The sequence below is a fragment of the Modicisalibacter muralis genome (assembly GCF_900102945.1).
Lineage (GTDB): Bacteria > Pseudomonadota > Gammaproteobacteria > Pseudomonadales > Halomonadaceae > Modicisalibacter > Modicisalibacter muralis.
In genome coordinates this window covers 57,672-106,974 of the sequence record NZ_FNGI01000014.1, presented here as the reverse complement: position 1 = coordinate 106,974, position 49,303 = coordinate 57,672, and the positions used below count along the sequence as shown (strand labels likewise).

Sequence of the window (49,303 nt, the reverse complement as noted above, 5' to 3'; positions counted from 1 at the left end):
AGCAACAGCGAGTCACCCCTGCGATGACCGATAAGCGGATACGTCGAGTCGTATCGAGTCAGCTTGATTCATTTGTTAAGACAGTCCCGTGGCGGGCAGCGTCGAGCGTCGGGTCGCGATCGAAAGCACGATCACGATCAGCCCTCAAGCCACCACGCGACACCAGTTTACGCCTGACGACCATAGCGAGCGGGTCCCACCTGACCCCATGCCGAACTCAGCAGTGAAACCGCTCAGCGCCGATGGTAGTGTGGGGCCTCCCCATGCGAGAGTAGGTCATCGTCAGGCACTTCTTCAGAAACCCCGGCCCCTGGTCGGGGTTTCGTCGTTTAGGGGCCTCCCCCTGCGCGAGTCCCGGCGCGCCGGCCGCCGGATGGTCGGCCCTCGGGGCGTCGACCGAATCATCGTCAGGCACTTATTGCAAAGCCCCGAGTTCATCACGAGTTCGGGGCTTTTTGCATGGTTGCAAAAATTATCGACCAGGCGTGAACCGGCGAGATCCGTGGAGCCCGATAACTGTCGATTCGAGTGGCTCATAGGCGTTATGCTTCGAACTAACATTAGGAGTCTATCGTGACGCTCACGACACCTGCACTACTGTTTCCAGCAATTTCGCTATTGCTGCTTGCCTACACCAATCGTTTTCTTACGCTCGCACAGCTGATACGCAAGCTAGCCAGTGAGGAGCGTGGTCAAGACCATGAACTTGCGGCTCGTCAGATACTTTTGCTGCGCCAGCGTATCAGCCTGACCAAGCGCATGCAGGTCGCCGGCGTGCTGAGTTTCTTGCTCTGTACATTGTCGATGTTCGCGCTCTTTTTGTCTTTGGAACTCCTGGGCATGGTGCTGTTTGGCGCCAGCCTGATTAGCTTGTCGACATCGCTGGTGTTCTCGCTATGGGAAGTCATGATTTCGACCAATGCGTTGAACGTCCAGCTTCAGGATATCGAGATGCTGAATCGCCAGAGTAAATCCGAGCGCCAATAGCGCTGTTTTCGATGGGCTCTTGACTAGGTCAGCGGCACTGGAGGCTTGTGGTCCTAGCCAGGCTGACGCTAGACTTCTCGGCCTTCACCAGGAGGCCTCATGCCCAGCGCTACTGCCAACGAACTGCTACTTTACTGCCGCCCTGGCTTCGAGAATGACTTGAGCGCGGAGGTGATGGAGAAGGCCGCCTACTTCGAGTATGCGGGTTATCCCATCGCCAAGGCAGGTAGCGGTCATGTCCGCTTCGTGCTGCCAGGCGACACGCCGGTCAATGCGTTGCATCGATTGCTTGTACTGGACGACCTGGTATTTGCGCGTCAGTCATTGGTGGCGCTACCGCCGCTGGAATCTCTCTCGCGTGACGATCGACTGACGCCGATAATAGAGCAGGTCGTGGCAAGCGGCTGGAGCTTCGAAACGCTGTGGCAGGAAACGCCCGATACCAATGAGGCGAAAGCGCTGGCCGGACTGATGAAGGCGCTAAAGAGACCGCTGGAAAGCACGTTGCACAAGCGTGGAGCGCTTCGTGGCAAGGCGGGCGGGCGTCGCCTTCATCTATTCTGGAGTGAAGGAGATCGTGTTCAGATTGCTATCAGCTTCCCGGGAAACCGCAGCGAGCACCCGGGTGGGATACAGCGCTTGCGCTTTCCTCGTGAGGCGCCCAGTCGATCCACGCTCAAGCTCGATGAGGCCTGGCATGCTTTCGTGCCTCGCGATGAGCGAGCCGAGCGGCTGCACGAGGGCATGCAGGCGGCGGACCTAGGTGCGGCGCCTGGCGGCTGGACCTATCAATTGGTGCGCCAGGGCATGTACGTCTATGCCATCGATAACGGCCCCATGGACAAGACGTTGATGGCCACCGAACAGGTCGAGCACCTGCGCGAGGATGGCTTCGTCTGGGAGCCGCCGCGTCGGCTGGATTGGCTGGTCTGCGATATCGTCGACAAACCGATGCGTGTTATCGATATGATCGAACGCTGGCTGGTGCGGCGCTGGTGTCGCGAGGCGGTTTTCAATCTCAAGCTGCCAATGAAGCAGCGCTGGCAAGAGGTCGAGCGCTGCCTGTCACGCCTCGAGCAGAGTCTTGTACGAGCCGGCGTTAGTGCTGAGTTGCGTTGCAAGCAGCTATACCATGACCGCGAAGAAGTGACCGTGCACGTTCGGCTGGTCGACTGATCGGAATGCGCTCAATGCTTCCGTCACAAGTTTTCCATTTGCGAGGTGATGATGGCCGATTTGCCTGAATTCGATGTCGAGTTGGATACGACCGGCTTGTACTGTCCGGAGCCAGTCATGCTGATGCATAACCGGGTGCGAGACATGCGCGCCGGCGAGGTATTGAAGGTGGTCGCCAGCGATCCGGCAACCACCCGCGACATACCGAAGTTTTGCAGCTTTCTGGGGCACGATCTGCTGACCCAGAGCGCCGATGGCGATATTTACCTATATTTCATCCGTTTGGGTTAATCGTCGCTGGCCACCATGCAGGCCAGCGCTTCCAGCGTAGCGGGGTCTTCCTGCTTGATGCGATTGGCGATAGCGCGCTGAAAGAAATAAACGACCTGGTGTCGACTGTGCCCGGGATAGAGGCAGTCGTCTCCCGCCACGACAGGGGTGGATTCCACTTGTGTCTCATCGACCAGCAGTGCCTCGACCTCTCCGTTACTGTACAGCCGCCAGCCGAATACCTGCTTGAGTTGCCAGGAGCAGCCATCGTCGCTCAGACACAAGGCATGTGTGCCGAGCGTTTCGGGTAACTGCTGTAGTAGGGTGGGAGCGCTGGTATCTTCGTAATCGAAATAGGCCGCCGCGTGTTCGAGCTCCAGAATCTTATGCTCGGGCGCGCTGTGAAATATTTCCTCGGTTTCCGGGTCACGGTAGCCGACGAAATGGCCGTGCTCAGGGTCTTCCAGGTCATGGCAGGGGGTCAGGGCTTCCATCCACGGCACCAGGCCGACGACTTCGCCATCTTCACGCAGGCCCCAGGCCAGCAATGGCATGCCGTATAACGTGTCTGGATCGGAGGCCAGGTGATACAGCATTTCCAGGCCGTCCAGTTCCGGCGCCAGCCTGACCAGGCGGCGCTTGGCCCTCAGCCGGTGGCGCATGGCGTCCAGGTCGATGACCTGGGCAGAGCGGGGGGACAGTGGGATACCCATGGTTACCCTCCTCAACGGCAATGATTCGGCCTAGGCCTCGCCTCACTATTAGCATAGCTAGGCGCGCAAAGTTAAGCCCTGATAGCACTTCGCCGGGTAAATAGCGCACGCCAACCTCGCCCTGCGCCTCTTTGGTCGGCACATGCCATTGAGTCGTAAGGAATTTATCAGCTTTGTGGAATTTCCATCAGACCATCGCTAACCGCCTTGCTGATACGCCACAGACGCCACCCCAGCAACGCCGCCGCCACCGTCAAGCCGGCGATCAAGCCCAGCCAATAGCCATGTACACCCAGTGGCGGCGTCAGGCCGGGTATGCCGAGTGCTCCCAACAGGTATCCACCGCCGAGTCCTACCAACCAGTAGGACACCAGAGTAATCGCCATGATGATTCGGGTGTCCTTATAGCCGCGCAGTGCGCCGGCCATGTTGACCTGCAACGAATCGGATATCTGGTAAAGCATCGCCAGGAAGATCAACGACATCGCCAGATCCTGAACGGCTTCGTTGTGAGTATAAAGCGCAACCACAGGCGCGGCGGTGAGCCAGAGGATCGCATCGTTGAGCAGGGCCACGACCAGACAGACCAGCATCCCGTTCCAGGCCACGAAGCTGGCCTCGCTGCCACGGCTCGCACCGAGGGTATTGCCGACTCGCACGGTCAGTGCCATGCCCAATGACAACGGCAGCATGAACAGGATCGAAGTATAGTTAAGCGCAACCTGATGCGCGGCGACGGTTATCTCGCCCAGGCTGGCGACGAACAAGGCAATCAGTGTGAAGAGCGTGACCTCGACGAAGATCGCCACGCCGATCGGCGCACCGATATACAGCAGCTCACGAATCATCGCGCGGTGTGGCCAGGTCAGCGTTTTCCACAGGGCAATGGGCGCGAAGGTCAGGCTGCGGCGGGTATACAGCAGCATGCTCAGACACATCACCCACATCGATAGCGCGGTGGCTATCCCGCATCCCACGGCACCCAGGGCAGGAAGCTCCCGCAGCCACAGCGGCAAACCACTACCGAAGAGGTCGACCAGGCCGTCGCCGCCGTAGATCAGCAGGTAGTTGCAAGGGATGTTGACGCCGAGGCCGATCAGGCTGATCCACAAGGAAGGGCGAGTGTGATTCATGCCGTCGGAGAAGGCGCGCAGGGCCTGAAACAGCGCGACGCCGGGCATGCCGAAGGCAACTGCGGCCAGATAGCCGGTCGATAATCTGGCGACGGGGCCGGGAACATCCATGAGCCGAAAAATTGGTGTTACCGCGAACCACAGCAGCAGCGATGCGGCCATGCCGAGTGCCAGGCCCAACCAGAGGGCCTGGTGAACGTAGGGGCGAATGCGCGGCATGCGCGCGCCGCCGCGCAGCTGGGCGACGATCGGCGTCAGGCCCATTAATGTGCCCGTCATGAACAGCATCAACGGCAGCCAGATGCTGGAGCCGACCGAAACGGCGGCCAAGTCGGTGGCACTGGCGCGACCAGACATGATCACATCCGTGGCCCCCATTCCCGCCTGCGCCAGTTGTGCGCCGCACATTGGCAGGGCAAGACGCATCAGTAGAGCCGTCTCGCGCCGACAGCGAGTGAATAGCGGAAAAGTGAAGCGGGCCACGCCGACGCTCCTTTAATCATCGACCGTAGGGACAGGAGCGCGATTCTAGCAACTGGCGAGCATTTCCGCTTGGGTTGTGACGCCGTATAATCCGCGCCATGTCTGAAATACCTATCCCGCATCGCATCGAAGACGCAATCGCCCTGTTCGATGGCTTATTTGCCGATACGTTTCGCACCCGATTGCTCCCCGGTGACGACGAACCATTGTATCTACCGGCCAATGACGACTACGCATGCCATCGGGTGATTTTTGCACACGGCTTTTTCGCCAGCGCGCTGCATGAGCTTAGCCACTGGTGTATCGCCGGGCCCCGGCGGCGCGCGCTGGAAGATTACGGCTACTGGTATTTGCCGGACGGCCGCGATGCCCAGCAACAGCATGCTTTCGAGAGTGTCGAAATTCCCCCGCAGGCGTTGGAGCTACTGTTCTCGCGCGCCTGCGGGCTGCGCTTTCATGTCAGCGTCGACAACCTTGGCGAAGTGACTGTCGACCGTGACGCCTTCCGGACAATGGTCGAGACGCGCGCCGAGCGCTATGAGCGCGAGGGCTTGCCGCAACGTGCCGAAGCCTTTCGTACGGCGCTGAGCGCGTTCTACCACCAGCACTGTCCGCTGAGCCAGGCCGTTGCCCTGGGGCGCGCGAGCCTGTCCAACACAGTGCCAAAGGCATCGGTTGTGGAATAACTCGAGTGGACTGTTGTTGCCAGCGCCGAGTCGAAATAGAATGATTCTCATTATTTGGCCGTTGGTCACAGGGCCCTCATCGATGCGGAGATACGGCATGTCAGTTCTGAACAAGGCGCTCGCTGCTTCTCTGGCCGCTGCCACGGCCTTTACCAGCGTTGCGGCGCTGGCCGAGGAGGAGGTCAACGTCTATTCGTATCGGCAGCCATTCCTGATCGACCCCTTTCTCAATGAATTTAGCGCCGAGACCGGTATCGAGGTTAACGTCATCTTCGGCAACCAAGGGCTGACCGAGCGCCTCAAGCGCGAAGGGCGCAACTCGCCCGCAGACGTGATGCTGACCGTGGATGTCGGCCGCTTGCAGGACCTTGTCGATGCCGGTGTCACTCAGTCCATCGAGGATGAGGTCATCGAAAGCAACATCCCCGAGCAGTACTTCGGCGAAAACAACCAATGGGTCGGACTGACCAGTCGCGCGCGTGTCTTCTATACCAGTGTCGAGCGCATGGAGCCTGGTGAGATAGAAAGCTACGAGGATCTCGCCGATCCTCGCTTCGAGGGCCGCATCTGCAGCCGTCAGGGCGATCATCCCTATAACATCGCCTTGATCGCTTCGATGATCGCCGAACATGGCGACGAGTTCACCAAGCAATGGCTCGAAGGCTTCAAGGCCAATCTGGCGCGCAAGCCTCAGGGTGGCGATCGCGCTCAGATCAAGGCGATACGCGATGGGCTCTGCGACATCGCCCTGGGTAACAGCTACTACTACGGCAAGATGCTCGCCAATGAAGAGCAGCGCGCCTGGGCGCAGGCCTCGCGCATCGAGTTCCCCAATCAGGAAGGTCGTGGTACCCACGTCAATATTTCGGGGATGGCGCTGGCCAAGCACTCGCCCAATGAGGAAAACGCCTACAAGCTGATGCGCTTTCTTACCGAAGAAACCGCGCAGTCGATGTATGCCGAGATCAATTTCGAGTACCCCCTCAACCCCGAGGTCGAGCCCTCCGAAACGGTCGCATCCTGGGGTGAATTCAAGGCCGACGACGTCCCTCTGGCCGAGATCGCTGCGTTGCGTCGGCGCGCCACCGAACTGGTGCATGAGGTTGCCTTCAACGAATAAGTGGAAGGCCTCGTGAGAGGCCAATCGAACCCCATGCAGGCTGCCGGCCACCACCGGCGGCCGCTTGTCATTGGTGAAATACTGATATGAAGGTGGAAGTAGCCGGCGTTGCCGAGGCTGACGCGCCATTAGCGCGCCATGGCCGGCGTATAGGCACGCATACTGGCTGGTTTCTGGCAGCCTGGTGCGTGGCGGCGGGGGTGTGTCTGCCGGTTCTCGCGGTGATTTACCTAGCCTTCACTGGTGACGATGGCGGCGGTGAGATATGGTCGCACCTGGCCAGTACGGTATTGCCCCACTATGTGCTGACCAGCCTGCAGTTGATGGTCGGCGTGGCGCTGATGGCCGGGAGTATCGGCGTGGTCGCCGCCTGGCTGACGACCATGTATCAGTTCCCGCTACGGCGCTTTTACGAATGGTCGTTACTGCTGCCCTTTGCCATGCCGGCCAATGTCATCGCCTATGTGTATACCGACGTGCTCGAGTACGCCGGCCCTTTCCAGAACTGGTTGCGTGGCCTGTTCGGCTGGGAAACCCCGCGCGATTACTGGTTTCCCGAGATTCGCAGTCTCGGCGGGGCGATCGTCATGCTCTCGCTGGTGCTCTATCCCTACGTATTCATGCTCGCGCGCGCCGCCTTTCTCGAGCAGTCGGCGTCGCTGCGCGACGTCAGCCGCACCCTGGGTTGCAATGGCTTTCAGAGCTTCTGGCGCGTGGCGCTGCCCGGTGCGCGGCCGGCCATCGCCGTGGGTCTGGCGCTGACGTTGATGGAGGCGCTGAATGACTTCGGCACCGTCGATTACTTCGCCGTGCGCACCCTGACCGCCGGTATTTTCAATGTATGGCTGAACATGGGCAGTGTACGCGGCGCGGCGCAAATCGCGCTGTGTCTGATGTCGTTCATCATTCTGCTGGTCTGGCTCGAACGCCATGCTCGACGACGCCAGCGTCAATTTGGCAAGGGCGAGCGGTTTCGCTGTTACCGTCGGCCACGCCTGGCTGGCGCACGCGGCTGGCTGGCGTCCTTGGCCTGCTTTGTGCCGCTGGGTCTGGGCTTCATCTTGCCGGTGGGCATTCTGACGCGCCACGCCATCGTCTACTTCGAAGAGTCCTGGACCGACAGCTTCGTCGATTACGCCATCAACAGTCTGACCCTATCGACCTTGGCGGCACTACTGACACTGCTGCTGGGTGTGCTGTTGGCGTATGCCAAGCGCCTCGATCGCACTCACTCGGTACAGCAGGCGCTCAAGCTCTCCAGCCTGGGTTACGCGATGCCGGGCGCGGTGATCGGGCTTGGTGTGTTGATCCCGCTGGCGGCGTTCGACAACGCACTCGACGCCTTCATGCGCGATACCTTCGGCGTTAGCACCGGGCTGCTGCTTACCGGCTCGGCGACCGCTATTGTCATCGCCTATGTAGTGCGTTTTCTGGCGGTGTCCGCCGGTGCCATCGAGTCGAGCCTGGACAAGATAACCCCGTCGATGGACATGGCTGCCCGCTCGCTGGGCGAGAGTTCGCTGCGAACGCTGTGGCGGGTACATCTGCCGCTGATACGGCCAGGCCTTCTGACCGCGGCGTTGGTCGTCTTTGTCGATGCGATGAAGGAGTTGCCGGCGACACTGTTGTTGCGACCGTTCGATTTCGACACGCTGGCCACCAATGTCTATCAGTATGCCTCTGGAGAACTGCTGGAAATGGCGGCCTTGCCGGCACTGGTCATCGTCGTGGCCGGTGTATTGCCGGTGATCGTGATCTCACGAACCATCGTCGCCAGTCGCCGCGAGGCATGATTGGGTTAGTCGGCCGTTTCCGATAGCCGCTGATGCAAATAGAGCATCACCTGAACTTCGTGTTCGGGACGTAACGGTTCCAGGCCTAGCTCGCCGAACAGGTCGCCACGCGCCCGCGCCCACTCGCCACCATTCAGATCGGGATAGAGGCTTTCAGCGGGCGCCAGTTCGACGAATGGGTCCACGCCGAAGTCGTCGAACAGGCGCGATAGGGCGGCCTCGTCATCGCTCACGCCAGCGGTGTAGAGGGTGGCATTGTTATAGTCCTCCCCAAGCTCACGCAATACATCCAGCGGACTCACCCCGAACGTGCGTAATTCATCCAGGCTATAGTCGCCCAGTTGCAGCAACTCTTCATCGAGCCAGTCGTCGTCGGGCTGAATCAGCGTGTGTTTGACCTGCCCGTTGGGCAGCGCCCAGGCAATGGCCAGCGGTAGGGCATTCTCTTCGCCGGTTTCGACGGCGATGAAGCCGGGGAATTCGTCCATGTCAACGATCCTCCAGGCGAAAGAAGCGTCGCGCGGTGTCAGAGGTGGCACGCGCGACAGCGGCCTCGTCGTTACCGCGCCAATAGGCGATCTCGCGCACGATCCATGGCAACAGCGCCGGTTCATGGCGCCGACCCTTGAGCTTAGTCGGTAAATTGCGCGGCAGCAGGTAGGGGCAGTCGGTTTCGACCATCAAGCGTTCGAGGGCGATATCGCCGACCAGCTCGCGCAGGTGATGGCCACGGCGTTCATCGCATAGCCAGCCGGTCAGGCCGATATGCAGGTCGAGATCCAGATAGCCATGCAGGGTGTCACGCTCACCAGTAAAGCAATGGATCACCGCATCGCAAATGTCATCACGCCAGTTATGCAGGATGTCGAGCATGCGCCGCCCGGCGTCGCGTTCATGAATGAACAACGGCAAGCCCGATTCGACGGCCAGGCCCAATTGGGCCTCGAAGGCTCGCTCCTGTTCGCTGGGCGTGGAGAAGTTGCGATTGAAATCGAGTCCGCATTCACCGACGGCCACCACCTCGGGTTGGAGATGCAGCGCGCGCATGGCGGTTTGTAGCTCACTGGTCCAGTCGCTGGCATCGTGGGGGTGGACGCCGGCCGTGGCATGAATCCCGGCGTATTGGCGGGCCAGTTCGACCGCCTGCTCGGCGTGCTCCCGATCGGTGCCGGTGAGCACCAGCGTGGTCACGTTGGCGGTGCGTGCACGCTCGATCACCGCCTCGCGATCGTGAGCAAAGCTCTCATGAGTCAGGTTGGCGCCGATGTCCACCAGTTCGGCAGGCGCGGTGAAGCGCAGCGCCTCGGGCAGAAAGTCGTTGAGGGTGTCGGTGGTTGCGGCCAAGAGGGCGCTCCTTGCTCGTTTAGTCGGGCATTGTAACTCGCCAAGCGGTAAGGCCACAGCGCTGCGGCCATGCGTTACACTAGGCGCCTTTGAAAATTCGCGAATGAGGTAGGTGCGTGACCCTGCTACGTCTGGAACAGCTACAATTGGCCTATGGCCCGCAGGTACTGCTCGAGGGCGCCGACCTGGTGCTGGAGAAGGGCGAGCGTCTGGCGCTGGTGGGTCGCAACGGCACCGGCAAATCGACCCTGCTGGGGTTGGTCGCCGGTGATAATTTGCCCGATGGCGGCACGATCTGGCGCGCTCCGGGGTTGCGTATCGGCGTGCTCGAGCAGGATTTGCCCGCCGCCAGCGGTATGACCATTTTCGATGTGGTCGCCGAGGGCTTGCCCCAGGCGGGGGCGCTACTCGCCGAGTATCACCACCTGGTGCAGGCCGATGATCCCGATATGAACCGCATGGCGACGTTGCAGACCCGCATCGAGGCCATCGACGGCTGGTCGTTCCATCAGCGCATCGACACCGTGCTGACCAAGCTCGGCCTGCCCGCCGACAGCGCGATGAGCGATCTGTCCGGTGGCTGGCGCCGGCGTGTGGCGCTGGCCCGAGCTCTGGTCGCAGAGCCCGATCTGCTGCTGCTCGATGAGCCGACTAACCATCTCGATCTGGATACTATCGCTTGGCTGGAAGAGCAACTCGCCGCCTTCACCGGCGCAGTGCTGTTCATCACTCACGATCGCGCCTTTCTATCGCGTCTCGCCACCGGCATTCTCGAGCTCGATCGCGGCCGGCTGGGGCGCTATCCCGGTAATTACGCCACCTATCAGGAACAAAAAGCTCACGAACTCGAAATCGAGGCGCGCGAGAACGCCGAGTTCGACAAGAAACTGGCGCAGGAAGAGGCCTGGATTCGCCAGGGCATCAAGGCGCGCCGCACCCGTAACGAAGGGCGTGTGCGCGCCTTGCAGAAGATGCGCAACGAGCGTGCCGAGCGCCGCGAACGCCAGGGGCGGGCGACGATCAGCGTCGACAGAGGCTCGCGCAGCGGCAAGCGGGTGGTCGAGCTGAGCGGCGTCAGCCAGCGTTTCGGCGACGCTTGGGTGATTCGCGATCTCGATCTGGAAATCCAGCGCGGCGATCGGGTCGGTCTGATCGGTCGCAACGGTGCCGGCAAGACGACCCTGCTCAAGATCCTGCTCGGCGAATTGACGCCCAGTGAAGGGCAGGTGCGTTTGGGCACCAACCTTCAAGTGGCCTATTTCGATCAACTGCGCGCCGGGCTCGAGCCCGAGAAGACCGTCTACGATAACGTCGCCCAGGGTAGCGACCGCGTGACGGTGGGTGGCAAGGACAAGCACGTCATCAGTTACCTGCAGGACTTCCTGTTCACGCCCGAACGGGCGCGACAGCCGGTCAAGGCGCTCTCGGGCGGTGAGTCGAATCGCCTGTTGCTGGCCAAGCTGTTTACCCAACCGGCCAATGTGCTGGTACTCGACGAGCCGACCAATGATCTCGATGTCGAGACATTGGAGCTGCTCGAGGAGCTGCTGCTCGATTTCCAGGGCACCCTGTTGCTGGTTTCACACGACCGGGAGTTCATGGACAACGTCGTCACCGAAGTGCTGGCCTTCGAGGGTGAAGGGCAGGTGCGCGAGTATGTCGGTGGCTACAGCGACTGGGTTCGCCAGGGCGGCAAGCTGCCACCGGCGCCTTGGGATTTCGATGCCAGTACGGTTTCCAAGCAGGCTAAGAGCGCGGCGCATCACGAGTCGCCGGTTGACGATGCCACGCTAACCTCGCACGACACCGGGGCAGAGCTCGCGAGCAAGAAACCGGTCAAGCTATCTTATAAATTGCAGCGCGAACTGGATGGCTTGCCGGCGGCCATCGAGGTCTTGGAGCGTTCGGTCGCCGAGTTCGAAGCTCGAGTCGGTGATCCGGGTTTCTACCAGCAGGACAGCGACAAGGTGACGCGCACGCTGGAAGCGATGTCGAACAAACAGGCTGAGTTGGATGCAGCCATGGAGCGCTGGATGGAACTCGAAGCGATGGCCGCAGGGGAGTAGCCCGCCGAGAACAGTTGGGCCTCCGGTACGGAGGCCCTGAATAAGCTATTCGTCGGTTTCGCCATCCTTGCCGACACGCACCGCCAGCACGTCGCACTGCGCACCGTGCAGCACCCCGGTGGAGGTCGAGCCGAGCAGTAGCGCGAATCCGTGGCGCCCATGCGAGCCGACTACGATCAGGTCGACATCGTGTTCCTTGGAAAAGCGGTGGATTTCGGTATCGGGCATACCCACCACCACATGCTGATCTTCCTTGGCCACCTCGTGAGGGTCGGCGATTTCGGCCAGACGCTGTTTGGCGTGATCATCGAGCTGATCCTGAATGCTGGTCAGATCCATGGGAATATCGCCGCCATAGGCGAAACCCAGCGGTTCGAGGGTGTGCATGACCGACAGCTTGGCGTTGTTGCGCCGTGCAATGGGAATGGCACGCTCCAGAACCTTGTGAGAGTCCTTGGTCAAATCCACGGCGACCAGCACGTGACGATATTCATTGCTCATGGCAAATCTCCCTTCGCTGCGGGGTCGATGTTTTCACTTTAGGTCGTGTTACCGCGCGGCACAACGATTCATATCAACGTTTTAGGATACCCTGTATGACGTTCTGGCTGGTCATGCTGTTCGTTTTTCTGGCGATGCTCTCGCCGATAATGTGGCTCAGGCCGTCGCGTCGCGACCGGCGTTTGGGGCTGCTGCGCCAGCATGCCCGCCAGACGGGGGTTGCGGTCAGGTTTGCCAAGCCACCGCTGCATGCGCCGCCAGGCGGACTGGTCAGCTACCGCTGGCGTTATCCGCAGGCACAGCCCGGGCCGTTGTTTCTGCTGGTTCGCGACGACTATGCCAGTGAGGCGTTGAAGCCATTTGTGAAAGGCTGGCGTTGGCGCATCGAACCGCTGCGCCCGCTTTCGAGCGAGGCGCAACAATGCCTGGAGCAGGCGCTGGCAGCGCTGCCCGAGGACGCACTGGTGCTGGAATCGGAGCGAATCCATCTGACGCTATGGTGGGGCGAGTCGCTGGACGTAGCGGGGTTCGGCGATTGTCAGGCGTCACTGGCGACAGCGCGCGATGCGCTGTCTGGCCCCTCGCCTTCAGGCGATACACCAAAAGCACCGCGCTAAGTGGCATTAACAGCTATCGCCATCCGGGGTTCGGGTCTGCAGGCGCAGCCCGTTTTTCTCGATACGGGTCAGCAACTCGTCGAGCTGCTTGAGCTCCGCGTCGCTGATGCCGCTGAGCATTTCCGCGCGCGCCTGGTCGACGATGGCGTCGATGCGTTCGAGTAGCGGGGTGGCTTCGGCAGTGAGGAATATTCGCTTGGTGCGGCGATCGTCCTGGCACGGGCGGCGCTCGATCAACCCCTGGTCGGTGAGCTGGTCGAGGGTACGCACCAACGAAGGCGCCTCGACGCCGATCGCGCGAGCCAGGTCGCACTGGGGCTGCCCGTCGCCCAAGCGCCATAGGTGATAAAGCGTGACCCAGCGCGTTTGCGTTAGATCAAGCGGCGCCAGGCGCTCATCGAGAAGGGCGCGCCACAAGCGTGGCAGGCGTGACAGTTTGAATCCGATATTGTCGGGCATTGGCGTTATCGTTTCGCAGGCTAATTGGATAATTGTCGGAATCTTGGTTGAGCAATGCAAGTCCTGTCGGTGACGCCTGACCAACGCTATCAGCTATCGCCGGCGATCAATTGGCGCACATCGAGCCCGGGTATGCCGGCGGGGACATGAATTTTGCCATTGGCCTTGGCCGCCTGTGCGGCGTTATCTTCTATGGTGAAATGCATCACCCCAATGCGCTGGTCGGTGCTGGTCATCACATCGATGCGCCAGTCGCCCTGGGAGTCGGCGGGAAACTGCTGCTTGTGAGTCCAGGCGCGATAACCTTCGCTACGCCCACCGTTGATGATCAACGGAATGCGGTCGACGAGTTCTCCTTCATGGCGCCACACATGGTAAATCTTCTCGCGTAGCCCACGCGGCGCGCGTATCGCCGTATAGGCATATAATCCGTTCTCGTGCAGGGCGTTCCCGGTCAGCGGCATGCTGCCGCGCGGTTCGCGGGCCGCAGTATCGAAGCTGGGGGATAGTGCCGTGCCGGTCAGCCATAGCGTGGCCGGCGGCACCCAGGCGCGACCGACCCAGGCTGCACCGCCCAGCAGCATGGCCAAGCCGATCATCGCCAGCCAGCCGGTCAACCCCCGCGGTTGCAGTAGATGGGCGAGACTGGGCAAGCCGAACACGATGGTCGCCAATACCGCCAGCAGCAGGGCTTCGCCGGTAGTCAGTTGCAACATGATCGGCAAGGTGACCAGCATCACCAGAAACACGCACTGCGCATGGAACGCGAAATACAACCAGCGATGGCGTTCGGCCAGACGGAAGTAAAGTGGGTCGAGAATCGACAGCAGGGCGCAACCGATCATCAACAGCGTGAACAACGCCTGCCCGCTGGCCCAGACCGTGGTTGCGAGTATGAACGGTAGCGTGAAGAACAGGGTTTCCTGATGAATCATCTGCGCGATGAATGCCGTTACGCCGCGCTGGAGTGTCGGGTAGCCCCGGTTGGCCAGGAAACGCCCGATCAGGCTTTCCGATAACAGCAGAATCCATGCCAGCAGCAGGGCCAGAGCGAGTGCCGCTCCCAGCCACTGCTGGCGATCGACCATGAAAAAGCTCAAGGCACCGGCAATAAAGGCCAGTGGTGGCCATAACCAGGCATAGGGACGGAGTCGTATGACCCAGCGTTCGGTCAGGCGATGCAGCGTTAGCAGGCGCGAAGCGGTGGCGGTGGTCATGCAGCGATTTTATCCCCACGAGGCCCGATAATGGTGAAAGGGCGCATCCTAGCAGGTGTGATGTCGCCTAGGGAGTCGTGTTTCCGCGACATAGGGTCGCCAGCGGTATTACGCGATTGCCGGTTTACACGCTTGACGAATGCGCGAAGCTGGCCCAAGCTAAGCAGTATTCAAACGCTTGTATGAAAACACACCCTCGCTCCCAACCCCCGTGGAGATGCGTAGATGATCTATCAAGGCAACGCCCTGTCCGTGGCGAGCAATGGCGATAACCTCGCCACGTTGACCTTCGATCTGAAGGATGAGTCCATCAACAAGCTCTCCAGCGCCGTTATCAAAGAGTTGCAAGAGGCCGTCAAGGCTATCCAGGCCGAGAGCGATCTCAAGGGCCTGATGATCGCCAGTGCCAAGGACGCCTTTATCGTCGGCGCCGATATCACCGAGTTTCACGGCATGTTCGCCAAGGACGAAGACTTTTTGGTCAACATGAACCAGGAAGTTCATGCCCTGTTCAATGCCATCGAAGACTTGCCGTTTCCCACCGTCACCGCCATCAACGGCCTGGCGTTGGGTGGTGGTTGCGAGGTGACGCTGACCACCGATTTCCGCGTAATGGCCGAGAAGGCTCAGATCGGCCTGCCCGAGACCAAGCTGGGGATTCTTCCCGGGTGGGGTGGCTGCGTGCGTTTGCCACGCATCGCGGGGGCCGACAACGCCATCGAGTGGATCGCCGGCGGCACCCAGAACAAGGCCGACGCGGCACTCAAGATGGGGGTCGTCGACGCAGTCGTGCCGGCCGAGCGTCTGCAGGCAGCGGCGCTGGATATTCTTGGGCGCGCCAACGCTGGCGAGCTGGATTATCTGGCGCGTCGCGAAGAGAAGAAAAGCCCGCTCAAGCTCAACGCCATCGAGCAGATGATGGTATTCGAGACCGCCAAGGGCTATGTGGCCGGCAAGGCCGGGCCGCACTACCCGGCACCGGTCGAGGCGATCAAGGTCATCCAGAAGGGCGCCGGTGAAGGCCGCGAGCGCGCTCAGGCGATCGAGGCCAAGGGCTTCGCCAAACTCGCCAAGACCGAAGTCTGCTTCAATCTGGTCGGGTTGTTCCTCAACGATCAGGTGGTCAAGAAGAAAGGTAGCAAGTACGAGAAGCAAGCCGCGCCTGTCGAACAGACGGCTGTGCTGGGTGCCGGCATCATGGGTGGCGGCATCGCCTACCAGAGCGCCTACAAGGGTACGCCGATCCTGATGAAGGACATCAAGGAAGAAGCGATCCAGCTCGGCTTGAAGGAAGCGCGCAAGCTGCTTTCCAAGCAGACCGAGCGTGGCAAGTTGAGCACCGAGAAGATGGCCGAGGCGCTGGCCAATATTCGCCCGACACTCTCCTACGGCGATTTCGGCGAGGTCGATCTGGTGGTCGAGGCGGTGGTCGAGAACCCCAAGATCAAGGATGCGGTGCTCACCGAAGTCGAAGGTTACGTCGGCGACAACACCATCCTGACCTCCAACACCTCGACTATTTCGATCAGTCGCCTGGCGCAAAATCTCAAGCGCCCTGAAAACTTCTGCGGCATGCACTTCTTCAACCCGGTACATCGCATGCCGCTGGTCGAGGTCATCCGTGGCGAGAAGACCGGCGATGCCGCCGTCGCGGCCACCGTGGCCTATGCCCGCAAGATGGGCAAGACGCCGATCGTGGTCAACGATTGCCCGGGTTTCCTGGTCAATCGCGTGCTGTTTCCGTATTTCGGCGGCTTCAGCCTGCTGGTCGAACAGGGCGCCGACTTCGAGCACGTCGACAAGGTCATGGAAAAGTTCGGTTGGCCGATGGGCCCGGCCTACCTGCTCGACGTGGTCGGCATGGATACCGCCGTGCACGCCAACGAGGTGATGGCCGAAGGCTTCCCCGATCGTATGGCGCATGGGAGTAAAGAGGGCGACAAGACCGCCATCCAGGTGATGTACGAGAACGAACGCCTGGGCCAGAAGAACGGCAAGGGCTTCTATGTCTACGAAGAGGACAAGAAGGGCAAGCCGAAGAAGGTCTCCGATGAACGGGCGCATGAACTGGTCAAGCAGGTCGCGAGTGGCGAGCGCGAGCTCAGCGACGACGAGATCATCGCGCGGATGATGGTACCGCTGTGCATGGAAACCGTGCGCTGCCTGGAAGACGGCATTGTCGGTACCCCGGCCGAGGCCGACATGGCGTTGATCTACGGCATCGGCTTCCCGCCGTTCCGGGGTGGCGCGCTGCGCTATATCGACGCCATGGGCGTGGCCGAATTCGTCAAGCTGGCCGACGAGCTTGCGGCCGAGCTCGGGCCGCTTTACGCACCGACCGACAAGCTGCGCGCGATGGCCGATAACGCCGAGCGCTTTTATCCGCAGCCTACACAAGCCCAGGCATAAGCCGACCACGCATTAGGAGATTGGGAATGAGTCTGAATCCAAGAGATATCGTGGTGGTCGACGGGGTACGTACCGCCATGGCCAAGGCCAAAAACGGTGCCTTTCGCAATGTGCGCGCCGAGAACCTGTCCGCCGCGGTGATGCAGGCGCTGTTCGAGCGTAACGCCAACCTCGCCCCGGCGGAAGTCGACGACGTGATCTGGGGCTGCGTCAACCAGACCCTCGAGCAGGCCATGAACATTGCCCGCAACGCGGCGATCATGACCGGCATCCCGCGCTCGGTGCCCGCGCAGACCGTCAATCGTCTGTGTGGATCGTCGATGAGTGCGCTGCATATCGCCAGCGCCAACATCAAGGCTGGCATGGGCGACTTCTATGTGATCGGCGGTGTCGAGCACATGGAGCACGTGCCCATGGAGCACGGTGTCGACGTCAACCCGGCGATCAGCAAGCATGCCGCCAAAGCATCGATGATGATGGGCCTGACCGCCGAGTTGCTAGGCAAGATGAATGGCATATCGCGCGAGGCGCAGGATAAGTTCGGTGTGCGTTCACACCAGCGTGCGCTGGCGGCCAATGAGAAAGGCTACTTCGACAACGAGATCGTCGGTGTCGAAGGCCATGACGCCGAAGGCCTGCGCCAGTTGTTCAGGCATGACGAAGTGGTGCGCGCCGATGTCAACCTGGAAGACATGGCCAAGCTCAAGCCGATCTTCGATCCTAGAAATGGCACGGTTTCGGCCGGTACCTCCTCGGCGCTTTCGGTCGGTGCCTCGGCGATGGCGGTGATGAGTTACGAGCGCGCCCAGGCGCTGGGTCTGACGCCGATCGCTCGGGTCCTCTCCACCGGCGTGGCCGGTTGTGATGCCTCGATCATGGGCTATGGTCCGGTGCCGGCGACCAAGAAGGCGCTAAAGGCTGCCGGCTTGACCATCGACGATATCCAGACCGTCGAGCTCAACGAGGCCTTCGCTGCGCAGTCTTTGCCGGTGCTCAAGGACCTGGGGCTGCTCGAGCGCATGGACGATGCGGTCAACCTCAACGGCGGCGCCATTGCCCTCGGCCACCCGCTGGGCTGCTCGGGCGCGCGGATTTGCACCACGCTGCTCAACGTCATGCAGCAGCAGGACACCACGCTGGGGCTGGCGACCATGTGCATCGGCATGGGTCAGGGCGTGGCGACGGTGTTTGAACGCCTGAAATAAGCGTTTTCCGTTTTTCCATTCCGCCTGTTGTTGGAAGCGGCTCCTCTTAGGGGCCGCTTTTTTCATGGCATGCCTCTTGTATTTATATGGTAATGATTTCCGTCAAATGGAATGACAACGATTCAGGCTTTTCACAAAGGGCTTGACAGCTACCATCAGTTCAAGGAAATTGTTCCATGTAGTTTAGCTTCACTACGTAATATAAACTTGCTAACTAAATATATAAACCCAACGACAATCCAGCGATTCCGTTAGGAGGACACATGAAATTCATTCGACTGATGCTGATTGCTACCGCCGCGCTGGTCGCTTCTCCGACCTGGGCTGCCGGGGATGAGTGCAAGCTGACGATCGAGGCCAACGACCAACTGCAGTTCAACAAGAAGGAAATGAGCGTTCCGGCCAGTTGCGAGAGTGTCACCGTGACCCTCAAGCACGTGGGCAAGATGGCCAAGAAGGTCATGGGCCACAACTGGGTCCTGACGGCCAGCGACGACTTCAAGGCCGTTGCCGAGGCGGGGACGAAATCGTCATTGGAGAATGACTATCTTCCGCAGGATGATGAGCGGGTCATTGCCAACACTGAGGTCATCGGCGGGGGAGAAAGCACCACGGTTGAATTTTCCACCGAGGGGTTGGCCGGCAAGGAGCTGACCTTCTTTTGTTCTTTCCCGGGGCACTCATCGATCATGAACGGCACCTTCCGCGTCGAGGAGTGATGTCGTGCTTGTGACGCTAAGTCAGTCAACGCGGCGAACGTGACGGCGGTGTTCGAGCGCTTGAAGTAACGTACACTGCCAGGCAGCCCGGAACGCGGCCCACATCGATCTTGATGTGGGCCGCGTTCTTGTCACGCCCTACAAGGAGAGTATCGATATGTTCGACTGGATCACTCAGGTGATCGCCAGTACCGGCTATCTGGGCATTGCTGCGCTGATGTTTCTGGAAAACCTGTTTCCGCCGATTCCTTCGGAAGTGATCATGCCGTTGGCCGGCTTCGTCGCGGCACGCGGTGAGCTCAGTCTCTGGGGTGTCATCGTGGCCGGCACGCTGGGGTCGCTGATTGGCGCGGCGCCCTGGTATCTGCTGGGGCGCTGGTTCGGTGAGCAGGGGTTGCACAACGTGGCGGTCCGTCATGGTCGCTGGTTGACGCTATCGAGTCGGGATGTCACCAGGGCCATTCTCACCTTCAGGCGTTATGGCGCCATTGCGGTGTTCTTCGGGCGCTTGGTCCCCGCCATTCGTACGCTGATTTCGGCACCGGCGGGCATTGCCGTAATGCCAATCCCCAAATTCATCTTCTGGACATCGCTGGGTAGCGGCCTGTGGACGATGTTGCTGGCGCTTGCCGGTTTCTTGCTCGAGAGCCAATACGAGCGTGTCGCACAATACGTCGATCCGGTATCGAAGGGGGTGATCATCACGGTAGTGGCGATTTACGTCTATCGTCTGGTGACTTATCGCAAGCATCACCGGTAATTCGATTGGCAAGGAGCGAATCCGGCAATTCCTTCAGTCGTCGCGTCGTTCGAATCGCGCACCGTAGCAGGGCGGTGAACTGGCCTCCAGGCCGTCGGCCTGGCGGTCTTCCACATCCAGCGCCTCGGCGATGGCCTCGCGCAGGGTCGGCAGATGCGAGTGCTGCAGATCACGGGCGGCGCTCAGCAGTGTGAGCCGGCCTTGGCGGCACCAGCGCATCAGCGGTATCAGGCAGTCCTGGGCATCGCCTATCTCCCAGCGATAACGGCGTACGAAGACCGCATCGCTGATTTCGCCCTGATGCCATTGTCTGCGCAGTACGTTCGATGGCGAGGCGTCGCGGTACCAGTCGGTCAATGCCAGCGATTCGCGGGGTTTACCGCGTGGCCACAGCCGATCGACCAGCACCCGGGCGCCGTCCTCGGGTTCGGCTTCGCTGTAGATGCGCTTGAGCTGAATGTCGTATGTCATGCTGTTCTCCGTAACTTGCCGGGACGTTCCTAACTGTCATGCAGAGACGATGGCTATCGTATCGAAAATGACATCGCGCTTCACAAGCACTGTTCCCAATGGCGAAGATATCGCTACAGTGAATAAAGTGCGACCCGTTATCGACGGGATCGCCGTTCGACTTTCGTGCCGTCCACCCCTTTTTCGTGAGTATCCCATGAGCCGAGCTTTCGTTAAGGAAGACAGCGATGCCCCCGAATCGCTGCCCGAGCGTACCATCAGCGATCTACCCAATTACATGACGCCATCGGGGCATGACGCCATTCAACAGCGGCTCGCCGAGCTGATCGCCGAGCGCGATGCACTCGTCACCGGCGACCTCCAGGATCGGTCACAGCTGCCGATGCTTGAGCGCGATATTCGCTATTTCCAGGCGCGTCTGCAATCGGCGCAGGTGATCGAACCCCGCGACGCGTTGCCGGGCAAGGTGATCTTCGGCTGCTGGGTCAGCTTCGTCGACAGCAACGGGGAGCACCACCGTTATCGGATCGTCGGTGAAGACGAAGCGCTGGAGCATGGCAGCGGCCATCATCACCTGATCAGTTGGGCATCGCCGCTGGGCCGGGCATTGCTCGGCGCGGCGATCGGGGATACGGTGACGTGGCCTAAGCCCAGCGGCGATCTCGAGATCGAGATCACGGATATCGAATGTTGATCGCTGAACCGCCCGCGCCGATGCACTGACGAACGTCACCGCCATGGCCGCTAGACGGCCGCCTTCTCGACATGGATGCAAGCCACCTTCACTTGCGGGTTCACCGACTCCAGGGGCGGGTCGCCTTGAATGCATTCCTCGGTCGCCTTGAAGCAGCGCGGCGCGAAAGGGCACCCGGGCGGCGGACTCAACGGCGAAGGCGGTTCGCCCTTGAGGCGTACGCGCTCCTTGCGCCGGGTCGGGTCGGCAACCGGCGTGGCGGAGAACAGCGCCTGGGTATAGGGGTGGCGCGGCTGGGTGAATACCTCCGAGGCGGGCCCGGTCTCCACCGGCTGGCCGAAATACATCACGATGACGTCGTCGGCGATACGCCGTACCACCGAGAGATCGTGCGAGATGAAGACGTAAGCCAGGCCGAACTCGTCCTGCAGGTCGGCCAGCAGATTCAGAATCTGCGCCTGAATCGACAGATCCAGCGCCGAGACCGGTTCGTCGAGCACCAGAATCTTGGGATTGAGCATCAGCGCGCGGGCAATCGCGATGCGCTGGCGCTGGCCGCCCGAAAACATATGCGGGTAGCGGTCGGCGTGCTCGGGGCGCAGGCCTACTCGCTCGATCATATCCAGCGCGGCCTGGCGGCGCTGCTCGGCACTCAGTTCGGGACGATTGAGTTTGAGCGGCTCCTCGAGCATGGCCGTGACGGTCTTGCGCGGGTTCAGCGAGCCGTACGGATTCTGGAAGATGATCTGTACCTCACGGCGCAGATCCTTGGGCGGCGGCTCGCCTTCCTTCAATTCGACGCGCTGGCCGTTGATGGTTAGCTGGCCGCTGGTCGGCGGCTCGATCATGGTCAGCACCCGCGCCAGGGTGGACTTGCCACAGCCCGATTCGCCGACCACGGCCAGCGTTTGACCGGGATAGAGATCGAAACTGGCTTCGTTGAGTGCCTTGACGATTGCGGGAGCCGCTAACGGACGCGTCTTGATCCGATAGTGGCGGGTCAGGTTGACGGCATGAATCACGGCGTCGCCGGTCATGGTGGATTCCTCACGGCGGTTTCTCATGTTTTATAAGGGCCAAGACTTTATAAAGGCTAAGGGTTTACAAAGGATAGTGGCAAAGCGTTCGCGCGGGATCGTCGGCGAGTGCCTTGGGCTCTACCTGCCGACAGTGCTCGGTGGCATAGCGGCAGCGCGGGTTGAACAGGCACCCGCTGGGTCGATTCAACTGACCCGGAACCACGCCGGGGATGGTTGGTAAACGCGCCTGATCACCGGCGCGCTCGGGCAGCGCCGAGAGCAGCGCTTCGGTATACGGATGGCGCGGATGGGCGAACAGGGCCTTTACTTCCTGACGCTCGACCTGACGCCCGGCGTATTGCACGATCACCTGCTGCGCGGTCTCGGCGACCACCCCCATGTCGTGGGTAATCAGGATCAACGCCATGCCGGTGTCCTGCTGCAACTCCAGCAGCAGGTCGAGAATCTGTGCCTGAATGGTCACATCCAGCGCGGTCGTGGGCTCGTCGGCGATTAGCAGGCGAGGGTTGCAGGAGATCGCCATGGCGATCATCACGCGCTGGCTCATGCCACCCGAGAGCTGGTGCGGATAGGCGCCGATGCGTTTTTTCGGGTCGGGAATGCCGACCTGTGCCAGCAGGTCCAGCGCACGTTCCTTGCGCTCCTTGCGTGACCCGCCAAGATGCTGGCGCAGCATTTCATCGATCTGGGTGCCGACGGTGAAGCAGGGGTTGAGGCTGCTCATCGGCTCCTGAAAGATCATCGACATCTCGCCGCCGACGATCTTGCGTCGTTGGCGCGAGGTCAGTTGGCGCAGGTCCTGGCCGTCGAAGGCCATCTTGTCGGCGCTGACTTCGGCGGTCCAGGGAAGTAGGCCCATGGTGGCCAGCATCGATACCGATTTTCCCGAGCCGGATTCCCCGACGATAGCCAGCACCTCGCCCTTGTCGACCGACAGGTTAGCGTCCTCGACGGCGGGGAACAGACCGTTGGTGGTACGAAATCGTACGTCCAACCCTTCGATTTCCAGTAATGCCATGGGATATCTCGTTTATCTTGTAAAATCAGGAGCGCTTCATCTTCGGGTCCAGCGCGTCACGCAGGCCATCGCCCATCAGATTGATCATCAGTACCGTGCTCAGGATCACCAGGCCGGGAAAGGTCACTACCCAGTAAGCGCTGCCCATGAATTCGCGGGCATTGGCGAGCATTGCGCCCCACTCAGGTGTCGGCGGCTGTACACCCATGCCGAGAAAGCCCAGTGCGGCGATATCCAGAATCGCGGTGGAAAATGACAGCGTGGCCTGGACGATCAACGGCGCCATGCAGTTGGGCAACAGCGTGTTGAACATCAACCGGCCATGCCCGGCGCCGGCCAGGCGGCTGGCGGTGACGTATTCACGATCCTTCTCGCTGATCACCGCGGCGCGCGTGAGCCGCACGAAATAGGGCAACTGGACCACCGCAATGGCGATCATCGCGCTGGTCAGACCCGGGCTCAGCACGGTTACCAGGCCCAATGCCAGCAGCAGGCTGGGGAAGGACAGCACCACATCCATGACCCGGGTGATCAAGGTTTCGATCCAGCCGCGAAAGTAGCCGGCCAGCAGGCCGAGAAAGATGCCGACCGTCATCGACAACAGCACCACCAGAGCGCCGACCGACAGTGAATAACGCGCGCCGTAGATCAATCGCGACAGAATATCGCGGCCCACGGCATCGGTGCCGAGGATGTAATTCCAGGTGCCCTCGGCGTGCCATACCGGTGGTATCAGGAAAGCCGCGCGATTTTGTATGGCTGGGTCGTGAGGTGCGAACAGCGGCGCCAGCACGGCGATGATCAGCATCGCGCTGACGAACAGCAGTCCCGTCAGAGCGCCGCGATTGGCGCTGAAATAAGCCCAGAACTCGGCGAGTTGAAAGCGCAGGGTGCCGGGGGCCGCATGAGATGACGTTATGGACATGTCGAGCCCCTTAATGACGAATGCGCGGGTTGATGACGCCATAGGCGATATCGACCAGCAGGTTGATGAGCATGATGATCAGCGCGATGAGTACCAGCGCACCCTGTACTGCGGCGTAGTCGCGACGCGTTATGGCGTCGACCATCCACTTGCCGATGCCCGGCCAGGAGAAAATCGTCTCGGTGAGAATCGCTCCCGACAGCAGCAGGCCGACCTGCAAACCGATCACCGTGACCACGGTGATCAACGCATTGCGCAGGGTATGCACCATGACCACGCGGAAGTTGGAAAGACCCTTGGCGCGGGCGGTACGTACGTAGTCCTCGCCCTGTACCTCGAGCATCGACGAGCGGGTCTGGCGGGCGATGACCGCCATGGGGATGGTGCCGAGTACGATCGCCGGCAGGATCAGGTGGTGCAGCGCGGACCAGAAGGCATCCCAGTTGCCGGCCAGCAGGGTGTCGATGGTCAAAAAGCCGGTGACCGAGTCGACGAAATACAAATAGGAAATACGCCCCGAGACCGGTGTCCAGCCCAGCGTGCTCGAGAACAGCATGATCGCCAGCAGGCCCCACCAGAAGATCGGCATCGAATAACCGGTCAGGCTGACGCCCATCACGCCGTGATCGATCCACGAGCCACGACGGGTGGCGGCAATCACCCCGGCGGGCAGGCCGATAATCACGGCAATCAGCAACGCGACCAGCGAGAGTTCCACGGTGGCCGGAAAACGGCTGAAGAATTCATCGACGACGCGGGTATGGGTGACCAGCGAGGTACCCAGGTCGCCTTGCAGCAGACCGCTCAGGAAATCCCAGTATTGAACGACCAGCGGGCGGTCGAAGCCAAGCTCCGCGCTGAGTTGGGCATAACGTTCGGGGGAGATGCCACGCTCACCGGCCAACAGGATGATAGGGTCGCCAGGCAACAGGCGAATGAACGAGAACGCAACGATGGTGACGCCGATGAACGTCGGTATCAGTTGCGCCAGTTTGACGAGAATGAACTTTAGCATGATGCGGAATTAACCAGGTCGAACGGCGAAAAGGGCGGCCATGACGGCCGCCCTGGAAGGGTTTATTTCAGCGTGACGCCCTCGAAGTTGTGGCTGCCGAGCGGGTCGACCGTGTAGCCGACGACCTCGTTACGGATCGGCATGTGTGTCACCGAGTGGGCCAGCGTGTTCCACGGCGCCTGTTCCTTGAAGATCACCTGCGCCTTTTTGTACAGCTCGGCACGCTTGGATTGGTCGGTCAGCGTCTTGGCTTCCATGATCAATTCGTTGAACGGCTCGTAGCACCACTGGGCACGGTTCGAGCCACCCACGGCGTCGCAGCCGAGCAGCACGGCGAGGAAGTTGTCGGGGTCGCCGTTGTCGCCGGTCCAGCCGAGAATGACTGCACCCTCGCGATCCAGGTTCGATGAGCGCTTGAGGTATTCGCCCCACTCATAGGTGACGATATTCACGTCGACGCCGATCTCGGCCAAATCGGCCTGCATCAGCGTGGCGGTACGTCGCGCATCAGGCATGTAGGGGCGCTGTACCGGCATGGCCCAGATGTTCATGCTCAAGTTTTCCACGCCGGCTTCTTCGAGCATCTGACGCGCCTTGTCGGGGGCGTAAGGGTCATCCTTGATATCGTGGTTATAGCCCCACATGGTCGGCGGAATCGGGTTCTTGGCCACTTGGCCGGCGCCTCGGAACACCGCGTCGATGATCGCTTCCTTGTCGATGGCCATGTTCAGCGCCTTGCGCACATTGGGGTCATCGAACGGTTCCATCTGGGTGTTGTAGGCCAGATAGGCAACGTTGAGGCCGGGCTCCGAGATCACCTCGATCTCGTCGCTTTTCTTCATCTCGTCGATGTCGGCCGGGTTGGGATAGGCCATCACGTGACACTCGCCGGCCAGCAGCTTCTGGTAGCGCACCTGCGGGTTGGGCGTAATCGCGAACACCAGGTTGTCCAGTTCTTCCTTGCCGCGGAAGAACGTCGGGTTGGCCGTGTAACGGATGACCGAGTCTTCTCTATAGCCGGCGAACTGATAGGGGCCGGTGCCGATCGGTTGCTGGTTGACCTTCTCGGGCGTGTCCGCCTCGAGCATCGCCTTGCCGTACTCCTTGGACTGGATCGAGGCGAAATCCATCGCCAGGTCGGCCAAAAACGGCGCTTCCGGGCGGGTGAGAATGAATTTCACGGTGTGATCGTCGACCTTGACGATGTCCTTGATCAGATCCGGCATCGACATGGCATTGAAGTACTCGTAGCTGCCATTGTTGAGCTGGTAGTAGGCGTTGTCCTTGTCCATCTGCCGAGCGAAGGTGTACAGGACGTCATCGGCGTTGAACGGGCGGCTGGGCGTGAAGTAGTCGGTGGTATGGAATTGCACGTCCTTGCGCAGGTGGAACGTGTATTCCAGGCCGTCGTCGGAGACTTCCCAGCTCTCGGCGAGCCCAGGGCGGAGTTCGGTAGTGCCGATCTTGAACTCGACCAGACGGTTGAACACCGGTTTGCTCGAGGCGTCGAAGGTCGTGCCCGCCGTATACAGCGAGGGGTCGAAACCTTCCGGAGATCCTTCAGAGCAGTACACCAAAGTCTCGGCCATGACCGGGGTGGCCCCAAGCATCATGGCCGCAACGCTGGCCGCTAGCAGTGTCTTTTTCATTATTGCTCTCCTGCAATAGGCGCTAATAGCTGACACCGGGCCGATTGGGTTAACGACCCGGCGAGGATGGTCGCGCAGCGCTGAAAAGCAGTTGAATGGCTTAGTCGCACCGCGCTATGTGCGATAGTCTGAGCGTCTAACAAGCGTTTAATCAACTACCCCTTTAGTTTAAGACGGCCCTTGTCAATGCATCCCGTGGCACCATAACGCCAAGGCCGGTTGTGTAGCCCATGGCCGACCGGGAGCCCGCTATACAGCGCCACGCCAAGCGGGCGCAGCAATTCGGCGAAGATGGTTTCGAGCGATGCCTCGTCATAGGGAGTGCAGCCTTCGAACGTACCCAGACAAACCGCCGAGGCCTGATCGAAAGCGCCGGAATGCACCAATTGCCATAGCGCGCGCTCCAGCCGGTAATAGGGCTCGCCGACATCCTCGAGGATGACCAGCGCACCGGGTGGGGCCATGAAGCCCGCCGCTGTGCCGGCGACGCAGGCCAATGTCATCAGGTTGCCACCGACCACCGGTCCCTCGCCGAGCGGCTCACCAGCGACTGGCCCGTCGCCGAAGCGCGTCAATGGAAGAAACGCCGATTCGCTGCCTGACAATAGCTCGCGGAGCTCCTCGATCTGGCATTTGGCGGCGCTACGCTGCTCGGGTGCCTCATGGCTCAGCAGGGCGGCTTCTTTCATGACCGGGCCATGTATCGCCGGCAATCCGTGGCGATAGCACTGGTCGAGCAGCACGCTGATGTCGGAATAGCCGATCAACGGCTTGGGCGACAGTCGCGCCCAGTCGATATGTTCGATCAACTGAGCGCAACCGTAACCCCCGCGTACCGCCCACACCGCCTGGGTGTCGGGGTCGTCATAGGCGTCGTAAAGCCCTGCCAGGCGATGTGCCACGCTACCGGCCAGGTAGCGTCTGGGCACCTGCAGCGAAGCCGGCACCCGGGCTTGAATGCCCAGCGTTTCGAGCGCCTCGGCGGCGACACTAATGGTCTTTGGATCAGTATAGGACGCCGGTGCCACGACGCTGATGGAAAGAGACATGCAACCTCACTCGCTAAATCGGAATAAAAGCCTGTGTCGCCCAGCCTTGGTCAGGCCGAATACGTCGATGTGACCAGCTCGACGCTTTGCATCGAGCCGGCATGGGTGACGATTTGCGCCAGTGCATCGCAGAAAGTCTCGAAGGCCTCGCTCATCTGCCCCGGCGCACGATGCAATTCGATATCCACGTGACCGATTTCGGGCAGACCCTGCGCCGCGCCGACGATATGACAGCCTGGCGGCACGCTACGTGGCGTCTTGACCGTCATCGCAAGGCCGGCCTGCACGGCGACATTGACGCCGGTGGGCGAGGGGCTGGTGTAACGCACCTCCCATTGGCGATCGTCGCGGCCCAAGGCGGCGAAGGCATGGGCGCGAAAGATGCAGCCCTCGGGGTTCAACGCCAGTGGCAGGCTGTCCCAGGCATTCAGGTCGACGCTCTCGGCGACCACCCAGACCATCGGCTCGCGCCCCAACAGCCGGCCGGAATGGGTCGGCGTATGGCGCACCGCCAGCACGGCATCGAGCAGGCCTTCCTGAAAGCGATGCACCAATGTGCTACTGATATCGCACAGCACTTCCAGGCGTACTTCGGGATGCGTCGCCGAAAACTGTGGCAACAGGGCGGGCAGGTAGGCACTGGCCTGTTCTTCCGAGATACCCAGGCGAATCAGTTCACCCTGGCGGTCGGCGCCCATCACCCGCTTGGCCTCGTCCTGTAGCTTGAGCATTTGTCGTGCATAGGGCAGCAGGCGGCCGCCGGCTGGGGTCAGCAGCACGCTGCGGCTGGTGCGCTCGAACAGCGTCTCGCCCATGCGATCTTCCAGGCGTTTGATCTGCAGGCTGACCGCCGATTGCGTGCGGCAGAGGATCTTGCCGGCGGCGCTGAAGCCTTCGCACTCGGCAACGGTCACGAAGGCGCGCAGCAGATCGGTGTCCATAATCTATGAACCTCTATAATTGATCTTATCTTAACCATTCATTTCTATTATTGAATTACGCTCTCTACGCTGTCCAGGTGTCATGTCAACGGCTCGATCAGGAGACAACACCATGCAGACCCCCACCGAAAGCTTGAACGACGCCGCCTCGCTTCAGGGGCTCGTGGACCTGGAACGCTACCCGATCTTCGATCTGAAGGGCGAGGGCGGCCAGCAACTCATCGACGAATGTCGTCGGCAACTGGCCAAGGATGGTTGCGTGGTGCTCAAGCGCTTCGTGCCTCAGGCGGCACTCGAGCGTCTCGAACGTGAAACCGAGCGGCTATCTCCCCAGGCGCATTACAACCAGACCGAAACAAATCCTTATAACTCCGATGGCGACCCCAGCCTGCCAGCGTCACATCCCAGGAACCGCTTCGGCGATCGCACCAATGGCTTCGTCGCCGGTGATCGTATCGACGATAGCACCATCATTCGCCAGGTCTATCAGAACCTCGATTTTCAGCGTTTCATCGCCGAGGTGGTGGGTATGGACGAAATCCACGAATACGCCGACCCGCTGGCCGGGCTGGTGATCAACGTGTTGCGCGAAGGCTGCCAACACCCCTGGCACTACGATACCAACGAATTCATCGTCACCATGATGACTCGCCAGGCGCATGGTGGAGGGCGTTTCGAGTACGCACCGGGCATTCGCAGCCCCGAGGGCGAGAATTTCGACGCCGTGCAGCGTGTGATCGACGGCGACCGCTCGCCGCTCAAGTCGCTGGACCTGCAACCCGGCGATCTGCAGGTCTTCTTCGGCCGTTACTCGTTGCATCGGGTGACGCCGGTGGAGGGCGACCGGGAGCGCCATACGGTGATCTTCGCCTACGCCAAGGAGCCCGGATTCATCGGTCGCCCGGAACGCGCCCTGCGCATCTTCGGGCGCATGGCGCCGATTCACGAGAAGCTGTTAAGCGAAGGCATGCAGCGCAGCGACAACCTTCAGGATTAAGGCAACCGCGTAATGAATACCATGGAATTCGAGCCTCTTTTCGATCGCGAGCCCGATAGCATTCCGGTCATCCCTTCGGCACCGATGGCCAACGGCGACAGTATTTCCACCGCCTTCGATCCCTTGCAGTTGCGAGCCGGGCGCTTGCACCGGCTGCGCGCGATGATGGTCGAGCAGGGCTACGCCGCGCTGGTGCTGTTCGACCCCAATAATCAGCGCTATGCAACCGGTTCGCGCAATATGTTCGGCTACTTTTTGCGTAACTCCACGCGCTACATCTATGTGCCGCTGCAAGGGCCGGTCATCCTCTTCGAATACCCGGGCAGCGCGCATGTCTCGACCTGGCTCGAGACCATCGACGAAGCACGCACCTCCAAGGTGGTGTGGTCGGCGGTCAACCAGCGCGACAATCTCTCATCCGATCCCTTCGGCATCGAGATCGCCGAACTGGTCAACGCGCATGGTCAAGGCAATCGTAAGGTCGGGCTGGATCGCTGCACGCTCAACCTGGCGCGCTCGCTCGAAGCTCAGGGTCTCGACGTGTTCGATTGCATGCAGGACACCTTGCATTGCCGGCGCATCAAGACACCGCAGGAAATCGCCTGTCTCGCACAATCGATGGCCGGTAGCGAAGCCGCAGTGGCCGAGGTCGAGGCGGCAATCAAGCCGGGCCTGACCGAAAACGAGCTGTTCGCGATCATGTACGGCAACGTCATCAAGCAGGGTGGCGAGTTCATCGAGACTCGGCTGCTGTCATCCGGCCCGCGCACCAATCCCTGGTTCAACGAGGCCAGCGACCGCGTCATTCGACCGGGCGAGTTGGTCGCGCTGGATACCGACACCATCGGCTGTCATGGCTACTACTCTGATTTCTCGCGAACCTTCCATGTCGGGCCGAGCAAACCCAGCGGTTACCAGCAAAGCCTCTATCAAATGGCCCACGAGCAGGTGCAGCACAATATCTCGGTACTCAAACCCGGTATCAGTTACCGCGAGATCGCCGAGCGTGCCTGGAAGATTCCCGAGCGCTTTCTCGATCGCCGTTATCCATCGATCATCCACGGTGTCGGCATGCACGGCGAGACGCCACTGGTCGCGCATCATATGGATTTTGACCGCTTCTCCAAGGATGGCGTGCTCGAACCGGGCATGGTCGTCTCGGTGGAAAGCTACATTGGCGAGGTCGGCGCCGCCGATGGCGTCAAGCTGGAAGAGGAAGTGCTGATCACCGACAGCGGCATCGCCATGCTCTCGCGCTATCCGTTCGATGAGGCGCTGCTGGGGCGGTAGTTTTGAATCCAAATTACAGTTTAATACTTTAGTTGTAAGCCATTGACGACAGCCAAGCCTTCGCCCAATCGCTACAATCCGTTATTCCAAAAAGCGTCAATTAGGAATAACACGCGATGGATCTGGCAAAAATCGGCGACAAGGTCGTCTGCAAGTGTAAGGGCGGCCCGCACAAGATAGTCAGCGGCGCGGGTACGGTCTTCGTCGATGACATTCCGGCGGCGCGCATTGGCGACATGACCTCCTGCGGGGCGACGATTACCACCGGTGCCGACTGGTTCGAGATCGAAGACAGCCCCGCCGCGATCAACGGCAGCAAGACCTCCTGTGGTGGCCAGGTGATCACCGGTTCGAGCGTAACCACCGGCTCGCCGACCAGCATCGAGATCGGCGGGTTCCGCTTTCAGCAATCGTCTCCTGCCGATACCGGCATGACCGATGATGCCACGGCGGCAGCTAGCGGCGTGGCATCGCCAGCCAATGCTCAGCCGGCGGCAACTCCTGCCACAATAGGCTCGGCGACACACGCTAACGATAACCTGGCCACCAGCACCGTGGCGCCGGGCTTTCATATCGTTCGTCAGCCGGGTACCCGCGAGCAAATCAAGCGACGTCTGCTGGCAAGCCCCACCCCGCAAGTCGATGCCATGTTCGAGCGGCTCAACGCCCATCTCGGCGCCTACGTGCTGCCAGGTTCGATGGTGGTGTTGAGCGACCCCGAGAACCTGACCTGCTCGGTCGAGGAAGAGGAACTCAAGCTTCAGGCGCGCCAGGTGCAGCAAAGCGTGCAAGCGCTTGAACTGCCCGAAGCGCAGCGCATGGTCGATCATTTCGATACCTATCAGGAACTCGTCAGCTACGGCTCAACCATGGTGGGTGCCGCCGCATCGTCGGTTGGGCGCGCCACCGCAATCGTCGAGCGTGAGTTGAAAAACCTGGCGGTTTCTTACAAAGACGCCATGGACCCCCTGGTAAAAGTCACGAAAGAAAGCTTCATCGCCACGCGAGATGCCACCTTCCAGCGCCTCGATAATGTCTTGAACACGGTGCTGCGCAAAGGACTTAATTTGCCCGAGTTCGATGTTCTGAAAGCCAAAGTCGGCATCGAAGCCCAACAAGCCGTGCATCATGGCCGCACCGCCCTGGAAGGATTCCGAAATTTCGAAATTCCAACCATATCCGAAGCGATCGCCAAGGTTAGTGTGGCCTCCAAGCTCACCAGCATTGGCAGTGCCGTCGGCGTCGCACTCGACTACACCGCCACGCGTATGGAGATTGAAAAAGCCTGCACGCTGGATCGTGAGGAGCAATGCACGCGGACCAAATTCATTGAATATGGGAAGCTGGGCGGGCGGACATTTGGTGGAGCGGCGGGTGCTTTTGGAGGGGCGAAAATTTGCGTGGCACTATCGTTAACTCCCCAAGGGCTGATGGCGTGTAGTGTCGTTCTTGTTGGGGCCGGAGCCGTTGGTGGTATGTATGCGCTGGAGCCCGCTGGCGAAGGTTTTGGTGTGTTCCTTTATGAATCGATTTATGACGATGGGGCGCCGAATGGGGCCAATTGAGCTTTTCGTTGGGTTTGCCGGCGTATTCTTCGGCCTGCTTGGGCTTGCTTTGCTATTCGTGGCCTCTGTCGTGGCGTTATTCAAGATAGACGAAGCCGATCATTACTACGGAAAGGTCGGTAAGCTGGGCTTTGATATGTCTCTCAAGGGATTGCCGTTCTCGCTGAATAGGATGACTCGTTACGGCATGATGCTTCTGTTCTCGGAGACGCTGAATATCCAGAAACGCTACGCCAAACAGTTGGAGGAGGTGGAAGCCAATACACCTCCCAAGTACCTAAAAAGGCTCCTAGTGTGGCTCTATGCCAGTTGGTTAATATGTGGTCTCATTGCAGCCATCCTAGGTGGAATCCTCATAGCTTTTTTTCAATGAAATTAAGGAGTGCGCTCAATTTGAATGCTGTTGACGTGGCACTGAGTCAATTGACGTTGCCTGAAATGGCGGGCCGGTTTCGATAGCATCGATAAATCCTACCCGACCCACCGCTGCATCATTCATGAAAGTTATTGCCCGCCGTAGTCGCTTTAATGACACCGGCACGAATCACGAAATCGCCGAAGTGCTCGCCGTCTTCACGCTCTTTGGCGTAACGCTGGATCAGCGCGGTGAGTTCCTGCATGACCGTTGCTTCATCGATATTCTCGCGATACAGCTTGTTCAGTCGCTCGCCGGTGAAGTTGCCACCGAGATACAGGTTGTAGCGCCCCAGCGCCTTGCCGACGAAGCCGATCTCGGCCAGATAGGGACGGGCGCAGCCATTGGGGCAGCCAGTCATACGCACGACGATGGCATCGTCGGCCAGGCCGGCCTCATCCATCACGTTGTCCAGTTTATCGATCAGCGAGGGCAGGTAGCGCTCGCTTTCCGCCATGGCAAGCCCGCAGGTAGGAAAAGCCACACAGGCCATCGACTCTCGGCGCAGTGGCGTGGTGTCCTTGACCATGTGGTACTTGTCGATCAGTGCATCGATCTCGGCGCGCTTGGCATCGGTCACATTGGCGACGATCAGATTCTGATTGGTGGTCAGCGCGATGTCGCCTTCATGCACCTTGGCGATTTCGCGCATACCGGTCATCAACTGCATGCCGTCATCGAAGTCGGCGATACGCCCGTTCTGTACGAACAGCCCGTAATGCCAGGCGCCGTCATCGCCCTGATACCAACCGTAGCGGTCGCCGTTGCTGTCGAAGCGGTAATCGCGAGACTCATTAAGCGCATGACCCAGCCGGCGTTCGACTTCTTCGCGGAACCACTGGGCGCCATGATCCTCGACAGTATATTTCATCCGCGCGTGCTTGCGGTCGTGACGGTCGCCATGATCGCGTTGCACCAGCATGACCGCTTCGGCAACGTCCAATACCTGCTCCGGCGTGCAGAAACCGATCACATCGCTCAAGCGCGGGAAGGTGGCCGGTTCGCCGTGGGTCATGCCCATGCCACCGCCGATGCTGACGTTGAAACCCAGCAATTCACCATCCTCGACATGCGCGATGAAGCCGAGATCGTGGGCGAACAGATCGACGTCGTTCTCGGGCGGGATGGCCAGTGCGATCTTGAACTTGCGCGGCAGATAATGCTGGGTATAGAGCGGCTCCTGGGTTTCCTCGCCGCCGGCTATGCGCTCCTCGCCGAGAAATATCTCATGATAGGCGCGGGTTCTCGGCATCAGACGAGCGCTGAGATCGTGCGCGAAGTCGAAAATGCGGCGATGAAGTGTCGAACGATGCGGATTGGCGGTGCAAATGACGTTGCGGTTGACGTCGCCACAGGCGGCGATGGTGTCGAGCATCGCTTCGTTGATGGTTTTCAGGTGCGCGCGCAGATTCTCTTTCAGTACGCCATGGTACTGAAAGGTCTGGCGCGTGGTGATGCGCAACGTGCCGTTGGCGTAACGGGTCGCAACGTCGTCCAGGGTCAGCCACTGGCGTGATGACATCAACCCACCCGGCATGCGCAGGCGCACCATGAACGAGTAGAGCGGTTCGAGCTTCTGATGGCGACGTTCGCTGCGCAGATCGCGATCGTCCTGCTGATAGAAGCCGTGGAACTTGGTCAGCTGGGTATCGTCTTCGCTGACCGCCCCGGTGGCGCGGTCGGCCATGCCCTCCATGAGCGAGCCGCGCAGGTAATCGCTTTCGGCCTTCAGGCGCTCGTTGGGATGCAGATCGTCGAACGAGATATCGCGCAGCTTTTCGATGATATCGCTCATAAAGACACCTTCCGGTTGAGTTACGTGGCGCTCAATACACGTCGCGTTGATAACGCTTGGCCTGTTGCAGTTCGCGCAGGTATTCCTGCGCGGCGTCCTCATCGAGTCCGCCCTGGTCGCGAACGATATCGAGCAGGGCGCGGTGCACATCCGCCGCCATGCGCTCGCCGTCGCCGCACACGTAAAAGTGTGCGCCTTCCTGCAGCCAGGTATAGATGTCCACGGTGTTTTCACGCATGCGTTGTTGAACGTAGACCTTTTCCTGCTGATCGCGCGAGAACGCCACGTCCAACCGATTGAGAATCCCTTTCTTGCGCCAGTTGAGCAGTTCCGTCTGATAGAGAAAGTCGCTGCGAAAACGTCGATCGCCGAAGAATAGCCAATTGCGGCCCTTGGCACCGCGCTCTTCGCGTTCCTGCAAAAAGGCGCGAAACGGTGCGATACCGGTGCCGGGGCCGACCATGACGATCGGCGTGTCGTCGTCGTGGGGCAGCTTGAAGTTCTTGTTGCGATCGATATAGATGGGCACCGTGTCGCCGGCTTGCACGCGATCGGCGAGGTAGGTCGTCGTCACGCCGCCACGCGCGCGACCGTGAGTCTCGTAACGCACGATACCGACCGTCAGGTGCACCTCGTCGGGGGCCGCCTCAAAGCTCGAGGCGATGGAATAAAGACGCGGCGGCAGCTTGCGCAGCGCCTGGGTGAAGGTGTGTGCATCGATACCTTCGACCGGGAAATGTTCGATGACATCGACGATGTGACGCCCATCGATCCAGTCGCGTAGCTCGTCGCGGGATTCCTGGTCCATCAGTCGACGCAGTTCGGCGGCGTCGGAAAGCTCGCTCCAGTGTTCGAGAAACGGCCGGGTCAGGGTGGTGATCTCGAATTCCGAGAGCAGGGCGTCACGCAGCCGGCGACCTTCGCCAAGCTCGGAATCGGCATCCATGCGCAGCATGTCGATCAACTCGTCGACATGGGCGGGATCGTTCTGAGGCACGATGCCCACGGCGTCGCCCGGCTCAAAGGTCAGTCCCGAGCCTTCCAGCGACAGCTCGATATGATGGGTTTCCTTGTCGGAGCCGCGACCACTGAGCACGATCGACTCGAGCACCTCGGCCTGAAAGGGGTTCTTCTTCCAATAGATCGAATTGGCGGATTCGAGATCGGTCGCCGGTATCGCCTGACCGGCGCCGGCGCTGCTACCGCCACTTTCGGCGCCAGTGAGCGTGATATAGCGTTCGAGCACGGCATCGATCCACCGCTCGGCGGCGTCTTCGTAATCGACGTCGCAGTCGGCGCGATCGTGAATGCGCCGCGCGCCCAGCGCTTCGAGGCGAGCATCGAAATCCTTGCCGATCTTGCAATATTGATCGTAACTGGAGTCGCCCAGTGCCAGCACCGAAAAGTGCGTGTCGTCGGTGAGCTTCGGTGCCTTGCGGCCGTGCATCAGCTCATAGAAACCCTCGGCGGTATCCGGTGGGTCGCCATCGCCCTGGGTACTGACCACCACCATCAGATTGAGCGGCGCCTTGAATTCCTTCTTGCCAAAATCCGCCATGTCGGCCATGCGCACGTTGAAACCGCGCGCCTTGGCGCTATCGCGGGCCTGCTCGGCGACACCCTCGGCATTGCCGGTCTGGCTGCCGTAGAGCACGACGATTTCAGGCTGTGCGGATGATGCTGCCGCGTCCTGGGCGGATAGCGACGCACTGTGCATGCCACCCTGGTTACTCAAGCCGGCGAGGTAGCCGCTCAGCCAAGTCATCTGATCGACACTCAACTCGGCCAAGGCTTCGTTCAGCCGCTGGGCCTGTGCGGCGCTCAATGGGCTATTGGTGTCGAGCAAGGGGCCTTGTGGCATGGGTTAGCCTCGTCGCATTGCAGTTAGGCGCAAGGCTAGCGGCTCTTGGAAAGCATTAAAAATTATATATAAAGCTTAATGTATTCGATAAAGAAATTAATGGCCGTCAGCGTAGGCCAGGGATGCCTCACGGCACCAGTGACATCCTAACGGTTAGGCATTGGATATATCGCTCGTATCGCCGCCACTGATGCGCTGCAGTACGCTCATGACGTTCACCAGGTCATCGGTACCCAGACCACCCACGGCGGCTTCCAGACTGGTCTTGTCGAGCAGGTACTGGCAGACGACCTCGACGAACTGGATACGCAAATCGTAGAGATCAGCGCGCGCATCGAGCACATCCACCAGATCGCGCAGGCCCAGCGCTTCTCCCTTGGTCGCGGCTTCGAGGAACAGTTCGCTGGATTCGATCGAGCGCGATAGCGCCTCCAACTGGCGGGTATCGCCTTGCAGGCTGCGCAGGCGCTGGCGCACTTCCTGGCGTGCCAGTCGCAGTTCGTTGGTCATGGCCGCTCTACCGGCCAGCGCGCTCAATTCCCCCTGACGGATGCTGGCGGAGGTGTAACCGCCCTGGTAGATAGGCACGTTCAACTCGATGCTGGCGCTGATATCCTCGCTGGTGCGCAACTCGTCGCTGCTGCTGCGATCGCTGTAGCCGAGGGTGAGGTTGACCTCGGGGTAACGTCCGGCGCGACGCACGTCGGTGTCCAACTGGGCGACCTGGTACAGTTGCTCGGCGAGGCGCACCTGGATGTTGTCGGGGGTGCGAGTCAACCAGTCTTCCGCGTTGCCCCAGCCGCCTTCGATGGCGATCCGTTCGAGGTTGCCCAAGGTGGAGCCACGGAAATCGGGTAGCAACCCGGTCAGGCGCTCCAGGTCGCTCAGGGCATTGGCAAGCTGGTTCTCGGCCTGGACCTGATCGGCCACCGCCTGGTCGAGGCGAGACTTCGACTCCAGCAGGTTGATACGGTCGCCGATGCCCAAATCGTAGGCACGCTGCGCCTGGCGAAGCTGCAGGGCCAGCGCTTCACGCTTGGAGTCGAGCAGCCCCAGCTTGCGTGAGGCGAGGTAGGCGTTGAGATAGGCTTCCACCACTTGTAGCGCCAGATCCCTTTCCGCCACGGCGACACGCAGATCCGCGGCGTCGGCCTGGGCCAGCGCCTTGTCGACCTGACGCCAGCGCTCCAGGCTGAACAGGGGCTGGACGAGTTGGACCTGCCAGACCGTGTCGTTGGCGACCCCGGACACCCGGTCTTCATAGACTTCGTCAGGATAGCGCTCTGGATTGTCGGTATAGATGTTGTCCGCGCGCTGGTAATAATACGAAGTGCTGGCGCTGATATGCGGCTTGAGAGCGGAGCGCGCCAAGGGCACTTCCTGCTGGGTGGCCTGGCTCTCGTAACGCTGACGCGACAGATCGCTGTCGTTGCTCAGCGCGAGCGAAAACAGTCGCGGCAGGGAAGGCAGGGCATTGGGCGCGCCGTATCCCGAGTCCAGCGTGTCGCTGGGCGGGGCGTTGTTCAGGTTCAACGGGTCGGGGCCCGGTAACTGTGCCTGGGCCAGTTCGCCGATCAACAGCAGTCCGGCCAGGCTCGCCAATAAGGTCCGGCGGTGGTGTCTTGGTAGCATCATTCCTCCCGCATCGCTCGGGCCAGCATGTCGCTGAACGGTTTGGCCACGTAGCTGGCGAAGGTGCGTTCGCCGGTACGAATCATCACTTCGGCGGGCATGCCGGCCAGTAGCTGCATGCTCTCGGTCATGTCGCCCTGGCCCTGTTCGGTGACCTTGATGCGCGTTTTGTAGTAGTGGACCCCAGTGGCTTCGTCCTTGAAGCTATCGGCGGAGACATGCACAACTTCGCCGTCGATGATATTGGTCAGGCGCTGATTGAAGGCGCTGAAGCGAATCTCGGCCGGCTGGCCGACATAGATGTTGTCGATATCGCGATCCGGCACGCGGGCCTCGACGACGAAGCCTTCGCCCGCCGGGACGATATCCATCAGTGGATCGCCCGAGCGGATCACCGCGCCGAGGGTATGGATCTGCATGCCCACCACCGTGCCCGAGACCGGCGCCAGCACGCGGGTGCGCCTGACCTTGTCGCTCAAGGCGACGATACGTTCCTCGGCATCGGCGATCGTGGCCTGCACTTCACGCAGTTGCTTGCCGACTTCCTGCTGGAATTCCTGGATGCGGATCTCCTTTTGCAGCGCGTTCTCGCTGATCTGCGACTTCAGTCCGGCCACCTCCGCGCCGTGCTGTGCGTTCTCGCCCTTGTACTGCATGACCTGACGCTCGAGTTCGCGCAGGCGCTGGTTGTTGCCCAACCCCTCCTTGAACAGGGCGCGGTAGTCGGCCGCCTCACCGGCGAGGGAGCCAATCAGGGTCCGATTGGCGCGCTGAGTCGCTTCCAGCCCGGCGATCTGTTCCTGCATCTGCACGGCCTGCTCATCGAGCGCGGCCAGGGTGCCCTGCAACGACTTGCGGCGCGCCTCGAACAGCCGACGCTGCACCTTGAGCACGGCCTTGACGCGCGGCGAGTTCGCGTCGAGCAGCTTGTCGGGAAAGGCCAAGGTGTCGTCACCGGCCAGCTCCGCCAGCAGGCGTACCTCCCTGGCTCGAGCGATGCGGTATTCCGACTCGGCGATCTGTAGCTGAGCGCGCGATTGCGTGTCATCGAGAACCAGCAGCAGGTTGCCGGCATCGACATGATCGCCATCCTCCACGCGGATTTCCTCGACGATGCCGCCTTCGAGGTGTTGTACGGTTTTCTTGAAGGTTTCGACGGAGACCGAGCCCGGTGCCACCACGGCAACCGCCAGGTTGGCGGTAAGCGCCCAGCCGCCGAAGCCGCCGAAGGCCACCAGCAGTATCAGCATGCCCAGACGTCGATAGCTCTTGTCTTGGACCGGGAGTGGGGCGTTATCGGCGGCAGCGTGGCGTGTCGTTGCCTCGCCCGGTATGAAATCGAAATTTTCGCTGGCCATCAGTTTGGCTCCTGACTACCGGTGGTTGGGGCATCCTCGGTCTTGGCTCTTGGCGGAACCGGCGCCAAGCGGCCCCCGGCGGCTCGTGGCCTGGCGGAAATGCCACGAATGGGGCTAGCCTGTTGCGCGGCGATCTGATCCGGTGGGGCGAACAGGCTGATCTGGCCGTCCTTGAGAACCAGCAGCCGGTCGACGCCCTTGAGGATCGCGGTACGGTGACTGATCACGAACAGGGTGGTGCCATCGCGCTTGAGCTGTTGCAGGCAATCGGACAGCGCGCGTTCACCGGCCTCGTCGAGGTTGGCATTGGGTTCGTCTAGCACCACCAGAATGGGATTTCCGTACAGTGCGCGGGCCAGGCCGATGCGCTGGCGTTGACCGCAGGACAGCGCGCCGCCGCCACCGCCGAGGTAGGTGTCATAGCCGCTCGGCTGGTGCAGGATCATGTCGTGAACGCCGGCTTTTCTGGCTGCCTCGACGACCTTCGTTGCATCCACCTCGCCGAAACGTGCGATGTTCTCGCTGATGGTGCCGTCGAACAGCTCGATGTCCTGCGGCAGATAGCCCAGATGCGGCCCCAGCGCTTCGCGGCTCCATTGACCGATATCCGCGCCGTCCAGGCGCATGCAGCCAACTTGCGTGGGCCAGACTCCCAGAATCACCCTCGCCAGCGTGGACTTGCCGGCGGCGCTGTGGCCGATGATGCCGATATGCTCACCCTTGGCAACGCTGATATCGATACCGCGCAAGGTGACGAAGCGCTGCCCGGGAGGCGCCGCCGACACGTTCTCGAGCGTGACCTGGCCGCGCGGTGCAGGCAGCGGCATGCGCTGAGGGTCGGTCGGCACGATAGCTAGCAGTTCGTTGAGACGGGCATAGGACGTGCGCGCCCCAACGAAGCCCTTCCAACCGCCGATGATTTGATCGATGGGCGCCAGCGCTCGACCCATGATGATCGAGCCTGCGATCATCATGCCCGGCGTCAGGTTGCCTGCGAGCACCAGATAGGCGCCAAGCCCCAGAATCAACGACTGGAACAGCACCCGCAGCACCTTGGAGACATTGGTCAGCGCGCCTGCCCGGTCGCTGGCATTGGATTGATGAACCAGGTACTCGTGATGCTTGGCCGACCAGCGGCCCATGATGCCTGGCAGCATGCCCATGGCATGCAGAACCTCGGCATTGCGCAGGTTGCTGTTGGCCAGTTCCTGGGACTGGACGTGCTCGCTGTTGGCCTCGGCGAGCAGGTCCTTGGTGATCTTCTCGTTGACCAAGGCCAGCACGAACAGGATCGCTCCCGCGCCAAGGGCGAAGTAGCCGAACCAGGGATGAAAGAGGAACAGCACGCCGATATACACCGGAATCCAGGGCGTATCGAAGAAAGCAAACAGGCCATTGCCGGTCAGGAACTGACGAATGCTGGTCAGGTCGTTGAGCGGTTGCGCCGACGGCTTGTCCGGTATGGCCACCGTCTTCTTGAACATCGCGCTGTAAAGGCGCTGGTTGATCAACATGTCGAGCCGGTTGCCGACACGCACCAGAATCCGCGATCGGACCAGTTCGAGACCGCCCATCACGACAAAAAGAAAGATCACCACCAGCGTCAGCATCAGCAGTGTTTCCTGGCTGCGTGTGGTGATGACTCGGTCGTAGACCTGCAGCATGTAAAGCGGTGGAACCAGCATCAAGACGTTGATGAACATGCTGAAAAAGGCCACCGATACGAAGGATCCCTGACAGGCCTTGAGAGCGCGCTGCAGATCCGTGGCGTCAGTTTGCTTCGCCATTAATCATCTCTCTTCATTATTGTGTTCAGTTGCATGCTTGGTGTCTTATGAAACAATGCGTAAAGAATAGTAACATGGCGTGGAAAATTCATAGGCTTATTTATTATGGGGCTGTAAACGCGCGTCAGTATGATTCTTGTCATTAAATTTTTTAAAAACAGTACATTAGATGATTGTTTGAGCGTTAAATGGTTTTGATGACCTCCGTTAATGGTTAAGTTGTCATTTTATTATTTAATGTTTTTGGATTATTTGACTCATGCTTTGGGCAGTTATTTTGATGGTTTATTTAATCTTCATTAAAGCGCGTTAATCGGCAGGGGGAGAGGGAGGTTACGATAAGAATATTCTTCTGATTCATTTAATGCATTGAAAAAAATGAATTAATGGCAATGCATCAGCTTATTCGATGCGCCATGAGTAGCGCTATTTGGATTGGGGGAGTTGAGAATATTCAGCCTTGTTAATGCGCACCTGAAAGTTAATGTATATCAGAGTAACGCTGGGTGAATTTTGGTGCGCAAATGTGGTCTGGTGCCGTTGCGGTCGACGACAGAGCACGTTGGGTAAGAAAAAACAAGATCCTGAGGTGGTGTCCTATGTTTTCTATTTCCTTGATCGATGCATTGACTGGCGAGCTACTGGGTGGCCTGAAGAATGGCAGGCATATCGACACGAGCGCACTGGGCGACTTTGCCATTCGTGTCATTCCGGCAGGTGGAGAGGGGCTGGATCCCCAGAATGTAAAAGGCGTTCGTCTCACCCTGAGCGATGCGGAAAACGCGCCGACCATACTGACCATCGCTTCCGCCCCCTTCCTCTTCGAGGCATTGCCGGTGCTGGCCAACGGGGCGGCCAGCCTGACCGTCGAGGCGCTCGATGGTAATGGCGAGGCGATTGCCGGCGCTTCGCAGCAGGTCGATTTCACGGTTGCCGCTGGGCCGGAGCCCGGCATCGCGGCGTTCGAAGCGCTGCGCGTGCAGGCGGAAGACACTGCGGACAGCGACGCGGACGGTAATTTCACCACCCTCGAAGGCGGCACTCTGAAGATCGTGGGAGGCGCAGATCCCAACGCGGTCAACGCCGATGGCAATGCCTATGCCGATTACGGTACCCCCAGCGGTGAGACGCTCACTTTCAATGTCACGGTCGCCGAGGCCGGCGAGTACGAACTGGCGCTGCGTTATGCGTTGAGCCAGAACGACAACGGCAGTGAGCGCAACCGCCCCTTGCGTCTCGAGGTCAACGAGCAGCTCGTCGATCGCGTCTTCGACCTGACCAGCACCACCGAGACCGCCGACGCCGGCGATTTCACGATCTTCGACGAGCGCACGGTCCACGTCGATCTCGTGGCGGGCGTGAATACCATCAGTTTTACCTCGAATGGCGCCAGTGGCCCGAATATCGATTATCTCGAGGTGCGCAAGCCCGCCGCTGGCAGTGTGGTCATTCAGGGCGAGGACCTCACTGTCTCTCCGGCGGAGGACCTCACCAGCGCGACCACCAACCGTGTGGTCACCGTCGACACCATCAACACCATCGACGATACCTTCCGCGTCGGCGCGGAGGACGCCAGCTATATGGACTGGGCCAAGGGCAATGCCGCGGCCTATGGCGAGTTCACCTTCCAGGCGCCGGTGGCCGGCACCTACTCGATCACCGTGACCTATGCCGGCTCGACGGCGCGGCCGCTCGATCTGTCGCTGGTTGCCGGGGGCGTGGCCACTTCTATCGGCGGCTTCGCCTTTGCCGCGACGACACCGCCCGCCGCGCTGCCCGACGATCTCGACGACCTGCCTGATGACGTGACGGTGTCCACCGAGCCATCCGAATGGGAGGGCTGGACCACCGAAACCATCGAAGTCTCGCTGGGCGCCGGCGAGAATCTGCTGCGCCTCGGCGGTGGCGCCGATGGTCCCAACATCGACAAGATCGAAATGGCCCTGGTGGCCGCCGACCCGGTAGCACCGAGCGCGATCGCACTCGATAACGCCAGCGTGTTGGAGAACGATGACGGCGCGGCAATCGGCCAGTTGAATGTCGAGGATACCGACGACAGCGCGCATGTCTTCATCGTCAGCGATGCTCGCTTCGAGGTCGACGCCAGCGGCATGCTGCGACTGAAGAGTGGCGAGAGCCTGGATTTCGAGACCGAACAGTCCATCGAACTGACGGTGACCGCCAGCGAGGCCGGCGATTCCACGGCCAGCGTGTCGCAGACTTTCACCATCGTCGTCGGCGATGTCGACGAATCGGTGACCGAGCCCGAGCCCTTTGCGCCGATTTTCCTACAGGCCGAAGAGGGCGTAATGGGCGTGACCAACGATGACGGCACCGTGGTGCGCGACGCCGATAACCCGGAGTCGGGTACGGGTTTCAGTGGCCTGCGTCCGGATTTCTCGGGCAGCGGTTATCTCGATTTCGGCAGTGCCCCGGGCGACAGTATTTCCTACACCATCAATGTCGCCGAGGCGGGTAGTTACGACATAAGCGTGCGCTATGCTTCCAACGGCGTGCGCCCGCTCGACCTGATCGTCAATGGCTCGGCGCCGGGCACGATCGAGTTCGGCGACACCGATCCGGATGGCCCTGGTGCGGGTACCCTCGAAGGCTTCGACAACTGGCAGTATGAAACCGTCACGGTCGCGCTGAATGCCGGCGACAACACCTTCTCGTTCGCCATTCCCGCAGGGGCTACCCGAGGGCCCAATCTCGACCGCATCGAAATTACCGCTGGCGGCAGTGGCCCGGTCGGCGATGTTTCGGCGGATGCCGATGCCAATCTCACTCTGACCGGCCCGGACGATTCGGTTACGGTCGGCTCCGAGCAGGTCAACTTCGATGTTACTGGCATGGATGCGGATGTCGTCAGCATCGAAGTCAGCCTCGATGGCGGTGAAACCCGCACTGCGGCGAGTATCGTCGATGGCACGGTCACGGTGGATCTGTCAGGCCTGCCCGCTGGCGATGCCACGCTGACGCTGTTCGCGACCGATGCGGCAGGCAATCATGTACAGACCAGCACCAACGTCAGCTTGGTGGAGTCAACGGTGGGGCCGCTCGATGTCGTCTTCAACGGCGGCAGCGAAGGCAATATCACCAGCTACACCGCTAACCAGGACAACCCAAGCGGCCCTGGCTATGAGGTCAGCGACGAGGGTGCGACGCTGGCGCTCAACGACAACCTATGGAAGCGCGTCGGGCTGTCGCGCGATTATGTCGTCACCGAGCAGACCCGGCTCGTGCTCGATCTGGCGATTGGCGAAAATTCACCGGAAATCATCGCCATCGGTTTCGATCTTGACGAAAACGCCTTCGATGGCGACAGCTCGATCTATCAGCTCGGCGGCTTCCAGGGCCAGGGTGCGTTCATCGATCTGCGCGGCTCCGGTGTCGACAACGGCGATGGGACGACCCGCTTTACCATCGAGCTCGGCGATCACGCCGGCATTACGCTCGACTCGTTGGTGTTCATCAGCGACGACGACGCTACTTCGACCCTGGGGTCGTCGATCTTCTCCAACGTCCAGCTCGCGGAAATGGACCCGGGCAGCGAAGAAAACAGCGCGCCGCGCGTGATCGGCGGTGGTATCGCCGATCTGTCTATCGACGAGGGCGGCATGCTGGAACTCGATCTGCCCTTCGTCGACGACGACAACGACCCGCTGAGCTATAGCGTCGAGGTATCGCAGGGTGGTGTGCCCGTCGAGGACTTCAGTGGCTTGACCGTCACTGGCAACGTGCTCAGCGGTAGCCTGGATGGGCTGAGCGCCGGCACCTTCACGATCACGGTTACCGCCGATGACGGCATGGCCACAACCGCTACGTCGTTCGAACTGACCGTCGACAACGTCAACGACGCGCCGATGGTGGACGATGTCGCCCTCGAGCCTTACTTCGGAGAGCAGGGCAGCTTCTTCGATGGCATCGAACTTGCAAATTTCACCGGCTACTTCAGCGATCCCGATGGCGATGCGCTGACGCTCAGCGTCGAGGGCTTGCCCGAGGGGCTCAGCGTCGATGCCGAAGGGGTGATTAGCGGCACGCCGAGCGAGGCGGGCTCGTTCGAGGTGATCGTGCGTGCCACCGACGGTGGTGGCCTTTCCAATACGCTGACCCTGCAATTCGAGATCGAAGGGCTGGAGGTGGGCGACGTACTGAGCGTCGAAGCCGAGGATTTCACCGGGCTGGGCGATGCCGATAACTTCTTCGTCGCCGGTAACGCCAATGCCTCGGGCAATCAGATCATCCAGCTCGCCAATAACCAGTCGACGCAGGTATCGACTGCGCTGGGCGACAGCGGAATCGTCGAGGGCTGGTACACGGTCAGCGTGGTGGTCTTCGACGAGACCGATGGCGCGGGGTCGCTATCGCTGCTGATCGGCGACACTCTAGTGCAGGCGCGTAACACCGCTACCGGAGAGCTGGTCGATAGCGCGATTCTCAACGATGACTTCGGGGTCTTCCTCAACGCCGGCTCGCGCGGCAGCTCGGGCCAGGCCGGTAACCTCAAGGAAATCGCCTTCGAGACGCCGGTATACATCGACGCGGCGACCATCGCCACGCTGACCGCGCAAGGCGAGTCCGGCGAGCAGATGCGCATCGACCGCCTGCTCTTCACGCGTACCGAAGAACCCGTCAACGAGGCGCCGACGATCGGCGGCCTGGCCGGCACGATCGCCATCGACGAAAACACCGGCGACGTTGCCACCCTGACCCTCGCCGATACCGAGAACGATGCACTGACCGTCACCCTCGAAGGCGCCGACGCGGCGTTGTTCAGCTTCGATCAGGCCACCGGCGTGCTGACCTTCGCCACGGCGCCCGACGCCGAGAGTCCGTTGGATGCCGATAGCGACGGCATCTACGAACTCACCGTCTCGGTCAGTGATGGCGAAAACATCACCTCTCAGGACGTCATCGTCAGCGTCGCCGACGCCAACGAATCCCTGGCCATCGACCAGTCCAGCTTCTCCCTCGTCGAGGGAATGACGGTGGTCGGTGCCGTACCGCTGGTCGACGAAGACGGCGGCATGACGGGGCTGGTGGCACCGGCGTTCGCGATCACCGGCGGCGCCGATGCCGCGCTGTTCACCATCGACCCAGAAACCGGTGCGCTGGCGTTCATCAACGCGCCGGACTTCGAGACCGCGGCCGATGCCGATGAGGATAACCTCTACGAAGTGGAGGTAACGGCTACCGATGGGGCGCTGAGCGACGTTGAAACCCTCTCCATCGAGGTCACCGATAGCGACGAGGCGGCATTCACGCCGATCACCGTTCAGGCCGAGGACGGCAGCCTGACCCTGGCCGACGATGGCAGCAACGCCACCGTTACCACTGTGCGCGATGCCAGCAACCCCGAAACAGGGTCCGGGTTCAGTGGACTGCGCCCGGACTTCACCGGCAGCGGTTATCTCGATTTCGGCGATACCGCCGGAGACACGGTGACTTTCACCGTCAATGTTGCCCAGGCCGGCAGCTATGATCTCAACGTTCGCTACGCCTCCAACAGCGACCGACCGCTGGACCTGAGCATCAATGGCGGCATGGCTGGTCAACTTGCTTTCCTGGCTACCGACCCGGACGGCAATGGCGTGGAAGAAGGCTTCGATCACTGGCTGTTCGAAACCGTCACGGTCACCCTGGAAGCGGGTGAGAACTCGCTCTCGCTGGCGATCCCGCCCGGCTTTACCAGCGGCCCGAATCTCGATCGCATCGAGATTACCGAAGCCGGTTCTGGCCCGATCGCCGTCGACGTGTCGGCCGACGAGGATGGCAACCTTGAACTGATCGCGGCCGATAGTACGCTGGACGTCGACGAGGCGGCGACGGCAGGCTTTACTCTCTCGGGTGTCGATGCCGATATCCAGACCATCGAGATCAGCTTCGATGGTGGTGCCACACGCAGCCTGGTCACGCCGGACGTCAATGGCGACTTCAGCGTCGACATGAGTGGTCTGGAAGGCGATGTTACCGCCACCGTATACGTGACGGATGCCGCCGGTAACGAGGCCAGTGTCGCCACCGAGGTCACCGTCGGTGACGAGGTCGGCCCCGAGCCTTTCCTGTTCGAGATCCAGGGCGAGGCGCTGACCCTCGATGACGACGAGCCGACGCCGGATACCGTGGTGCGCGATGCCAGCAATCCGGAAACCAACGTGGCAACCGGTCCAGACGGGTTGTGGGATGGCTTCACCGGCACCGGTTATCTGGACATGGGGGGCGAGGCCGGCGACGCGGCGTTCTTCAACGTCAGCGTGGAAGAGGCGGGCACTTACACCCTGAGCGTGCGTTACACCAATGCCGGTACCAATCTGGCCGACCGTCCGATGAGTATCCTGGTCGGTGGCACCGCTCAGGGCGAAATCGCTTTCGCCAGTACCGGGACCGGCGATGCCGGTTGGATGAACTGGAGCGAGGCGACCATCGAGCTTGAGCTCACCGCTGGCGACAACGTCATTCGTCTGGAGAACGTCGGTACCGCCGGGCCCAATATCGACAGTCTGTCGGTCAGTCGCGAGGGCGAAGCGTCGGACCCGATCGTCGAGCCGATCGATCGCTTCCAGGTCAAGATCAACTTCCAACCCGATGGCTTCGCCACGCCAGATGGCTACGTCGCGGATACCGGCCTGGCGTTCGGCGAGCAGTCTATCGAGGTCGATGGCCAGACTTACCAGTACGGCTGGGTCAGCGAGGCCTCGATCGCCGATGGCACCGAGAACGGCACCACGCCGATGGCGATCGCCGACCAGACCAGCGTGGCGGTCAATGACCGCACCGACGATATAGGCGGTCTCGATCCGCTGCAGGGCACCTACGCGCACTTCGATCAGCCGGCGACCGGCTACGAACGTGCCGGTTGGGAGATCGAACTCGAGGATGGTTTCTACGAGGTGACCATTTCGATCGGCGATACTTCCGGTCCCTACGACAGCCATAACGTCATCAACGCCGAGGGCGAGCTGTTCAACGACCCGTTCACGCCGTTCCGCCCAAGCGACTTCCCGGAAGACGGCAATCCGGCCAACGACACCGAGGGTTTCCGTTCGGATCTGGTGACGCGCATCGTCGAGGTCACCGATGGCCGCCTGACGCTGGATTCGATGGGGTTGGATAACGAAAACACCGAGATCCAGTACATCGAAATCCAGGAACTGCCCGATCTGACGCCAGGTGACGGTCGCGATGCACCGGAGGACTATGCGTTCTTCACCGATCCGCGTGCGATTGCCGGTGTCGGCGAGGACGAGGTCGAGATCGATCTCGACCCCGCCGATGGCAGTGCGCCCATCGGTGTCGATCCTACCTCGGATATCTTCCTGGGTATCTCGGTGGTCGACGGTCGCGGCGGGGCGTTGCTGGAGAGCCTTCAGGATGGTTCGGTACGCTTGTTCGAGACTGTCAGCGGCGAAGAGGTCGAGTTCAGCATCAACACCACCGGCGGTTTCGATTCGCTGACCATCTCGCCGCTCGGCGGCTTGCAGGAATACACCAGCTACACGCTGAAGATCGAAGGCTTCCGCGATCGTGGCGACAACCTCGACCTGGACGCGCCGACGCGCGAGTTCCAGAAATTCACCACCACCTTCGTCACCGGCGAAGCGCCGGAAGTAGTGGCGCGTGAAGTGGCGTTCAACGACACCATAGAGCTCAACGGCGCGGCCGACGGCGCCTTTGCCTTCACCTCGCTGGAGCTGTCCCCGGACGGCACCAAGATGTATGTGTCGACCATGAGCGGTCAGATCAAGCGCTACGACGTGGACCCGCAAACGGGTGCGCTGTCCGGCGAGCAGACCCTGACGCTGGATTACTTCCAGGGCGATGCCGGGCCGCGCGGGATCATAGGTATCACTTTCGACCCGACGGACCCCAACACCCTGTGGGTCACCGACAACTACCCGATTCCGCTATCGGGACGCGATAACGGCGTGCCGGACTTCAGCGGGCGGGTCACCAAGATCACCCTCGGCGAGGGCGAGGCCTTTACCGGCTCCGCCGAGGCGTATATCACCGGCCTGCCACGTTCCAATGGCGACCACGTCACCAACAGTCTCGAGTTCCGGGTCAATCCGGAGTACGACGCCGAGACCAACCCCGATGTACCGAGCCACCTGCTGTATCTGGTGCAGGGCTCCAACTC

At 60.9% G+C, this 49,303-nt stretch carries 38 protein-coding genes and 1 rRNA gene (1 of these 39 running past the window's edge); 19 read left to right on the top strand and 20 right to left on the bottom strand.

What is annotated here, in order from left to right; genetic code table 11:
• Window positions 1-172 precede the first annotated feature (172 nt).
• The 4 genes from rrf to tusA all read left to right on the top strand — a co-directional run bounded on the left by rrf (window position 173) and on the right by tusA (window position 2,454).
• Window positions 173-288: ribosomal RNA gene (rrf, locus tag BLR92_RS18390) — 5S ribosomal RNA — on the top strand.
• 285 nt (window positions 289-573) lie between these two features.
• On the top strand, window positions 574-987 hold the full coding sequence (locus BLR92_RS18385; RefSeq protein ID WP_089730737.1) for a DUF2721 domain-containing protein: 414 nt from the start codon (window positions 574-576) through the stop codon (window positions 985-987).
• A gap of 99 nt (window positions 988-1,086) precedes the next feature.
• Window positions 1,087-2,163, top strand: coding sequence for a 23S rRNA (cytidine(2498)-2'-O)-methyltransferase RlmM (rlmM, locus tag BLR92_RS18380; RefSeq protein ID WP_089730736.1), 1,077 nt, complete (start codon window positions 1,087-1,089; stop codon window positions 2,161-2,163).
• A gap of 51 nt (window positions 2,164-2,214) precedes the next feature.
• Entirely contained in the window at window positions 2,215-2,454 is a 240-nt protein-coding gene (gene tusA, locus BLR92_RS18375; protein ID WP_089730735.1) for a sulfurtransferase TusA, read from the top strand.
• Here the strand turns inward: tusA and BLR92_RS18370 are convergent.
• Window positions 2,451-3,146 carry a hypothetical protein gene (locus BLR92_RS18370; RefSeq protein ID WP_089730734.1) on the bottom strand — a complete coding sequence of 232 codons (696 nt, stop codon included), beginning with the start codon at window positions 3,144-3,146 and terminating at the stop codon, window positions 2,451-2,453. The genes tusA and BLR92_RS18370 overlap by 4 nt on opposite strands.
• Before the next feature lie 167 nt (window positions 3,147-3,313).
• Entirely contained in the window at window positions 3,314-4,705 is a 1,392-nt protein-coding gene (locus tag BLR92_RS18365) for an MATE family efflux transporter (protein WP_089730743.1), read from the bottom strand.
• 155 nt (window positions 4,706-4,860) lie between these two features.
• On the opposite strand from BLR92_RS18365, the gene BLR92_RS18360 reads away from it, so the two are divergent.
• The 3 genes from BLR92_RS18360 (at window position 4,861) to BLR92_RS18350 (ending at window position 8,361) form a co-directional block, all read left to right on the top strand.
• On the top strand, window positions 4,861-5,448 hold the full coding sequence (locus BLR92_RS18360) for an elongation factor P hydroxylase (protein WP_175488852.1): 588 nt from the start codon (window positions 4,861-4,863) through the stop codon (window positions 5,446-5,448).
• Window positions 5,449-5,545: 97 nt separating this feature from the next.
• Window positions 5,546-6,568, top strand: a complete 1,023-nt coding sequence (locus BLR92_RS18355; RefSeq protein WP_089730733.1) for a Fe(3+) ABC transporter substrate-binding protein — start codon at window positions 5,546-5,548, stop codon at window positions 6,566-6,568.
• An 86-nt stretch (window positions 6,569-6,654) separates the two neighbouring features.
• Window positions 6,655-8,361, top strand: coding sequence for an ABC transporter permease (locus BLR92_RS18350; RefSeq protein ID WP_089730732.1), 1,707 nt, complete (start codon window positions 6,655-6,657; stop codon window positions 8,359-8,361).
• 5 nt (window positions 8,362-8,366) lie between these two features.
• Here the strand turns inward: BLR92_RS18350 and BLR92_RS18345 are convergent, their stop codons facing one another.
• Together BLR92_RS18345 and BLR92_RS18340 are read right to left on the bottom strand one after the other, a co-directional pair.
• Window positions 8,367-8,849 carry a hypothetical protein gene (locus BLR92_RS18345; RefSeq protein ID WP_089730731.1) on the bottom strand — a complete coding sequence of 161 codons (483 nt, stop codon included), beginning with the start codon at window positions 8,847-8,849 and terminating at the stop codon, window positions 8,367-8,369.
• 1 nt (window position 8,850) lies between these two features.
• Entirely contained in the window at window positions 8,851-9,705 is an 855-nt protein-coding gene (locus tag BLR92_RS18340; protein WP_089730730.1) for a TatD family hydrolase, read from the bottom strand.
• Between the two features lie 116 nt (window positions 9,706-9,821).
• On the opposite strand from BLR92_RS18340, the gene BLR92_RS18335 reads away from it, so the two are divergent.
• Entirely contained in the window at window positions 9,822-11,771 is a 1,950-nt protein-coding gene (locus BLR92_RS18335) for an ATP-binding cassette domain-containing protein (RefSeq protein WP_089730729.1), read from the top strand.
• A 45-nt stretch (window positions 11,772-11,816) separates the two neighbouring features.
• Here BLR92_RS18335 and BLR92_RS18330 read toward each other — a convergent pair whose 3' ends face one another.
• A complete protein-coding gene (locus BLR92_RS18330; protein WP_089730728.1) occupies window positions 11,817-12,272 on the bottom strand; it encodes a universal stress protein in 456 nt (151 codons plus the stop codon).
• 95 nt (window positions 12,273-12,367) lie between these two features.
• Here BLR92_RS18330 and BLR92_RS18325 point away from each other — a divergent pair, with 95 nt between their 5' ends.
• Window positions 12,368-12,889 carry a preprotein translocase subunit YajC gene (locus BLR92_RS18325; RefSeq protein WP_175488851.1) on the top strand — a complete coding sequence of 174 codons (522 nt, stop codon included), beginning with the start codon at window positions 12,368-12,370 and terminating at the stop codon, window positions 12,887-12,889.
• Window positions 12,890-12,895: 6 nt separating this feature from the next.
• On the opposite strand, the gene slyA is transcribed toward BLR92_RS18325, so the two are convergent.
• Window positions 12,896-13,348, bottom strand: a complete 453-nt coding sequence (gene slyA, locus BLR92_RS18320) for a transcriptional regulator SlyA (RefSeq protein ID WP_089730727.1) — start codon at window positions 13,346-13,348, stop codon at window positions 12,896-12,898.
• Window positions 13,349-13,437: 89 nt separating this feature from the next.
• Complete coding sequence (locus BLR92_RS18315) at window positions 13,438-14,565, bottom strand: DUF5924 family protein (protein WP_089730726.1); 1,128 nt, start codon at window positions 14,563-14,565, stop codon at window positions 13,438-13,440.
• Between the two features lie 225 nt (window positions 14,566-14,790).
• On the opposite strand from BLR92_RS18315, the gene fadB reads away from it, so the two are divergent.
• From fadB to BLR92_RS18295, 4 genes are all read left to right on the top strand, one after another.
• Entirely contained in the window at window positions 14,791-16,974 is a 2,184-nt protein-coding gene (fadB, locus tag BLR92_RS18310; RefSeq protein WP_089730725.1) for a fatty acid oxidation complex subunit alpha FadB, read from the top strand.
• Between the two features lie 26 nt (window positions 16,975-17,000).
• Window positions 17,001-18,179 (top strand): acetyl-CoA C-acyltransferase FadA, encoded by a 1,179-nt coding sequence (fadA, locus tag BLR92_RS18305; protein ID WP_089730724.1) that lies wholly within the window; start codon window positions 17,001-17,003, stop codon window positions 18,177-18,179.
• A gap of 263 nt (window positions 18,180-18,442) precedes the next feature.
• On the top strand, window positions 18,443-18,898 hold the full coding sequence (gene azu, locus BLR92_RS18300) for an azurin (RefSeq protein WP_089730723.1): 456 nt from the start codon (window positions 18,443-18,445) through the stop codon (window positions 18,896-18,898).
• A gap of 157 nt (window positions 18,899-19,055) precedes the next feature.
• Window positions 19,056-19,658: a DedA family protein gene (locus BLR92_RS18295; protein ID WP_089730722.1), complete on the top strand. Its 603-nt coding sequence runs from the start codon at window positions 19,056-19,058 to the stop codon at window positions 19,656-19,658.
• 33 nt (window positions 19,659-19,691) lie between these two features.
• On the opposite strand, the gene BLR92_RS18290 is transcribed toward BLR92_RS18295, so the two are convergent.
• Window positions 19,692-20,129: a DUF488 domain-containing protein gene (locus BLR92_RS18290; protein ID WP_089730721.1), complete on the bottom strand. Its 438-nt coding sequence runs from the start codon at window positions 20,127-20,129 to the stop codon at window positions 19,692-19,694.
• Between the two features lie 196 nt (window positions 20,130-20,325).
• On the opposite strand from BLR92_RS18290, the gene BLR92_RS18285 reads away from it, so the two are divergent.
• Window positions 20,326-20,823: a GreA/GreB family elongation factor gene (locus BLR92_RS18285; RefSeq protein WP_089730720.1), complete on the top strand. Its 498-nt coding sequence runs from the start codon at window positions 20,326-20,328 to the stop codon at window positions 20,821-20,823.
• A 50-nt stretch (window positions 20,824-20,873) separates the two neighbouring features.
• On the opposite strand, the gene BLR92_RS18280 is transcribed toward BLR92_RS18285, so the two are convergent.
• The 7 genes from BLR92_RS18280 to BLR92_RS18250 all read right to left on the bottom strand — a co-directional run bounded on the left by BLR92_RS18280 (window position 20,874) and on the right by BLR92_RS18250 (window position 28,460).
• Entirely contained in the window at window positions 20,874-21,860 is a 987-nt protein-coding gene (locus tag BLR92_RS18280) for a dipeptide ABC transporter ATP-binding protein (protein WP_089730719.1), read from the bottom strand.
• A 64-nt stretch (window positions 21,861-21,924) separates the two neighbouring features.
• Entirely contained in the window at window positions 21,925-22,881 is a 957-nt protein-coding gene (locus BLR92_RS18275; RefSeq protein ID WP_089730718.1) for an ABC transporter ATP-binding protein, read from the bottom strand.
• Window positions 22,882-22,906: 25 nt separating this feature from the next.
• On the bottom strand, window positions 22,907-23,806 hold the full coding sequence (locus BLR92_RS18270; protein ID WP_089730717.1) for an ABC transporter permease subunit: 900 nt from the start codon (window positions 23,804-23,806) through the stop codon (window positions 22,907-22,909).
• A 10-nt stretch (window positions 23,807-23,816) separates the two neighbouring features.
• Window positions 23,817-24,821 (bottom strand): ABC transporter permease subunit, encoded by a 1,005-nt coding sequence (locus BLR92_RS18265; RefSeq protein ID WP_089730716.1) that lies wholly within the window; start codon window positions 24,819-24,821, stop codon window positions 23,817-23,819.
• Between the two features lie 62 nt (window positions 24,822-24,883).
• The gene (locus tag BLR92_RS18260; RefSeq protein ID WP_089730715.1) at window positions 24,884-26,470 is read right to left on the bottom strand and encodes an ABC transporter substrate-binding protein; all 1,587 of its coding nucleotides are present in this window, start codon (window positions 26,468-26,470) and stop codon (window positions 24,884-24,886) included.
• 155 nt (window positions 26,471-26,625) lie between these two features.
• A complete protein-coding gene (locus BLR92_RS18255) occupies window positions 26,626-27,519 on the bottom strand; it encodes a S66 peptidase family protein (protein ID WP_089730714.1) in 894 nt (297 codons plus the stop codon).
• 50 nt (window positions 27,520-27,569) lie between these two features.
• Window positions 27,570-28,460: a LysR family transcriptional regulator gene (locus BLR92_RS18250; RefSeq protein ID WP_089730713.1), complete on the bottom strand. Its 891-nt coding sequence runs from the start codon at window positions 28,458-28,460 to the stop codon at window positions 27,570-27,572.
• 112 nt (window positions 28,461-28,572) lie between these two features.
• Here BLR92_RS18250 and BLR92_RS18245 point away from each other — a divergent pair, with 112 nt between their 5' ends.
• The 4 genes from BLR92_RS18245 (at window position 28,573) to BLR92_RS18230 (ending at window position 32,685) form a co-directional block, all read left to right on the top strand.
• On the top strand, window positions 28,573-29,457 hold the full coding sequence (locus BLR92_RS18245) for a HalD/BesD family halogenase (RefSeq protein ID WP_089730712.1): 885 nt from the start codon (window positions 28,573-28,575) through the stop codon (window positions 29,455-29,457).
• Between the two features lie 12 nt (window positions 29,458-29,469).
• The gene (locus tag BLR92_RS18240) at window positions 29,470-30,747 is read left to right on the top strand and encodes a M24 family metallopeptidase (protein ID WP_089730711.1); all 1,278 of its coding nucleotides are present in this window, start codon (window positions 29,470-29,472) and stop codon (window positions 30,745-30,747) included.
• Window positions 30,748-30,863: 116 nt separating this feature from the next.
• Window positions 30,864-32,312 (top strand): PAAR domain-containing protein, encoded by a 1,449-nt coding sequence (locus BLR92_RS18235; RefSeq protein ID WP_089730710.1) that lies wholly within the window; start codon window positions 30,864-30,866, stop codon window positions 32,310-32,312.
• A complete protein-coding gene (locus BLR92_RS18230) occupies window positions 32,299-32,685 on the top strand; it encodes a hypothetical protein (protein ID WP_175488850.1) in 387 nt (128 codons plus the stop codon). Before BLR92_RS18235 ends, BLR92_RS18230 begins: the two co-directional genes overlap by 14 nt.
• Window positions 32,686-32,803: 118 nt before the next feature.
• Here BLR92_RS18230 and cysI read toward each other — a convergent pair whose 3' ends face one another.
• From cysI to BLR92_RS18205, 5 genes are all read right to left on the bottom strand, one after another.
• Complete coding sequence (cysI, locus tag BLR92_RS18225) at window positions 32,804-34,522, bottom strand: assimilatory sulfite reductase (NADPH) hemoprotein subunit (RefSeq protein ID WP_089730708.1); 1,719 nt, start codon at window positions 34,520-34,522, stop codon at window positions 32,804-32,806.
• A 31-nt stretch (window positions 34,523-34,553) separates the two neighbouring features.
• Window positions 34,554-36,383: an assimilatory sulfite reductase (NADPH) flavoprotein subunit gene (locus tag BLR92_RS18220; protein ID WP_089730707.1), complete on the bottom strand. Its 1,830-nt coding sequence runs from the start codon at window positions 36,381-36,383 to the stop codon at window positions 34,554-34,556.
• A gap of 153 nt (window positions 36,384-36,536) precedes the next feature.
• Window positions 36,537-38,015, bottom strand: a complete 1,479-nt coding sequence (locus BLR92_RS18215; RefSeq protein WP_089730706.1) for a TolC family protein — start codon at window positions 38,013-38,015, stop codon at window positions 36,537-36,539.
• Window positions 38,015-39,373, bottom strand: coding sequence for an HlyD family type I secretion periplasmic adaptor subunit (locus tag BLR92_RS18210; protein WP_089730705.1), 1,359 nt, complete (start codon window positions 39,371-39,373; stop codon window positions 38,015-38,017). The genes BLR92_RS18215 and BLR92_RS18210 overlap by 1 nt, the downstream gene beginning before the upstream one ends.
• Window positions 39,373-41,160: a type I secretion system permease/ATPase gene (locus BLR92_RS18205; RefSeq protein ID WP_089730704.1), complete on the bottom strand. Its 1,788-nt coding sequence runs from the start codon at window positions 41,158-41,160 to the stop codon at window positions 39,373-39,375. The genes BLR92_RS18210 and BLR92_RS18205 overlap by 1 nt, the downstream gene beginning before the upstream one ends.
• A gap of 599 nt (window positions 41,161-41,759) precedes the next feature.
• Between BLR92_RS18205 and BLR92_RS18200 the strand changes: the two genes are divergently transcribed.
• A protein-coding gene (locus BLR92_RS18200; RefSeq protein WP_245704267.1) for a carbohydrate-binding protein crosses the window boundary here: on the top strand, window positions 41,760-49,303 show its 5' portion. It continues 6,361 nt past the right edge of the window; 7,544 of the gene's 13,905 nt are visible here — the first part of the coding sequence; its start codon is at window positions 41,760-41,762; the stop codon falls past the right edge of the window.

What these genes read in the sequence shown, in the direction of transcription:
- rlmM (WP_089730736.1), top strand. Translation starts at nt 1,087, where the DNA reads ATGCCCAGCGCTACTGCCAACGAACTGCTACTTTACTGCCGCCCTGGC.
- tusA (WP_089730735.1), top strand. Translation starts at nt 2,215, where the DNA reads ATGGCCGATTTGCCTGAATTCGATGTCGAGTTGGATACGACCGGCTTG.
- BLR92_RS18370 (WP_089730734.1), bottom strand. Translation starts at nt 3,146, where the DNA reads ATGGGTATCCCACTGTCCCCCCGCTCTGCCCAGGTCATCGACCTGGAC.
- BLR92_RS18365 (WP_089730743.1), bottom strand. Translation starts at nt 4,705, where the DNA reads ATGCGTCTTGCCCTGCCAATGTGCGGCGCACAACTGGCGCAGGCGGGA.
- BLR92_RS18360 (WP_175488852.1), top strand. Translation starts at nt 4,861, where the DNA reads ATGTCTGAAATACCTATCCCGCATCGCATCGAAGACGCAATCGCCCTG.
- BLR92_RS18355 (WP_089730733.1), top strand. Translation starts at nt 5,546, where the DNA reads ATGTCAGTTCTGAACAAGGCGCTCGCTGCTTCTCTGGCCGCTGCCACG.
- BLR92_RS18350 (WP_089730732.1), top strand. Translation starts at nt 6,655, where the DNA reads ATGAAGGTGGAAGTAGCCGGCGTTGCCGAGGCTGACGCGCCATTAGCG.
- BLR92_RS18345 (WP_089730731.1), bottom strand. Translation starts at nt 8,849, where the DNA reads ATGGACGAATTCCCCGGCTTCATCGCCGTCGAAACCGGCGAAGAGAAT.
- BLR92_RS18330 (WP_089730728.1), bottom strand. Translation starts at nt 12,272, where the DNA reads ATGAGCAATGAATATCGTCACGTGCTGGTCGCCGTGGATTTGACCAAG.
- BLR92_RS18325 (WP_175488851.1), top strand. Translation starts at nt 12,368, where the DNA reads ATGACGTTCTGGCTGGTCATGCTGTTCGTTTTTCTGGCGATGCTCTCG.
- slyA (WP_089730727.1), bottom strand. Translation starts at nt 13,348, where the DNA reads ATGCCCGACAATATCGGATTCAAACTGTCACGCCTGCCACGCTTGTGG.
- BLR92_RS18315 (WP_089730726.1), bottom strand. Translation starts at nt 14,565, where the DNA reads ATGACCACCGCCACCGCTTCGCGCCTGCTAACGCTGCATCGCCTGACC.
- fadB (WP_089730725.1), top strand. Translation starts at nt 14,791, where the DNA reads ATGATCTATCAAGGCAACGCCCTGTCCGTGGCGAGCAATGGCGATAAC.
- fadA (WP_089730724.1), top strand. Translation starts at nt 17,001, where the DNA reads ATGAGTCTGAATCCAAGAGATATCGTGGTGGTCGACGGGGTACGTACC.
- azu (WP_089730723.1), top strand. Translation starts at nt 18,443, where the DNA reads ATGAAATTCATTCGACTGATGCTGATTGCTACCGCCGCGCTGGTCGCT.
- BLR92_RS18295 (WP_089730722.1), top strand. Translation starts at nt 19,056, where the DNA reads ATGTTCGACTGGATCACTCAGGTGATCGCCAGTACCGGCTATCTGGGC.
- BLR92_RS18290 (WP_089730721.1), bottom strand. Translation starts at nt 20,129, where the DNA reads ATGACATACGACATTCAGCTCAAGCGCATCTACAGCGAAGCCGAACCC.
- BLR92_RS18285 (WP_089730720.1), top strand. Translation starts at nt 20,326, where the DNA reads ATGAGCCGAGCTTTCGTTAAGGAAGACAGCGATGCCCCCGAATCGCTG.
- BLR92_RS18280 (WP_089730719.1), bottom strand. Translation starts at nt 21,860, where the DNA reads ATGACCGGCGACGCCGTGATTCATGCCGTCAACCTGACCCGCCACTAT.
- BLR92_RS18275 (WP_089730718.1), bottom strand. Translation starts at nt 22,881, where the DNA reads ATGGCATTACTGGAAATCGAAGGGTTGGACGTACGATTTCGTACCACC.
- BLR92_RS18270 (WP_089730717.1), bottom strand. Translation starts at nt 23,806, where the DNA reads ATGTCCATAACGTCATCTCATGCGGCCCCCGGCACCCTGCGCTTTCAA.
- BLR92_RS18265 (WP_089730716.1), bottom strand. Translation starts at nt 24,821, where the DNA reads ATGCTAAAGTTCATTCTCGTCAAACTGGCGCAACTGATACCGACGTTC.
- BLR92_RS18260 (WP_089730715.1), bottom strand. Translation starts at nt 26,470, where the DNA reads ATGAAAAAGACACTGCTAGCGGCCAGCGTTGCGGCCATGATGCTTGGG.
- BLR92_RS18255 (WP_089730714.1), bottom strand. Translation starts at nt 27,519, where the DNA reads ATGTCTCTTTCCATCAGCGTCGTGGCACCGGCGTCCTATACTGATCCA.
- BLR92_RS18250 (WP_089730713.1), bottom strand. Translation starts at nt 28,460, where the DNA reads ATGGACACCGATCTGCTGCGCGCCTTCGTGACCGTTGCCGAGTGCGAA.
- BLR92_RS18245 (WP_089730712.1), top strand. Translation starts at nt 28,573, where the DNA reads ATGCAGACCCCCACCGAAAGCTTGAACGACGCCGCCTCGCTTCAGGGG.
- BLR92_RS18240 (WP_089730711.1), top strand. Translation starts at nt 29,470, where the DNA reads ATGAATACCATGGAATTCGAGCCTCTTTTCGATCGCGAGCCCGATAGC.
- BLR92_RS18235 (WP_089730710.1), top strand. Translation starts at nt 30,864, where the DNA reads ATGGATCTGGCAAAAATCGGCGACAAGGTCGTCTGCAAGTGTAAGGGC.
- BLR92_RS18230 (WP_175488850.1), top strand. Translation starts at nt 32,299, where the DNA reads ATGGGGCCAATTGAGCTTTTCGTTGGGTTTGCCGGCGTATTCTTCGGC.
- cysI (WP_089730708.1), bottom strand. Translation starts at nt 34,522, where the DNA reads ATGAGCGATATCATCGAAAAGCTGCGCGATATCTCGTTCGACGATCTG.
- BLR92_RS18220 (WP_089730707.1), bottom strand. Translation starts at nt 36,383, where the DNA reads ATGCCACAAGGCCCCTTGCTCGACACCAATAGCCCATTGAGCGCCGCA.
- BLR92_RS18215 (WP_089730706.1), bottom strand. Translation starts at nt 38,015, where the DNA reads ATGCTACCAAGACACCACCGCCGGACCTTATTGGCGAGCCTGGCCGGA.
- BLR92_RS18210 (WP_089730705.1), bottom strand. Translation starts at nt 39,373, where the DNA reads ATGGCCAGCGAAAATTTCGATTTCATACCGGGCGAGGCAACGACACGC.
- BLR92_RS18205 (WP_089730704.1), bottom strand. Translation starts at nt 41,160, where the DNA reads ATGGCGAAGCAAACTGACGCCACGGATCTGCAGCGCGCTCTCAAGGCC.